This window comes from Isoptericola sp. NPDC057559 (assembly GCF_042801555.1).
Taxonomy (GTDB): domain Bacteria; phylum Actinomycetota; class Actinomycetes; order Actinomycetales; family Cellulomonadaceae; genus Isoptericola.
Genome location: NZ_JBHVFQ010000011.1, coordinates 57,672 through 114,539 on the forward strand (window position 1 = coordinate 57,672; position 56,868 = coordinate 114,539).

49 protein-coding genes (2 of these 49 running past the window's edge) are annotated in these 56,868 nt (G+C 75.3%); 24 read left to right on the forward strand and 25 right to left on the reverse strand.

Features of this window, described 5'->3' with window-relative positions:
* The 6 genes from ACFU5J_RS12375 to ACFU5J_RS12400 all read left to right on the forward strand — a co-directional run.
* Positions 1-201, forward strand: partial view of a Gfo/Idh/MocA family protein gene (locus tag ACFU5J_RS12375; RefSeq protein WP_430578892.1) — the final stretch only. The gene continues 933 nt to the left of window position 1, outside the view; the window shows 201 of its 1,134 coding nt (coding positions 934-1,134); its start codon lies beyond the left edge, outside the window; its stop codon occupies positions 199-201.
* A 143-nt stretch (positions 202-344) separates the two neighbouring features.
* Entirely contained in the window at positions 345-1,682 is a 1,338-nt protein-coding gene (locus tag ACFU5J_RS12380) for an ABC transporter substrate-binding protein (protein WP_430574326.1), read from the forward strand.
* A complete protein-coding gene (locus ACFU5J_RS12385) occupies positions 1,679-2,641 on the forward strand; it encodes a carbohydrate ABC transporter permease (protein ID WP_430574327.1) in 963 nt (320 codons plus the stop codon). Before ACFU5J_RS12380 ends, ACFU5J_RS12385 begins: the two co-directional genes overlap by 4 nt.
* A complete protein-coding gene (locus ACFU5J_RS12390; RefSeq protein WP_430574328.1) occupies positions 2,638-3,555 on the forward strand; it encodes a carbohydrate ABC transporter permease in 918 nt (305 codons plus the stop codon). Before ACFU5J_RS12385 ends, ACFU5J_RS12390 begins: the two co-directional genes overlap by 4 nt.
* Positions 3,552-6,629: a glycoside hydrolase family 2 TIM barrel-domain containing protein gene (locus tag ACFU5J_RS12395; RefSeq protein ID WP_430578893.1), complete on the forward strand. Its 3,078-nt coding sequence runs from the start codon at positions 3,552-3,554 to the stop codon at positions 6,627-6,629. Before ACFU5J_RS12390 ends, ACFU5J_RS12395 begins: the two co-directional genes overlap by 4 nt.
* Before the next feature lie 205 nt (positions 6,630-6,834).
* Positions 6,835-7,989, forward strand: a complete 1,155-nt coding sequence (locus ACFU5J_RS12400; protein WP_430578894.1) for a ThuA domain-containing protein — start codon at positions 6,835-6,837, stop codon at positions 7,987-7,989.
* Positions 7,990-8,044: 55 nt separating this feature from the next.
* Here ACFU5J_RS12400 and ACFU5J_RS12405 read toward each other — a convergent pair whose 3' ends face one another.
* The gene (locus tag ACFU5J_RS12405) at positions 8,045-9,694 is read right to left on the reverse strand and encodes an ABC-F family ATP-binding cassette domain-containing protein (protein ID WP_430578895.1); all 1,650 of its coding nucleotides are present in this window, start codon (positions 9,692-9,694) and stop codon (positions 8,045-8,047) included.
* Between the two features lie 225 nt (positions 9,695-9,919).
* On the opposite strand from ACFU5J_RS12405, the gene ACFU5J_RS12410 reads away from it, so the two are divergent.
* Positions 9,920-10,978 (forward strand): phosphotransferase, encoded by a 1,059-nt coding sequence (locus ACFU5J_RS12410; protein WP_430578896.1) that lies wholly within the window; start codon positions 9,920-9,922, stop codon positions 10,976-10,978.
* Here ACFU5J_RS12410 and ACFU5J_RS12415 read toward each other — a convergent pair.
* The 3 genes from ACFU5J_RS12415 to ACFU5J_RS12425 form a co-directional block, all read right to left on the reverse strand.
* The gene (locus ACFU5J_RS12415) at positions 10,962-13,367 is read right to left on the reverse strand and encodes a hypothetical protein (RefSeq protein ID WP_430578897.1); all 2,406 of its coding nucleotides are present in this window, start codon (positions 13,365-13,367) and stop codon (positions 10,962-10,964) included. The two genes, ACFU5J_RS12410 and ACFU5J_RS12415, sit on opposite strands and share 17 nt — an antisense overlap.
* Complete coding sequence (locus ACFU5J_RS12420; RefSeq protein ID WP_430578898.1) at positions 13,367-15,436, reverse strand: beta-galactosidase; 2,070 nt, start codon at positions 15,434-15,436, stop codon at positions 13,367-13,369. The genes ACFU5J_RS12415 and ACFU5J_RS12420 overlap by 1 nt, the downstream gene beginning before the upstream one ends.
* A 94-nt stretch (positions 15,437-15,530) precedes the next feature.
* Positions 15,531-16,550: a LacI family DNA-binding transcriptional regulator gene (locus ACFU5J_RS12425; protein WP_430574345.1), complete on the reverse strand. Its 1,020-nt coding sequence runs from the start codon at positions 16,548-16,550 to the stop codon at positions 15,531-15,533.
* An 89-nt stretch (positions 16,551-16,639) separates the two neighbouring features.
* Here ACFU5J_RS12425 and ACFU5J_RS12430 point away from each other — a divergent pair, with 89 nt between their 5' ends.
* From ACFU5J_RS12430 to ACFU5J_RS12450, 5 genes are all read left to right on the forward strand, one after another.
* Positions 16,640-17,014, forward strand: a complete 375-nt coding sequence (locus ACFU5J_RS12430) for an L-rhamnose mutarotase (protein WP_430578899.1) — start codon at positions 16,640-16,642, stop codon at positions 17,012-17,014.
* A 202-nt stretch (positions 17,015-17,216) separates the two neighbouring features.
* Positions 17,217-18,398 carry an L-rhamnose isomerase gene (gene rhaI / locus ACFU5J_RS12435; RefSeq protein WP_430578900.1) on the forward strand — a complete coding sequence of 394 codons (1,182 nt, stop codon included), beginning with the start codon at positions 17,217-17,219 and terminating at the stop codon, positions 18,396-18,398.
* A 1-nt stretch (position 18,399) separates the two neighbouring features.
* Entirely contained in the window at positions 18,400-19,380 is a 981-nt protein-coding gene (locus tag ACFU5J_RS12440; RefSeq protein ID WP_430578901.1) for an alpha/beta hydrolase, read from the forward strand.
* A gap of 68 nt (positions 19,381-19,448) precedes the next feature.
* Complete coding sequence (locus ACFU5J_RS12445; protein ID WP_430578902.1) at positions 19,449-21,515, forward strand: bifunctional aldolase/short-chain dehydrogenase; 2,067 nt, start codon at positions 19,449-19,451, stop codon at positions 21,513-21,515.
* Positions 21,512-22,969 carry a rhamnulokinase family protein gene (locus ACFU5J_RS12450; RefSeq protein ID WP_430578903.1) on the forward strand — a complete coding sequence of 486 codons (1,458 nt, stop codon included), beginning with the start codon at positions 21,512-21,514 and terminating at the stop codon, positions 22,967-22,969. Before ACFU5J_RS12445 ends, ACFU5J_RS12450 begins: the two co-directional genes overlap by 4 nt.
* Here the strand turns inward: ACFU5J_RS12450 and ACFU5J_RS12455 are convergent.
* The 10 genes from ACFU5J_RS12455 to ACFU5J_RS12500 all read right to left on the reverse strand — a co-directional run bounded on the left by ACFU5J_RS12455 (position 22,954) and on the right by ACFU5J_RS12500 (position 33,995).
* Positions 22,954-23,523 carry an ATP-binding protein gene (locus ACFU5J_RS12455; protein ID WP_430574351.1) on the reverse strand — a complete coding sequence of 190 codons (570 nt, stop codon included), beginning with the start codon at positions 23,521-23,523 and terminating at the stop codon, positions 22,954-22,956. The two genes, ACFU5J_RS12450 and ACFU5J_RS12455, sit on opposite strands and share 16 nt — an antisense overlap.
* Before the next feature lie 128 nt (positions 23,524-23,651).
* Entirely contained in the window at positions 23,652-24,722 is a 1,071-nt protein-coding gene (locus ACFU5J_RS12460) for a LacI family DNA-binding transcriptional regulator (RefSeq protein WP_430578904.1), read from the reverse strand.
* Positions 24,722-26,242, reverse strand: coding sequence for a family 43 glycosylhydrolase (locus ACFU5J_RS12465; RefSeq protein WP_430578905.1), 1,521 nt, complete (start codon positions 26,240-26,242; stop codon positions 24,722-24,724). The genes ACFU5J_RS12460 and ACFU5J_RS12465 overlap by 1 nt, the downstream gene beginning before the upstream one ends.
* 125 nt (positions 26,243-26,367) lie before the next feature.
* Positions 26,368-26,856 carry an HAAS signaling domain-containing protein gene (locus tag ACFU5J_RS12470; protein WP_430578906.1) on the reverse strand — a complete coding sequence of 163 codons (489 nt, stop codon included), beginning with the start codon at positions 26,854-26,856 and terminating at the stop codon, positions 26,368-26,370.
* A complete protein-coding gene (locus ACFU5J_RS12475; protein ID WP_430574363.1) occupies positions 26,853-27,191 on the reverse strand; it encodes a PadR family transcriptional regulator in 339 nt (112 codons plus the stop codon). Before ACFU5J_RS12475 ends, ACFU5J_RS12470 begins: the two co-directional genes overlap by 4 nt.
* 87 nt (positions 27,192-27,278) lie before the next feature.
* Entirely contained in the window at positions 27,279-28,604 is a 1,326-nt protein-coding gene (locus ACFU5J_RS12480; protein WP_430578907.1) for a glycoside hydrolase family 125 protein, read from the reverse strand.
* Positions 28,592-30,868, reverse strand: coding sequence for a glycoside hydrolase family 3 protein (locus tag ACFU5J_RS12485; protein ID WP_430578908.1), 2,277 nt, complete (start codon positions 30,866-30,868; stop codon positions 28,592-28,594). Before ACFU5J_RS12485 ends, ACFU5J_RS12480 begins: the two co-directional genes overlap by 13 nt.
* The gene (locus tag ACFU5J_RS12490; protein ID WP_430574366.1) at positions 30,865-31,719 is read right to left on the reverse strand and encodes a carbohydrate ABC transporter permease; all 855 of its coding nucleotides are present in this window, start codon (positions 31,717-31,719) and stop codon (positions 30,865-30,867) included. Before ACFU5J_RS12490 ends, ACFU5J_RS12485 begins: the two co-directional genes overlap by 4 nt.
* A gap of 28 nt (positions 31,720-31,747) precedes the next feature.
* Entirely contained in the window at positions 31,748-32,686 is a 939-nt protein-coding gene (locus ACFU5J_RS12495) for a carbohydrate ABC transporter permease (protein ID WP_430574367.1), read from the reverse strand.
* A gap of 25 nt (positions 32,687-32,711) precedes the next feature.
* Positions 32,712-33,995, reverse strand: a complete 1,284-nt coding sequence (locus tag ACFU5J_RS12500; RefSeq protein WP_430578909.1) for an ABC transporter substrate-binding protein — start codon at positions 33,993-33,995, stop codon at positions 32,712-32,714.
* Between the two features lie 170 nt (positions 33,996-34,165).
* On the opposite strand from ACFU5J_RS12500, the gene ACFU5J_RS12505 reads away from it, so the two are divergent.
* Both ACFU5J_RS12505 and ACFU5J_RS12510 read left to right on the forward strand, forming a co-directional pair.
* Positions 34,166-35,155, forward strand: coding sequence for a LacI family DNA-binding transcriptional regulator (locus tag ACFU5J_RS12505; protein WP_430574369.1), 990 nt, complete (start codon positions 34,166-34,168; stop codon positions 35,153-35,155).
* A gap of 73 nt (positions 35,156-35,228) precedes the next feature.
* The gene (locus ACFU5J_RS12510) at positions 35,229-36,485 is read left to right on the forward strand and encodes a glycosyl hydrolase (protein WP_430578910.1); all 1,257 of its coding nucleotides are present in this window, start codon (positions 35,229-35,231) and stop codon (positions 36,483-36,485) included.
* Between the two features lie 58 nt (positions 36,486-36,543).
* Here the strand turns inward: ACFU5J_RS12510 and ACFU5J_RS12515 are convergent, their stop codons facing one another.
* The 4 genes from ACFU5J_RS12515 to ACFU5J_RS12530 form a co-directional block, all read right to left on the reverse strand.
* Positions 36,544-36,975, reverse strand: coding sequence for a hypothetical protein (locus tag ACFU5J_RS12515; RefSeq protein ID WP_430574371.1), 432 nt, complete (start codon positions 36,973-36,975; stop codon positions 36,544-36,546).
* Between the two features lie 209 nt (positions 36,976-37,184).
* On the reverse strand, positions 37,185-38,093 hold the full coding sequence (locus ACFU5J_RS12520; RefSeq protein WP_430578911.1) for a sugar phosphate isomerase/epimerase family protein: 909 nt from the start codon (positions 38,091-38,093) through the stop codon (positions 37,185-37,187).
* Positions 38,090-39,322, reverse strand: a complete 1,233-nt coding sequence (locus tag ACFU5J_RS12525; protein ID WP_430578938.1) for a dihydrodipicolinate synthase family protein — start codon at positions 39,320-39,322, stop codon at positions 38,090-38,092. The genes ACFU5J_RS12520 and ACFU5J_RS12525 overlap by 4 nt, the downstream gene beginning before the upstream one ends.
* A gap of 35 nt (positions 39,323-39,357) precedes the next feature.
* Positions 39,358-40,494, reverse strand: a complete 1,137-nt coding sequence (locus tag ACFU5J_RS12530; RefSeq protein ID WP_430578939.1) for a Gfo/Idh/MocA family protein — start codon at positions 40,492-40,494, stop codon at positions 39,358-39,360.
* 181 nt (positions 40,495-40,675) lie between these two features.
* Here ACFU5J_RS12530 and ACFU5J_RS12535 point away from each other — a divergent pair, with 181 nt between their 5' ends.
* Together ACFU5J_RS12535 and ACFU5J_RS12540 are read left to right on the forward strand one after the other, a co-directional pair.
* Positions 40,676-41,692 carry a LacI family DNA-binding transcriptional regulator gene (locus ACFU5J_RS12535; RefSeq protein ID WP_430578912.1) on the forward strand — a complete coding sequence of 339 codons (1,017 nt, stop codon included), beginning with the start codon at positions 40,676-40,678 and terminating at the stop codon, positions 41,690-41,692.
* A 52-nt stretch (positions 41,693-41,744) separates the two neighbouring features.
* Positions 41,745-43,205, forward strand: a complete 1,461-nt coding sequence (locus ACFU5J_RS12540) for a serine hydrolase domain-containing protein (RefSeq protein WP_430578913.1) — start codon at positions 41,745-41,747, stop codon at positions 43,203-43,205.
* A gap of 18 nt (positions 43,206-43,223) precedes the next feature.
* On the opposite strand, the gene ACFU5J_RS12545 is transcribed toward ACFU5J_RS12540, so the two are convergent.
* Positions 43,224-44,444 carry a glycosyltransferase gene (locus tag ACFU5J_RS12545; protein WP_430578914.1) on the reverse strand — a complete coding sequence of 407 codons (1,221 nt, stop codon included), beginning with the start codon at positions 44,442-44,444 and terminating at the stop codon, positions 43,224-43,226.
* 118 nt (positions 44,445-44,562) lie between these two features.
* Between ACFU5J_RS12545 and ACFU5J_RS12550 the strand changes: the two genes are divergently transcribed.
* Entirely contained in the window at positions 44,563-45,132 is a 570-nt protein-coding gene (locus ACFU5J_RS12550; protein ID WP_430578915.1) for a DUF1697 domain-containing protein, read from the forward strand.
* Positions 45,133-45,270: 138 nt separating this feature from the next.
* On the forward strand, positions 45,271-45,528 hold the full coding sequence (locus ACFU5J_RS12555) for a hypothetical protein (RefSeq protein ID WP_430578916.1): 258 nt from the start codon (positions 45,271-45,273) through the stop codon (positions 45,526-45,528).
* An 18-nt stretch (positions 45,529-45,546) separates the two neighbouring features.
* Here the strand turns inward: ACFU5J_RS12555 and ACFU5J_RS12560 are convergent, their stop codons facing one another.
* Positions 45,547-45,921: a VOC family protein gene (locus ACFU5J_RS12560; protein WP_430574378.1), complete on the reverse strand. Its 375-nt coding sequence runs from the start codon at positions 45,919-45,921 to the stop codon at positions 45,547-45,549.
* A 41-nt stretch (positions 45,922-45,962) separates the two neighbouring features.
* A complete protein-coding gene (locus tag ACFU5J_RS12565) occupies positions 45,963-46,610 on the reverse strand; it encodes a uridine kinase (RefSeq protein ID WP_430574379.1) in 648 nt (215 codons plus the stop codon).
* A gap of 201 nt (positions 46,611-46,811) precedes the next feature.
* Here ACFU5J_RS12565 and ACFU5J_RS12570 point away from each other — a divergent pair, with 201 nt between their 5' ends.
* Positions 46,812-47,390 (forward strand): RNA polymerase sigma factor, encoded by a 579-nt coding sequence (locus ACFU5J_RS12570; RefSeq protein WP_430578917.1) that lies wholly within the window; start codon positions 46,812-46,814, stop codon positions 47,388-47,390.
* Positions 47,390-48,460 (forward strand): CU044_5270 family protein, encoded by a 1,071-nt coding sequence (locus tag ACFU5J_RS12575; RefSeq protein ID WP_430578918.1) that lies wholly within the window; start codon positions 47,390-47,392, stop codon positions 48,458-48,460. The genes ACFU5J_RS12570 and ACFU5J_RS12575 overlap by 1 nt, the downstream gene beginning before the upstream one ends.
* Before the next feature lie 2 nt (positions 48,461-48,462).
* On the opposite strand, the gene ACFU5J_RS12580 is transcribed toward ACFU5J_RS12575, so the two are convergent.
* From ACFU5J_RS12580 to ACFU5J_RS12590, 3 genes are read right to left on the reverse strand one after another with little or no spacing between them, the layout of a single operon-like run.
* Complete coding sequence (locus ACFU5J_RS12580; protein ID WP_430578919.1) at positions 48,463-49,164, reverse strand: lactate utilization protein C; 702 nt, start codon at positions 49,162-49,164, stop codon at positions 48,463-48,465.
* Complete coding sequence (locus ACFU5J_RS12585) at positions 49,161-50,738, reverse strand: LutB/LldF family L-lactate oxidation iron-sulfur protein (protein WP_430574383.1); 1,578 nt, start codon at positions 50,736-50,738, stop codon at positions 49,161-49,163. Before ACFU5J_RS12585 ends, ACFU5J_RS12580 begins: the two co-directional genes overlap by 4 nt.
* Complete coding sequence (locus ACFU5J_RS12590; protein ID WP_430574384.1) at positions 50,735-51,550, reverse strand: (Fe-S)-binding protein; 816 nt, start codon at positions 51,548-51,550, stop codon at positions 50,735-50,737. The genes ACFU5J_RS12585 and ACFU5J_RS12590 overlap by 4 nt, the downstream gene beginning before the upstream one ends.
* 172 nt (positions 51,551-51,722) lie before the next feature.
* Between ACFU5J_RS12590 and ACFU5J_RS12595 the strand changes: the two genes are divergently transcribed.
* Positions 51,723-52,427: a FadR/GntR family transcriptional regulator gene (locus ACFU5J_RS12595; protein ID WP_430574385.1), complete on the forward strand. Its 705-nt coding sequence runs from the start codon at positions 51,723-51,725 to the stop codon at positions 52,425-52,427.
* 64 nt (positions 52,428-52,491) lie between these two features.
* Here ACFU5J_RS12595 and ACFU5J_RS12600 read toward each other — a convergent pair whose 3' ends face one another.
* Positions 52,492-53,391, reverse strand: a complete 900-nt coding sequence (locus ACFU5J_RS12600) for a glycosyltransferase family 2 protein (RefSeq protein WP_430578920.1) — start codon at positions 53,389-53,391, stop codon at positions 52,492-52,494.
* Positions 53,392-53,780: 389 nt separating this feature from the next.
* On the opposite strand from ACFU5J_RS12600, the gene ACFU5J_RS12605 reads away from it, so the two are divergent.
* From ACFU5J_RS12605 to ACFU5J_RS12615, 3 genes are all read left to right on the forward strand, one after another.
* The gene (locus ACFU5J_RS12605) at positions 53,781-54,455 is read left to right on the forward strand and encodes a SprT-like domain-containing protein (RefSeq protein ID WP_430578921.1); all 675 of its coding nucleotides are present in this window, start codon (positions 53,781-53,783) and stop codon (positions 54,453-54,455) included.
* Between the two features lie 91 nt (positions 54,456-54,546).
* Positions 54,547-55,593: a beta-ketoacyl-ACP synthase III gene (locus ACFU5J_RS12610; protein WP_430578922.1), complete on the forward strand. Its 1,047-nt coding sequence runs from the start codon at positions 54,547-54,549 to the stop codon at positions 55,591-55,593.
* 196 nt (positions 55,594-55,789) lie between these two features.
* Positions 55,790-56,868 carry the 5' portion of a Gfo/Idh/MocA family protein gene (locus ACFU5J_RS12615; RefSeq protein WP_430578923.1) on the forward strand. It continues 289 nt past the right edge of the window, so only the first 1,079 of its 1,368 coding nucleotides appear in the window; it begins with the start codon at positions 55,790-55,792; the stop codon falls past the right edge of the window.

Below are 56,868 nucleotides of genomic sequence, written 5' to 3' on the forward strand. Positions count from 1 at the left end.
CGGGCCCTGGCGGAGGGCCGCACCCCGCCGGTCACGGTGGACGACACCCGCGCCACGCTCGAGCTGGCCGCGGCGATCTACAAGTCCGCGTTCACCGGTGCCACGGTCCGCGCCGGCGAGATCGTCGCCGGCGACCCGTTCCACGCCTCCATGGCCGGCACGGGTGCGCCCTGGCCGCCGAAGAAGGGGGTCCCCGCCTGACCCCGCACCCACGACGATCCGTCGCCTGACACGCCCTGGGACCGGTGACCGGGCGGTCAGGCCGCACTGTTAACGTGACCACCCTCACATGCACGCCTGAGGCACCTGCCCCGGGCGACGACGTCACGACGAAGTGGGGACGGATGCGAGAGGTCACGAGACGGGAGCTCCTCGGACTGGGGCTCGCCGGGGGAGCGGCGGCGGCGCTCGCCGGGTGCGCGACGCCGGGCACGACGTCGGTCAACGCCCAGCCGGTGGTGCCGGCGGCGGCCGGGGAGAAGGTCACGCTGACGTACTGGGCGTGGCTCAAGGACCTGCAGAAGGTCGCGGACGTCTGGAACGCCCAGCATCCCGACGTCCAGGTCGAGGTGTCCTGGATCCAGGGCGGCAACGGCGGCGGGTACCAGAAGATGTACTCCGCGCTCGCCGCGGGCGGCGGCCCGGACCTGGCGCAGGTGGAGATGCGCACCGTGCCGGAGTTCATGCTGGTCAACGGGCTCGTCGACCTGGAGCGGTACGGCATCTCCGAGCACGCGGACAAGTTCGACGAGACCCTGTGGAGCCAGGTGAGCTTCGCCGGCGGCGTCTACGGCGTCCCGCAGGACTCGGGCCCGGTCGGCATGTACTACCGCCCCGACCTGTTCGAGAAGGTGGGTGCCGACGTCCCGACGACGTGGGCCCAGTGGGCCGAGGTCGCGCCCGCCTTCCGCGAGGCCGGCATCTACATCGACTCCTTCCCGCTCGACGACACGTCGCCGTTCACCGCGCACGCGATGCAGGCGGGGGCCACCTGGCTGCGCAGCGAGGACGACGGCTGGGTCATCGACATGGCGAGCGAGACCACGCTCGAGGTCGCGCGGTTCTTCGACCGGGCCATCGACGACGACCTGGTCACGACGTCGGCCAACCCCTACAGCCCCGGCTGGTACGCCGCGGCGGCGCACGACCAGATCGCCTCCCTGGTGAGCGCGAGCTGGGGCGACGCCCTCCTGCAGAGCGTCAGCGGGGCCGACGGCAAGTGGCGCGTGGCGCCCGCCCCGCGCTGGGACCACGGGTTCGGGTCGTCCTTCATCGGAGGCTCGACGTCGGCGGTGCTGGCGAACAGCAAGCACCCGAAGGAGGCCATGGAGTTCGCCGTCTGGCTGAACACGAGCCCGGAGGGCATCGACGCGATGATCAAGAACTCCGGGATCGGGTGGTCGCCGGCCCGCGACTACATCGGCGCCGCGCGCGAGGAGCCGAGCGAGTTCTTCGGCGGCCAGCGGTACAACACGGAGGTGTTCCAGCCGGCCAGCCGCGACCAGAACCCCGACTGGCAGTGGTGGCCCATCACGCAGCAGACGTTCAACATCCTCGGCGACGGGTTCCGGGGCAAGGCGTCGGGCGGCTCGCTCGTCGACGCCGTCGTGGAGGCGGAGCAGCGGACCATCGAGGTGTTCCGCCAGAAGGGCCTGACGATCCGGAAGGCGGAGGACCGATGACCACCCAGACCACGCAGTCCACCACGCCCACCACGGGGGCGCCGGGCGCCGGGACGGGGACGAAGGCCAGGCGCGGCACGGCCGTGGGGCGGGCGCCCTGGATCCTGGTGTCGCCGTTCCTCGTGCTCTTCGTGCTGACGTTCGTGCTGCCGATCCTCGTGGCGATCGGGCAGAGCTTCACCTCCGTCACCCGCGCCGGGCTGTTCGGCGAGCAGGGCGTCACCACGAAGTTCGCCTGGTTCGAGAACTACCGGATCGCGCTGGAGGACGGGAACTTCATCGCCTCGATCTGGCGGATGCTGCTGTTCGGCGTCGTGCAGGTGCCGGTGATGATCGTCGCCGCGACGGTGCTGGCGCTGCTCCTGGAGTCGGCGTCGGCGCGCTGGCCCGGCTTCTTCCGCGCCACCTACTTCATGCCGTACGGCATCCCGGGCGTCATCGCGACCATCCTCTGGTCGTTCCTGTACGTGCCGGGCCTGAGCCCGATCATCGACCTGTCCGAGACGCTGTTCGGGTTCACGCCCGACTTCCTCGGCGCGGGCACGGTGCTGTGGTCGATCGCGAACATCGTCACCTGGACGTACGCGGGCTACAACATGCTGATCATCGTGGCGCAGCTCAAGGCCATCCCGCCCGAGATGTACGAGGCGGCGCGCGTCGACGGGGCGGGCCCGTGGCGCACGGCCTGGAGCATCCAGCTCCCGCTGATCCGGCCGGCGCTGGTGCTCACTACCGTCTTCTCCATCATCGGCACGCTGCAGCTCTTCGCCGAGCCGCAGCTGCTCAAGACGGTCTCGCCGGCGATCGACTCGCAGTACACGCCGAACCTGTCGGCCTACACGACCGCGTTCGCCTACAACGACTACAACGTCGCGGCCGCCCAGTCGGTGCTCATCGCGCTCGTCGCGTTCGCGCTGTCGTTCCTCTTCCTCCGGCTGACGAACAGGAGCTCGCGATGACCGCCACCGTCTCCACGCCGCCCGTCGGCACCCGCGCCGCGGCGCGCGCCGAGGCCGCCTCGGGCCGCGGCGGTCGCCGCCCGGCCACGCGGATCCTCGTCACCGGCATCCTCGTCGTCGTCGCGATCTACTTCCTCGTGCCCGTGTACTGGGTGGTGGTCGCCGCGACGAAGACGACGGACGACCTGTTCGCCACCAACGGGTTCTGGTTCGGGAGCTCGTTCGCGCTGTTCGACAACCTCGGCGCCGTCCTGACCTACGACGGCGGCGTCTTCGTGCGCTGGTTCGCCAACTCCGTGCTCTACGCCGGCGTGGGCGGCGTCGTCGCCACCTACCTGGCGGCGGCGGGCGGCTACGCGCTGGCCAAGTACCGGTTCCGGGGCCGCAACCTCATCTTCGGGCTGGTGCTCGGCGGCGTGCTCGTGCCCGGCACGGCCACCGCGCTGCCGCTGTTCCTGCTGTTCAGCCAGCTCGGCCTCGCGAACAGCTACTGGAGCGTGCTGATCCCGTCGCTGGTGTCGCCGTTCGGCTTCTTCCTGTGCCGCATCTACGCCGACGCGACCGTGGACTCCTCGCTCGTCGAGGCGGCCCGCATCGACGGCGCGGGGGAGCTGCGGATCTTCCACACCATCGGGCTGCGGATCATGACGCCCGCGCTGGTCACCGTGTTCCTGTTCCAGCTCGTCGGCATCTGGAACAACTACTTCCTGCCGCTCGTGATGCTGAGCGACCAGAAGCTGTACCCGATCACCCTCGGGCTCAACAACTGGCGCAGCCAGACCGACCGGCTGCCCGAGTTCTACGAGCTCACCACCGGGGGCGTGCTGCTCTCGGTGATCCCCCTCGCCATCGCCATGATCGCCCTGCAGCGGTTCTGGCGCGGCGGACTGACGGAAGGTGCTGTCAAGGCATGACCCTGCTCTCCCCGCTGCCGCACGAGTCCACCGTCCCCGCGTCGGGCCGCGTCGACCCGCCCCGCGCCGCGCCCGCCGGCGACGCGCCCCGCCGGTCCCTCGACGGGACCTGGGCCTTCCGCTTGCTGCCCGGGGTGCCCGGCGCCCCCGGGGCGTACGGCGTCCTGCCCGACGGCGAGGCGCCCGCAGACTTCGCCCGGCCCGGCTACGCGCCCTCGCCGGGCGCGGGCTGGGGCGAGATCCCCGTGCCCGCGCACTGGGTGCTCGAGGGGGACGGCGCCCACGGGCTCCCGATCTACACGAACGTGCAGTTCCCCTTCCCGGTGGACCCGCCGCACGTGCCCGACGAGAACCCGACGGGCGACTACCTCCGCGAGGTGGACGTGCCGGCCTCGTGGACCTCCGACGGGCGCGTGCTGCTGCGGTTCGACGGCGTGGAGTCGTTCTTCACCGTCTGGGTGAACGGGCACCAGGTGGGCTCGGCCTCCGGGAGCCGGCTGGCGCACGAGCTCGACGTCACCGACGCCGTGGTGCCGGGCACCAACACGGTCGCGGTCCGGGTGGTGCAGTGGTCGGCCGCGAGCTACCTCGAGGACCAGGACCAGTGGTGGCTGCCCGGCATCTTCCGCGAGGTCACCCTGCTGCACCGGCCGGTCGGGGCGCTCGACGACGTGTGGCTCGACGCCGACCTCGACCCGGCCACCGGCGAGGGCACGCTCGTGCCCGAGGTGCGCGCCGACGTCGCGGCCTACCCGGTGCGGCTGCGCGTGCCCGAGCTCGGCGTCGACGTCGCGTGGGCGGCGCCCGAGGACGTCGCGCCCGTCGCGGTCGGCGCCGTCGAGCCGTGGTCGGCCGAGGTGCCGCGCCGGTACGAGGCCACCGTCGCCGGTGCGGGGGAGACGGTCACGCTGCAGGTCGGCTTCCGGCGCGTCGAGATCGTCGGAGACCGGCTGCTCGTCAACGGGCGGCGGGTCACGTTCTCCGGGATGAACCGGCACGAGACCCACCCCGACCGGGGTCGGGTCTTCGACGAGGAGCACGCCCGGGCCGACCTGGTGCGGATGAAGCAGCACAACGTCAACGCGATCCGCACCAGCCACTACCCGCCCCACCCGCGCGTGCTCGACCTCGCCGACGAGCTGGGCCTGTGGGTGATCCTCGAGACCGACCTCGAGACGCACGGCTTCGAGGCCGGCGGCTGGGTGGGCAACCCCAGCGACGACCCGGCCTGGCGCGAGGCGTACCTCGACCGGGTGCGCCGCACCGTGGAGCGCGACAAGAACCACCCGAGCGTCGTGCTCTGGTCGCTCGGCAACGAGTCGGGCACCGGCAGCAACCTCGCGGCGATGGCCGAGTGGGTGCACCACCGCGACCCGTCGCGGCCCGTGCACTACGAGGGCGACTACGCGGGCGAGTACACCGACGTCTACTCGCGGATGTACTCGACCGTGCCCGAGACGGCGTCGATCGGCAGCGACGACGACCTCTCGCCGGTGCTCGGCTGCAGCGTCGCCGACTCCGCCCGGCAGCGGTCCAAGCCGTTCCTGCTGTGCGAGTACGCGCACGCCATGGGCAACGGCCCCGGCGCGCTCGACCAGTACCGCGAGCTCGTCGACACCCACCCGCGGCTGCACGGCGGGTTCGTCTGGGAGTGGCGCGACCACGGCCTGCGCACCACCACGGCCGACGGCGTCGAGTACTTCGCGTACGGCGGCGACTTCGGCGAGGTCGTGCACGACGGCAACTTCGTCATGGACGGCATGGTGCTGTCCGACGACACCCCCAGCCCCGGGCTGACGGAGTTCGCGCACGTGGAGCGGCCGGTCGTCGTGCGGCCGTCCGGCGGCCCGGCGTCGGGGGACGTCGAGGTCTGGAACCGCCGCCACACCGCGGGCACCGGTGACCTCGCGCTGCGGTGGCGGGTCGAGCACGACGGTGCCGTCGTGGCCTCGGGCGAGGCCGCCGCGGTCGGCCCCGACGGGGAGGCCGTCGCCGCGGGGGAGCGGGCCGTCGTCGGGCTGCTCGACGCCGCCGCGCTGCCCGTGGCCGGGCCCGGCGCCGAGGCGTTCCTCACCGTGGAGCTCGCGCTGCGCGAGGACGCGTCGTGGGCGGACGCCGGGCACGTCGTCGCGCGCGACCAGTGGCCCCTGCCGACGCGGGCCGCGGCCCGCGCGGCGCGCCGGGCGGGCGTGGCGCTCGCGGACGCGCCGGTCGCCTTCCGCGGGCCCGAGCTGGTCGGGCTCGCCGGGGCGGACGTGTCCGCGCCGCGGGTCGAGCTGTGGCGCGCGCCCACCGACAACGACCGCGGCGCGGCGATGAGCAGCTACGACGAGACCGACCCGACGGCCCGCCCGTGGCGCGGCACGCCGGCGCCCCCGGTGGCCGACCGGTGGCGCCGCCAGGGCCTGGACCGGCTGGTGCACCGCACGGTCGCCGTCGAGGAGTCGGCCGACCGGCTGCGGGTGCTGCGGCGGGTGTCCGCGGCGCAGAGCCGGCGGACCGTCGACGTCGAGGAGACGTGGACCGCCGAGCGCTCCGCCGACGGCGCGGTCGAGGCCGTGCTGCGCGTCGTCCTCACGCCCGACGACCGGTGGGACGACGTGTGGCCGCGCGTCGGCGTCCACCTGGCCCTGCCGACCGACGTCGACGGCGCGGAGTGGTTCGGCCTCGGGCCGCACGACTCGTACCCGGACGTGCGCGGGTCGGTCGTCGTGGGGCGGCACCGCGCCGGCCTCGACGGCCTGCGGGTGCCGTACGCGCGGCCGCAGGAGTCGGGCCACCGCTCCGAGGTGCGCGACCTGGTGCTGGCTCGCGACGGGCGCCCGTGGGTGCGGATGACCGCCGCGCGCGACGCCCGCGGCCGCCTGCCCGGCTTCACCCTGGCCCGGCACTCCGCGCACGAGCTCGCCGCGGCGGGCCACCCGCACGAGCTCCCGACGCCCGCGCAGCACCACCTCTACGTGGACGCCGCCCAGCACGGCCTGGGCTCGCGCGCCTGCGGTCCGGACGTGTGGCCGACGGCGATGCTCCGCCCGCAGGCCCGCACCCTCGAGCTGCGCTGGCGAGCCCTCTGACGTCGTGGCGCGGGCCCGGCGCCGTCCGTCCCCCGGACGGCGCCGGGCCCGCGCTCCCGGTCATGCCGGCGTACCGGTCGCGCGTGGCCACTTCCGACGTCCCTCGATGGACTAGTGATCACTCGTCGGCCGACTTTTGTCGACGATCGACGCTTCTCGCGCTACCGTGGACGCGCCACGTCAGCTGCATGCGCAAAGGAGCGTCATGAGCATCCGTTCGAAGGCACCTCTCACCCGCCGCGTCGGGGCGATCGCCACCACCGCGGCCCTCGGCATCAGCCTGGCCGCGGCGGCGCCCGCCGTCGCTGCCGACGACGACGACACGATCCTCGTCGTCGGCAAGACCCTCGGCTTCCGCCACTCCCACATCGACGACACCACGCGCGCGCTCATCGACCTCGGGGCGGAGCACGACTTCACCGTCGACGTCTGGGACCCGCCCAACGACTCGGCCGGCTGGTGGGGCGCGGGCTCGCCCGGCCAGCCCGGCCTGACGATGGGCTCCACGCCGTTCACCAGCCCGGAGAACCTGGCGAAGTACGCCTCGATCGTCTTCGTCTCGCCGGTGGACAACACCAACAGCCTCGACCCCGCGCAGCCCCGACTCCTCGACGACGGCGAGCTCGCCGCCCTGCAGGGCTACGTGCACGACGGGGGCGGGGTCGTCGGCATCCACGCCGCCACCGACACCATGCACACCTCCGGCTGGTTCACCCAGCTCATGGGCGGCGGCGCGCGGTTCCAGAACCACCCCGCGCAGCAGACCGCCACGATGCGGGTGGAGAACGCCGCCCACCCGTCCATGGCGGGGGTGCCGCTCGACTGGTCGCGCTTCGACGAGTGGTACAACTACACGCTCGACCCGCGCGGCGACGTGCAGGTGCTGCAGACGCTCGACGAGTCCACGTACTCCGGCGGCACCATGGGCTCCGACCACCCGATCGCGTGGTGCCAGAACTTCGAGGGCGGCCGCTCGTGGCACCAGGGCGCCGGCCACGTCGACGCGGCGTGGACCGACGACACCTTCCTCACGATGGTGCTGCGGGGCATCGAGTGGACCTCCGGCCGGGTCAGCGGCGGAGGGGACTGCGTGACGTTCGGCGAGGTCGACGCCCTCGTGTCCGCCCTGCCCACGGACAGGCCGCGGGACGCCGTCGCCGTGGCGCAGCTGACGGCCCGCCTCGACGCGGCGGAGGCGGCCGCGGACGCCGGCGAGCGGGACGTGGCGCTGCGGCGCCTGCGCACCGCCGAGAAGCTCGCCTCGGCGCTCGTCGCCGACCGCGACGCCGCCGGCGTGCTCGCCGGCAAGATCGCCGACCTGTCCGCCTGGCAGCGGGGGATCGTCGCGGCGGGACGCTGACCCGACGGGAGCGCGGGGCCACGCCGTCACGGCGTGGCCCCGCGCCCGTGCACGGTCAGGTGGTCTCCTGGACCACCCTGCCGCCGTCGAGCACCAGCCGTCGGCCGCGGAAGCGCTCGCGCACGGTGCGGTCGTGGGAGACGAGCACGAGCGTGCCGGCGAACGCGGCGAACGCGGACTCCAGCTCCTCGACGAGCGCGGGCGCGAGGTGGTTGGTGGGCTCGTCCACGAGGAGGACGTCGGTGGTGGTCGTGACCACCCGGGCGAGCTCGAGCCGCGACCGCTGCCCCTGGGACAGCTCGGCGATCCGGCGGGGCAGGTCGTCGGGCCGGAAGAGGCCCGTGGCGAGGAGCGCCTCGGCGTGCTCGTCCAGGTCGCCGGGACGCCCGGCGGCGAAGCCGTGCAGCACCGTGCGCGGGTCGTGCGCGGCGAACGTCCCCGCCTGCCGCAGGTGCCCGACCTCGCCGACGACGCGCGCCGTGCCCTCGTCGGTCGCCAGCTCGCCCGCGAGCACCGCCAGCAGGGTGCTCTTGCCCGCGCCGTTGGCGCCGGTGACCAGCACGTGCTCGCCGCGGACCACGACGAGGCGGGGCACGGCGAGGCGCCCGCGGACGACGACGTCGGTGAGGTCGACCGCCGGGGAGCCCGCGGCGTCGTCGGCGACCGCGGCGGTGGCGACGTCGGTCCGGAACTCCGCGCGGTCCGCGGGCCGCTCGGCGGGGTCCTCGGTGAGGCGGCGCACCCGCTCCTTGGCGTTGCGGACGCGGCCGGTGGCGCCGTGCGTGCGCGCCCGGGACCGGAACGCGCCCGACCCGAACGAGGCCATCGGCAGCTTGCGCGGGATCTGCTCCATCGCCTCGACGTTCCGGTCGGCGATCCCCTGCTGCCGGTCGAGGTCCGCGCGCCACCGCTCCCAGGCGAGGCGCGCCTGCTCGCGCTCGGCCTCCTTCGCCGCGAGGTAGCCCGCCCAGCCGGTGCCGTACCGGCGCGCCCGGCCCCCCTCGACCTCGACGAGCGTCGTGGTGAGGTCGGCGAGGAACGCGCGGTCGTGGGTGACGGCGACGACCGTCCCGTCGTGCCCCCGCAGCCGCTGGGTGAGCCAGTCGAGTGCGTCGTCGTCCAGGTCGTTGGTGGGCTCGTCGAGCAGCAGCAGCTCCGGGTCGGCGGCGAGGGTCGCCGCCAGGGCGAGGCGGGAGCGCTCGCCGCCCGAGAGCGTGGCGAGGGGCCGGGCGCGGTCGAGGCCCGGCAGCCCGAGCCGGTGCAGGGCCACGTCCACCCGGCGGTCCGCGCCCCCGGCGTCGCGGGCGTCGAAGCGGGCCGTGAGCGCGCCGTACCGCGCGATCGCGGCGTCGAGCGCGGCCCCGTCGAGGGTGCCGAGCGCGGCCTCCGTCCGCGCGACCTCGGCCTCGAGGGCACGCACGTCGGCGAGGACGTGGTCGATCGCCGCGGCGACCGTGCTCGCGGGCGGCAGGTCCAGGGCCTGCGGCAGGTAGCCGGTGCCGCCCGGCGCGCGCACGGTGCGCGAGCCGTTCTGCGGCTCCAGCGCGCCGGCGACGACGGCGAGCAGCGTGCTCTTGCCGGAGCCGTTGTCGCCGACCACGCCCACGCGCTCGCCCGGGGAGACGGTCAGGGAGAGGCGGTCGAGCACCACGCGGTCGGCGTAGCGCAGGGTGACGTCGGTGAGGGTGAGCTGTGACGGGTCCAAGGCGAGGACTCCTTCCGTCGCCGGTGGCGGCGACCGTGGAGGACGGCGGGCGCGCGGGCGCCGGCGCGGAGCGGTCCTTCCTGACCTGCTCGACGCGTCGGCGCGGGGGTGCTCACAGGGTTCCCATCGCCGTGCACCCTACGGATCCGCCGGCCGGGGCGCGAGGCCATTTCCGCCGCGCGGGGGCCGGCCGGTGCGGCCCGCCGCCCGGCTAGGGTCGGCGGGGTGTCCCCCGACCCGCAGCGTCCCTCCCTCTCGGCGGCTCTCGCCCGCCTCGACGACACCGACGTGCTCGCCCTGGTCGCCGGGGCCGAGCCGCTGTCCGTCGGGATCGGCGGGTCGACGTCGCGGACCCGGGTGCTCGGCACCGAGGTCTTCGTCAAGCGGCTGCCGCTCACGCGGATCGAGGAGCAGGCGCCCCGCAGCACGGCGAACGTCTTCGACCTCCCGCCGGCGTGCCACTACGGCATCGGGAGCCCGGGTTTCGGGGCCGGGCGCGAGATCGCGGCGCACGAGCTGACGACGGGCTGGGTGGCCTCCGGCGCGACGGACGCCTTCCCGCTGCTCCATCACTGGCGCGTCCTCGACCAGCCCTGCCACGCGGACGTCTCCGAGGTCGACGGCGAGGAGGCGCGGCGCCGCTGGGGCACGGCCTGGCCGCGCGTCCGCCGGCGGGTCGAGCTGCTGGCCTCCGCCCGCCGCAGCGTCGTGCTGTTCCTCGAGCACGTGCCGGACACGCTCGGCTCGTGGCTGCGGGGGGAGCTGGCGCGCGGCGCGGGGGCGGCCGCGATCTCGTCCGCGGCACGACAGCTCGTCGCCCTCGCGGACTGGACGGGCGCGCACGGCCTGCTGCACCTGGACGTGCACCCGGGCAACGTCCTCGTGCGGGACGGCCGCCTGCTCCTCACGGACTTCGGCCTCTCGATGCACCGCGACTTCCTGCTCGACCCGCACGAGCGCGAGTTCTTCTCCGCCCACGGGGGCTACGACCGCGACTCGGGTCTCGCGAGCCTGCTGCACTGGGTGCTGGCGGAGGCGGGCGTCGGCCCGCGCGCCCGCCGCCTCGCCGTGCTGGAGGCCGCCGCCCAGGACCCGCGGGCCGACGAGCTCCGGCCGCTCCGGGACCGGTGGGGGGACCGGTGGGGCGACGGCGCTCGGGTGGTGGCGGAGCACGCCGCCGTGGGAGCCGCCATGACGACGCTGATCGACCGGCTCTCCGCCGACGCCTCGGCCACGACCTACGCCGCGACCGTGCGCCCCGGCCCGGTCACCAGGACACGGTGACCGGCCCGATCAGCCCGGACGGGCGGCGGTCGCCCTCGTAGTAGTTGGCGGCGCTGTTGCTCACCAGCACCTCCAGCGCGCGACGCCCGGGCCGCAGGACGCCGGGGGCGAGGTCGAGCACGTGCGGCGCGGTGAGCGCGTGGCCCACGACCTCGCCGTCCACGCGGACCGTGGCCGCGTCGCCGACGACGCCGAGGTCCAGCCGCGCGGCGCCCGCGCCCGGCGGCACGTCCACCTCGGCGACGTACCGCACCGACCCGGAGAGCCGGCGCAGGCCGGGCTCGCGGGCCCAGTCGCCGAGGCCGAGCTCGTGCGCGGCGTCGTCCGGGGTGCCGGGGGCGTCGTCGTGGGTCGAGGCCGCGTCGCCCACGACCCGCGCCACGGTGCCGCGCCAGCCCGACACGTCGACGCGGTGCGCGGGCGCCGGGGCGGCGGGCTGCACCGGGTGGCCGTCGGCGGCGACGAGCGCGAGGGTGCGCCGGCGGCCCAGCGCGACGAGCACCCGGCCGTCCCCGTCCCGCTCGACCGCGCGCCGGGCGTCGGTGAACGGGTCCCACCAGCACGCGTCGTCGGGCACGGCCGGCAGGCGCAGCGCGGTGCGGACCTCGTCCTCGCCCTCGTGGAAGAGGACGTACCCGGCCCCGCCGGACAGGACCACGACGCGCAGGTCCGGCGCCGGGGGCTCGGCGTCCACCACCGGGGCCCCGGCCGCGCGCAGTCGGTCCTTGAGCGCCGCGACGTCGGGCACGCCGCCGTCGGGGTCGAGCAGCACCGGGCGCCCGCCGAGCCCCGCGCCGGCGCGGTCCACGTACCCGAAGTCGACCTGCGCCTCCAGCAGCGCGCGCACCACCGGGCCCGACGGCGCGGCGTCGGGGCGGCTCAGCACCCCGACCGGCCACACCGGCGGGTGCGCGGCGAGCAGCTCCGCCACCCGCCGGACGTACCCGACGAACGGCGGCAGGTGCGGCCACCACGAGTTCCACCGGCCGAGGTCCGGCTCGCTCTCGAACGCCCGGCCGCCGCGCACCGAGGCGAAGAACGCGTGCAGCACGGGCGTCGTCACGCCGCGGCTCAGGTACCAGTCGAGCAGCCAGCGCGCCTCGTCGAGGCCGAGCCGCCAGCCGTACGCGCCCAGCACCTCCGTGACCGACGGCGCGCCGCCGCGGGCCCGGGCGGCGCTCGCGGCCACCTTCGGGGCCGTGCTCTCCGGGCCCTCGAGGCCGCTGCCGTCGTCCGGCAGCACCCAGCGCCACACGGTGTCCTGCCCCGGCCAGTGCATGCGGGTCGCCGTGGCCAGGTCGTCCGGCTCGGCCGGGTGCCCCGTCAGCGCGACGCCGTGGGCCGCGCACCAGGCGGCCTGGGCGTCGTAGTAGACGCGGTGCAGCCGCGCGCGGACGGCGTCGTCGTAGGCGCGCACGAAGCCCGTGGCGCCCGGGTCGGTGCCGCCGGGGCGGGTGCCGTCGCCCGCGTCCCAGAGGGCGGGCAGGCGGCGCAGCACCTCCGCGACGTCGACCCCGAGCGACGCCGCGACCTCGGCCTCCAGCCCCGGCGTGTACGGGCGCGCGTGCGGCCGGTGCCCCCGGCCCAGCAGGAACGGCTCGTCGGTGAACATCGCGACGACGGTCGTGCCCAGGTGGTCGCCCAGCGCCGCCGCGTACGCGTCGTGCGTGATCTCCAGGAACGCCGCCACGGCGGCCGGGTCCAGCAGGTCCGCGGCGGCGGGCGCCAGGGCGGAGCCGTCGTCCTGCTCCGCGTGCGCGCCGCGGATCGTGCCGCCGCTCGCCGCGTCGAACACCGCCGTGACCGTCCAGGCGCCCGGCGGCAGGTCCAGGAGCACCAGCCCCGGCGCGCGCACCGGGAGCAGGACGGCGGTGTCGTCCCCGTCCCCGTCCACGCCCCCGTCCACGTCCACGTCCCCGTCCATGTCGCCGGCCGCGGCGCGCCGCGCGACCACGGCGAGCAGCCGCGCGTCCAGGTCCCGGCCCAGCGCGGGGCGCCAGTACCCCGCGACGTCGTGCCGGGGGCCGGGGCCGTCGCCCGGCACGACGACGTCGCGCGGCACCGGCACCAGGCAGCGCGCGGCGAACGCCGGGTCGCGCGCCACCACGGCTCCGTTCGCCGACCCGGACGGGTAGGACGCCTCGTCGTAGAGCATCACCGCCAGGCCGAGCCGGGCGCACTCGTCCACCGCGACCCGCACGAGCCGCAGGAACTCGGGGGTCAGGTACCCCACGCGCCGGCTCAGCCCGACGCGCGCGCTGAGCGTCACCCCGACGAACCCGGCCCCGGCGATCTCCCGGAGCTGCGCGAGCACGGCGTCGTCGTCCAGGTCGTCGTTCCAGAAGACGAAGGCGAACGGCCCCACCGGGCCGCGGGGGACGTCGGGCATCAACCGACCCGCACGACGCGCACCGCGCCCGCGGGCACGGCGAGCACGCCGTCGACGGCGTCGCCCGTGAGCAGCTCGGTGCCCGTCACCGGCGTCCCGTCCGTGCCCAGCGCCGCGTCCGCGGCGGTGTGGTTGATCGCGAACAGCCACGACGTCGCGCCGTCCTGCGACCACCGCCGCACGACCTCCACGCCGGCCGGCACCGGGACGTCGGCCGCCACGCCCGCCTCGGCGACGAGCTGCTCGGCCAGGGCGCCGAGCCCCGCCTCGTCCAGCCGCGTCGCGACGTACCAGGCGCGGCCGGACCCGACCTCGCGCCGCGTGACCGCGGGCCGCCCGGCGAGGGCGCCGTCGGCGTAGGCCGCGACGACCTCGGTGCCGTCCGCGGCGCGCGACTTCTCGGTCCACAGGTCGGCGACGGCGTCGCCGCCCACGGCCTTGCCCGTGACGCGGACGGTCTCGCCCTCCTGCAGCGGCCAGAACTCCTCGGTGCGCACGCCGAGCAGGTCGCGGAACGCGCCGGGGTAGCCGCCGAGCCGCACGTGGTCGCGGGGGTCGACGACGCCGGAGAAGTAGGTGACCACCACGGTCGCGCCCCGCTCGGCGGCGGCCGCGACGCGCGCCGCGTCCGCGTCGGAGACGACGTACGTGGTGGGCAGGACGACGAGGTCGTAGCCGTCGAGGTCGGCGCCCGCGGGCACGAGGTCGGTCGTGACGCCGAGCCGCCACAGCGCCCGGTACCAGGCCTGCACCTGGTCCATGTAGCGCAGGTGCTGCGAGGGGTGGGAGTCGAGCTCGGAGCCCCACCACGAGGGCCAGTCCACGACCAGCGCCGCACGGGAGCGCACGCGCGACCCGCGCACCTCGCCGAGCGCGCGCAGGGCGCGGCCGAGGGTGACGACGTCGCGCCAGACGTCGGAGTCGCGGCCGGCGTGCGGCACCATCGCGGAGTGGAACTTCTCGGCGCCGGCCTTCGACTGGCGCCACTGGAAGAACATCACCGCGTCGGAGCCGCGGGCCACGTGCTGCAGGGAGTTGCGCAGCATCTCGCCCGGCACCTTAGGGGTGTTGCGCGGCTGCCAGTTCACCGCGGACGTCGAGTGCTCCATGAGGATCCACGGCTCACCGCCCGCGACGCCGCGCGTGAGGTCGGCGGAGAACGCGAGGTCCACGTGGCGCTCGGGGTCCGCGGCCATCGTGTAGTGGTCGTTCGCGACGACGTCCAGCTCGGGCGCCCACGAGAAGTAGTCCATGCCCTTGGAGTGCGCGGTGGCCATGAGGTTGGTCGTCACGGGCACGCGCGGGGTGATCTCGCGCAGCGTGTCGCGCAGGTCGAGGTAGTAGTCGAGCAGCGCGTCGGAGGAGAACCGGTCGAAGTCCAGCTGCTGCGTGGGGTTGGCGAACGTGGGCGCCGACAGCGGCGGCAGCACGTCGTCGAACGACCCGTAGCGCTGCGACCAGAACGCCGTGCCCCACGCCTCGTTGAGGGCGTCGACGCTGCCGTACCGGTCGGCCAGCCACCGCCGGAAGTCGGCCGCGGCGGCGTCCGAGAAGTCGCGCGGCACGTGGCAGCCGATCTCGTTGTCCACGTGCCACAGCGCGAGGGCGGGGTGGTCGCGGTAGCGCTCGGCGATGCGGGTGGTCATGCGCAGCGCGTAGTCACGGTGCACGGGGTGCGTGACGGCGTACGACTGGCGGCCGCCCTGGTGCAGCACCGTGCCGTCGGCCAGGCGGGGGAGGATCTCGGGGTGCTTGCGGGTGAGCCACGGCGGGGGCGACGCGGTGGCGGTGGCGAGCGCGACGCGGATGCCGGCGGAGTGCAGGCGGTCCATGGTCTCGTCGAGCCAGGTCCAGTCCAGCTCGCCCTCGCGCGGCTCGATCGTGGCCCAGGAGAAGATCGCCACGCTCAGGACGTTGACGCCGGCCTCGCGCATCAGCTCGAGGTCCTCGAGGCGCACGTCCTGCGGCCACTGCTCGGGGTTGTAGTCGCCGCCGAACCCGAGGCCGACGAGGTCGGCGTTCCAGGCGCGGGGGGTCGGGGTGGACTCCGGTGTCGTGCGTCGTCGCATGGCCCGAGTCTGTCATGTATCGATTCAAGCGGGAAGCGCTTGCCCGCGGTCGGCCGACGACCGTGCCACGCGACGGACGCGCGTGCGGGGTCGGTCAGCCGACGCCGGTGGTCGACTCGCGGACGACCAGCTCGGGCTGGAACGTCACCTGCTCCACGGTGTCCTCCGGGTCGAGGAGGAGGTCTGCCGCGCGGTGGCCGAGCTGGTGCGTGGGCTGGCGCACCGACGTCAGCGGCGTGGCCAGCTCGCCGGCGAAGGCGACGTCGTCGTAGCCGACCACGGCCATGCCCGACGGCACGGGCACCCCGGCGGCGCGCAGCGTGCGCAGGGCGCCCAGCGCCGTGAGGTCGTTGACGCACATCGTGGCCGTGGGGCGGTCCGCGAGGCCGAGCACCTGCTCCGTGCCGGCCTGGCCGCCGTCGGCGTTGAGGGTCGCGACGGTGATCTCGACGAGCGCCTCGCCGGGGTCGAGGCCCAGCTCGACGAGCGCGTCGCGCAGGCCCTCGCTGCGGTCGGCGCACTGGCGGATCGTGTGCGGGCCGTTGAGGAAGGCGATGCGCTCGTGGCCCAGCTCGACGAGGTGGCGTGCGGCGGCCCCGGCGCCCGCCTTGTCGTCGACGGCCACCGACGACAGCGTCCCGACGGGCGACGGCCGGTCGAGCAGCACCACGCGCAGCCCGCGGCCGCGGAGCGTCTCGAGGTGCTCGACGTCGTCCGTGGCGGGCACCACCATGACGCCCTGCACGCCGTGCTCCTCGAACAGGCGCAGGTAGCGGGCCTCGCGCTCCGGGTTCTCGTCGGAGCTGGCGAGCATGAGGGTGTAGTCCGCCTCCTCCAGCCGGTCCTCGATGCCGCGGGCGACGTCGGTGAAGAACGGGTTGGAGACGTCGAGCACGATGGCGCCCGCCGTCGTGAGCGTGCCGGCGCGGAGCTGGCGGGCGGAGCCGTTGGGCACGAAGGCCAGGTCGTCGATCGCGGCGAGGACGCGCTCGCGGGTGGTGGGGGACACGCGGTCCGGGCGGTTGAGCACGTTGGAGACGGTGCCGACCGACACCTTGGCCTGGCGCGCGACGTCGCTGATCGACGCGCGGCGGCGGGGGGCGGTCGTCGTCATGTGTGCTCCTCGTGGTTCGGGCGCCTCGTCACGCCTGGGCTCCAGCGTAGAGGTACCTGTGCGTGGTCCGGTGTTGCTAGGTTCATCGTATGAACCGTTTCACAGACGACGGTGCGACGACGCACGTCTGCTTCGTGTCCCGGGTGCGGCGCGACCGGCTGGACGAGTACAGGGCGGCCCATGCCGCCGTCTGGCCCGAGATGCTCGAGGCCCTCGCCGAGACCGGCTGGCGCGACTACCGCCTGTTCCTCGGCGCCGACGGGCTGCTGGTCGGCGTGCTGCGCACGGACGACTACGAGCGCGCGCAGCGGGACATGGCCGCCCGCGAGGTGAACGAGCGCTGGCAGGCCGCGATGCAGGGGTTGTTCGAGCCCTCCGAGGGCCGGCCCGACGAGGGCTTCGTCCAGCTCGAGGAGGTGTTCCACCTGGAGGCGCAGCTCGACGCCGCGCGCCGCGCCGGCTGACCCGTGCGGCGGTCAGGACCGGCGCCGCGTCGACCCGCCGCCGGCCCTGACGGGTCGCGCGGGCGGTCGCGGGGCCGATGACCGATCCTGAGCGGGCGGTTGACGCCGCCGGGGCACCCGCCTAGGGTATGAAACGATTCAAAGCGCGGCCGCACGACGGGCGCCACAGCACCGCGTGACGGAGCGCGGACGAGGAGGAGACATGACGGCGACGACGCCCGTGCTCGACGCACGGCTGCGCAAGGCCCTCGGCGAGCAGACCATCGAGCTGCCCTCGTGGGCGTTCGGGAACTCGGGCACCCGGTTCAAGGTCTTCGGCTCGCCGGGGACCCCGCGGGACCCGTACGAGAAGATCGCCGACGCCGCGCAGGTGCACGCCTACACCGGCATCGCGCCGCGGGTCTCCCTGCACGTCCCGTGGGACCTGGTCGACGACTTCGCCGACCTGGCCCGGCACGCCAAGGAGCACGGCGTGACCATCGGGATGATCAACTCGAACCTGTTCCAGGACGACGACTACAAGCTCGGCTCGCTCACCCACGCCGACCCGGCGGTGCGGCGCAAGGCCGTGGCCCACCACGTGCAGTGCATCGACGTCATGCGTGCCACGGGGTCCCAGGAGCTGAAGATCTGGCTGCCGGACGGCACCAACTACCCGGGGCAGGACTCCATCCGCGCCCGCCAGGACCGGCTCGCCGAGTCGCTGGCGGCGATCTACGCGGAGCTCGACGACGACCACCGCATGGTGCTCGAGTACAAGTTCTTCGAGCCGGCGTTCTACCACACGGACGTGCCGGACTGGGGCACGTCCCTGCTGCACTGCATCGCCCTCGGCGAGAAGGCGAAGGTCGTGCTCGACACGGGCCACCACGCGCCCGGCACCAACATCGAGTTCATCGTGGCGCAGCTGCTGCGTCAGGGCCGGCTCGGCGCCTTCGACTTCAACTCGCGCTTCTACGCGGACGACGACCTCATGGCCGGCGCCGCGGACCCGTTCCAGCTGTTCCGGATCATGCACGAGATCGTGGAGGCCGACGCGCTGCGCCCGGAGTCGGGGGTGAACTTCATGCTCGACCAGTGCCACAACGTCGAGGACAAGGTCCCCGGCCAGATCCGCTCCGTCATGAACGTCCAGGAGGCCACGGCCAAGGCGCTGCTCGTCGACGCCGAGGCCCTCGACGCCGCGCAGCGGTCGGGCGACGTGCTCGGCGCGAACGGCGTGCTCATGGACGCGTACAACACGGACGTCCGCGGCCTGCTCGCCGACCTGCGCACGGAGCAGGGCCTCGACCCCGAGCCCATGCGGGCGTTCGCGGCCTCCGGCTACCTGGCGAAGATCGCCGCCGAGCGCGTGGGCGGCACGCAGGCCGGCTGGGGCGCCTGAGATGACGACGACGGCGACCGGCGCCACCGCCGGCACCCCCCGGGCGGGCGCCGGCCCGGACGCCGTGACGGTCTCCGACCGCGTGCTCGACGGGCCGCACGGCGACCTGCGCGTCCGCGTCTACGTCCCGGCCGGGGCGCCGGTGGCGGGCCTGGTGTGGGCGCACGGCGGCGCGTTCGTGCACGGCGACCTGGAGATGCCCGAGGCCGACGGCGTGGCGCGCGGCCTGGCCGCGGCGGGCGTCGCCGTCGTGAGCGTCGAGTACCGCCTCGTCCCGGCGATCGACTACCGCGCCTCCGAGGCGGAGCCCGGCGCGGGCGGCGTGCGGTTCCCGGTGCCGTCCGAGGAGGTGGCGTTCGCGTTCGCGTGGGCGTCGGCCACCTCGACCGGCCCGGTGGCCGCGAGCCTCGGCGTCCCCGCCGGCCGCTGGTCCCTCGGCGGGGCGAGCGCGGGCGGCGACCTCGCCGCCGGGGCGGCGCTGCGCCTGCGCGACGGCGAGGTCCCCGGCGTCCCCGGCGTCCCCGGCGTCGACGCCGGCGCGCCCCGCAGCGTCGTGCTCGCCTACCCGGTGACGCACCAGGAGCTGCCGGTGCCGAGCGCCGAGCTCGCCGCGAAGATCGCCGCCCTGCCGCCGGAGAAGGACTTCCCGCCGGCGGCGGTGCGCGCGATGAACGCGAACTACCTCGGCCACGACGGCCCGGCGACCTCGCCCTACGCGTTCCCCGGCGGTCACGACCTGCGCGGCCTGCCGCCCACGCTGATCGTCAACTCCGACCACGACGCGCTGCGTTCCGGCGGCGAGGCCTACGCCGCCGAGCTCGCCGCCGCGGGGGTGGACGTCATGGTCGACCGCGAGGACGGCACGACGCACGGGCACCTCAACCAGCCCGACCACCCCGGCTGCGCGCGCACCCTCGCGCGGTTCGCCGCCTGGTTGACCGGCGACGCGCTGGTCGGCACCGCGCACGAGCCGCCGCGCTGACCCGTCGCCCTCCCCGCACCCGCACCCACTCACGTCCGTCGGCCGACGGACCGATCCCCGGAGCACCGATGACGAACGAGACCACGAACCCGACCGTGGAGGCCCTCGTGGCGCGGTCGAACCGCCTGGGCGCCGACCCGAGGAACACCAACTACGCCGGCGGCAACACGTCCGCCAAGGGGACCGCGCAGGACCCGGTGACCGGCCAGGACGTCGAGCTGCTGTGGGTCAAGGGCTCCGGCGGCGACCTCGGCACCCTCACCGCGCCCGGCCTCGCCGTCCTGCGCCTCGACCGCCTGCGCGCGCTGGTCGACGTCTACCCGGGGGTGGACCGCGAGGACGAGATGGTGGCCGCGTTCGACTACTGCCTGCACGGCAAGGGCGGCGCCGCGCCCAGCATCGACACGGCCATGCACGGCCTCGTCGACGCCGCGCACGTCGACCACCTGCACCCGGACGCGGGCATCGCGATCGCCACCGCGGCCGACGGCCCGGAGCTCACGCAGAAGGTCTTCGGCGGCAAGGTCCTGTGGGTGCCGTGGCGCCGGCCCGGCTTCCAGCTCGGGCTCGACATCGCGGAGCTCAAGGCCGCGCACCCGGACGCGATCGGCACCGTGCTCGGCGGGCACGGCATCACCGCGTGGGGCGACACGGCCGAGGAGGCCGAGGCGAGCTCGCTGTGGATCATCGAGACCGCGGCCGCGTACATCGCCGAGCACGGGAGCCCGGAGCCGTTCGGCCCCGCGCTCGACGGGTACGCCGCCCTGCCCGAGGACGAGCGCCGGGCCAAGGCAGCCGCGCTCGCCCCGCACCTGCGTGCCGTCGCGTCGCACGACCGGCCGCAGGTGGGCCACTTCACCGACGCCGACGTCGTCCTCGACTTCCTGGCGCACGCCGAGCACCCGCGCCTCGCCGCCCTCGGCACGAGCTGCCCCGACCACTTCCTGCGCACCAAGGTGAAGCCGCTGGTCGTGGACCTGCCCGCCACCGCGACGGTCGCGGAGGTCGTCGAGCGGCTGCCCGAGCTGCACGAGGCGTACCGCGCCGACTACACGGCCTACTACGAGCGCGGCGCCGCCGAGGCCCGCGCCCGCGGCGAGGAGCCGCCCGCCATGCGCGGCGCGGACCCGGCGATCGTGCTCGTGCCGGGCGTCGGCATGTTCTCCTACGGCGCGGACAAGCAGACCGCGCGCGTCGCGGGGGAGTTCTACGTCAACGCCGTCAACGTGATGCGCGGCGCCGAGGCGCTGTCCACGTACGCCCCCATCGACGAGTCGGAGAAGTTCCGCATCGAGTACTGGGCGCTCGAGGAGGCGAAGCTGCAGCGCAAGCCGAGGCCGAAGCCGCTCGCGACCCGGATCGCGTTCGTCACCGGCGCGGCGTCGGGCATCGGCAAGGCCATCGCGACCCGCCTCGCGGCGGAGGGCGCCTGCGTCGTCGTCGCCGACCTCGACCTGGCGAAGGCGCAGGCCGCGGCCGCCGAGATCGGCTCGACCGACGTCGCCGTGGGGCTGGCGGCGAACGTCGCGGACGAGGCCGCCGTGCAGGCCGCGCTCGCCGAGGCCGTCCTCGCCTTCGGCGGCGTGGACATCGTCGTGAACAACGCGGGGCTGTCGCTGAGCAAGTCGCTCTTCGACACCACCGAGGCCGACTGGGACCTGCAGCACGACGTCATGGCCAAGGGCTCGTTCCTCGTGGCCAAGAACGCGGCGCGCATCCTCGTGGACCAGAAGCTCGGCGGCGACATCGTCTACATCTCGTCGAAGAACTCCGTGTTCGCGGGACCGAACAACATCGCGTACTCGGCCACCAAGGCCGACCAGGCGCACCAGGTGCGGCTGCTGGCCGCCGAGCTCGGCGAGCACGGCATCAAGGTCAACGGCATCAACCCGGACGGCGTGGTGCGCGGGTCGGGCATCTTCGCCTCGGGCTGGGGCGCCAACCGCGCCAAGACGTACGGCATCGAGGAGCAGGACCTGGGCGCGTTCTACGCCCAGCGCACGCTGCTCAAGCGCGAGGTGCTGCCCGAGCACGTCGCGAACGCCGTCTTCGCGCTGTGCACGCCCGACTTCTCGCACACCACCGGCCTGCACGTGCCCGTCGACGCCGGCGTGGCGCAGGCGTTCCTGCGGTGAGCGGCGCGACCCCGGGCCCGGCGCACGCGGGCGTCCTGGCCGCCGTCGACCTGGGCGCCACCAGCGGCCGCGTCATCCTCGGGCGGTTCGACCCCGCGGTGGGCCCCGGGGGGCTGCGGCTGCAGCACGTGGCCCGGTTCCCCAACGACCCGGTGCGCACCCCCGACGGCCTGCACTGGAACCTGCTGGAGCTCTACCGCCAGGTGCTGGACGGGCTGGCCGCGGCCGAGCGGGAGGCGCCGGGGGAGGTGCTCGGCGTCGCGATCGACTCGTGGGCCGTGGACTATGGCCTGCTGCGCGCCGGGCGGCTGCTCGGCGCGCCGTACCACTACCGCGACGGGCGCACCGCGGCCGGCGTGCAGCGGGTGCACGCCCGGGTCGACGCCGCGGCGCTGTACGCCCGCAACGGCCTACAGCACCTGCCGTTCAACACGGTGTTCCAGCTCGCGACGGAGGGGCCGCTGCTCGACCTCGCCGACCGCGTGCTGCTGGTGCCCGACCTGCTGGCGCACTGGCTCACCGGCGCCGAGGCGGCGGAGCGCACCAACGCCTCCACGACCGGGCTGCTCGACCCGCGCACGGGGGAGTGGGACACGGGCCTCGCCGACCTCGTCGGGATCCCGGCGGGCATCCTGCCGCCCCTCGTCGACCCCGGGGCGTCGCTCGGCGTGCTGCGGCCGGACGTCGCGCAGCACGTGGGCCGGGCCCTGGAGGTCACGGCCGTCGGCTCCCACGACACGGCCTCGGCCGTCGTCGCGGTGCCCGCGACCGAGCGGGACGCCGCGTACGTCTCCTGCGGCACGTGGGGGCTGGTCGGCCTCGAGCTCGACGCCCCCGTGCTCACGGAGGACGCGCGGGTGGCCGGCTTCACCAACGAGGGCGGCGTGGACGGCCGCACCCGCTTCCTGCACAACGTCATGGGGCTGTGGCTGCTGTCCGAGTCGATCCGCACGTGGGAGCGGGAGTCCACGGACGCCCAGCGGTCGAGCACCCTGCAGGAGCTGCTGGCCGAGGCGGCGCGCGTCACCGGCCCGGTGACCGTGTTCGACGTGGACGACCCGCGCTTCCTGCCGCCGGGCGACGTCCCCGGCCGCATCGCGGACTGGTGCCGCGAGCACGGCCGGCCGGTGCCGGCGACCCGCGGGGAGTACGTGCGCAGCATCGTGGAGAGCCTCGCGCAGGCGTTCGCGGACGCCGTCGCGACGGCGGCCCGGCTGGCGGGCCGGCCGGTCGCGGCCATCCACGTGGTGGGGGGCGGCGCGCAGAACACGGTGCTGTGCCAGGCGACGGCCGACCGCTCCGGGCTGCCGGTCGTGGCCGGTCCGGTCGAGGCGACGGCGATCGGGAACCTGCTGGTCCAGGCCCGCGCGCGGGGGCTCGTGGACGGGGACCTGGAGGACCTGCGCGCGATCGTCGCCGCGGCCTTCCCGCCAGAGCGCTACCTGCCGCGGTAGGACGGTGCCGAGGCGGCGGTCGTGAGGCGGTGGCCCGGCGCGTGACCCTGCCCATGGACGTGGACCTGTGCGTGACCGGGGCCGTGGCCGGGAGCGGCGCCCGCCTGCGGCGCGGGGACGGTGAACTGCGCCCACACGTGCTTCTCCCCGCCGGCGCGGTACCAGCCGACGCGGTCCGCGACGGTCGCGGCGAGCCGCAGCCCGTGCCCGCCCTCGCCGGGCTCGCGGCCCTCCGGGACGACCGGGGGCGCCTCGGGGCTGCGGTCGACGACGTCGAGCACGGCGACGTCGCCGTCGCACAGCAGCCGCGCCACGACCGGCGGGCGCGCGTGCTCCAGCGCGTTCGCCACGAGCTCGCTCGCGACCAGCACCATGCGCTGCGTGCCGGACAGCCCACCCGCGGCGGGGGACGGCCCCACGCGGGCGGCGGGACAGTCGCACGGCAGCCGTGTCTCCAGCTCCGAGCGCACGTCCGAGAGCTCGTCGACGGTACGCAGCGTCCACGACCCGACGACGTCGAGCCGCCCGGGAGGCCAGGCCTCGACGGGGGTCACCGACGCACGTCCTCAGCCATGCCGCCTCCTGTGTCGTCCGGGGTGGAAGGTGCCGCGCGGCCGCGCCCGCGGCCGAAGTCCGTCGTCGACCCTACTGCCCGCCACCGACCCCCGCGCGCCGGTCCGGCTCACCCCGTCGGGCCGCCGTCGGCCACGCCGGCGGGCGCCCCGTGCCGCCGCGCGGGCGGCACCGGCCCGGTGCTGCCCCGCACGACCAGCGCGGGCGTGACGTGCAGGGCGATGCCCTCCGCGCCGAGCCGGCTGCGCTCGACCCCGAGCACGCGCGCGTGCAGCAGCTCCCAGGCGCGCCGGCCGAGGTCGGCCTGTGGCACCGCGGCCGTCGTGAGGGACGGCGTCGCGTACCGGGCGAGCTCGATGTCGTCGAAGCCGCCGACGGACAGGTCGCCGGGCACGGCCACGCCGGCCTCGTCGAGACGCGCCAGCAGGCCGAACGCGACGAGGTCGTTGAACGCGACGACGCCCGTCGCGTCCGTCGCCAGCACCCGGTCCGCGACGCGGTAGCCGGCCTCGACGGTGGGGCCGCAGGGCAGGGTCGTGACGCGCAGGCCGGGGTGCCGCTCGCGCGCGTCGTCGAGGGCGCGCACGCGCAGCGCGTTCGACGCGCTCGACGGCGGGCCGGCGACGTAGGCCAGCTCCTGGTGCCCCAGGGCCACCAGGTGGTCGACCATGCTGCGGACGCCGGCGCCGTAGTCGACGCGGACGGACGGCACGGTGCGGCCCGGCACGTGCCGGTTGACCACGACGACCGGCTCCAGCCGGGGGAGCAGGTCGCGCAGCTCGTCCTCGGACGTGCGGGGCGCGGCGAGGACGAGCGCGTCGCACCGCTGCCGCGCCTCGAGCGCGACCTCGGCCTCGGCGCGGGCGTTCTCCACGGTCTCGGCCACGAGCACGCGGTAGTCGTGGGGCGCGGCGGCCGCCATCGTGCCGCGCAGGATCTGCTGGAACATCGGGTTCGCGAGGTCGGGCACGACGAGCGCCACGGAGTTGGTGCGGCCGAGGGAGAGGCTGCGCGCCACCCGGCTGGGCTGGTACCGCAGGTCGCGGGCCACCCCGCGGACCCGCTCGGCGATGTCCGGGGCCACGGTGGACCGGCCGTTCATCACGCGCGACACGGTGGCGCGGGACACCCCCGCCGCGGCCGCGACCTCGTCGATCGTCGGCCCCGCGGACCGGGGCATCAGGCCTCCTTCCCGGCGACGGTGACGTGGACCGGCCCGAAGGCGCCGCCGTCGCCGGGGCGCAGGTCCGCGCCGAGGGGCGCGCTCGCGAACAGGCCCACCTCCGCGCCGACCCAGTGCCCCTCGTGCGCCTGCCAGCCGGGGGCGGGCTCGCGCCACGGCGCCCCCGGGTCGGCGGCGTCGCGCCAGCCCCAGGTGACGACGCCGGCGGCGTCGACGGCGGCGCGCACGACGACGGTCCGGCCGCCGCCCGGCACGGGCTCCTGCGCGACGACCTCCTCGTCGCCGTGGGGGCCGCCACGCCGCACGGTCACCTCGACGCCGGCGGGCGTGCGGTCCAGGCCCGCCCACGAGTACGCGCGGCCGAGGACGGCGACGCCGGCGCGGGTGCCGGGGGCGTCGCCGACCAGCTCGACGCGGGTCTCCCAGGTGCTCGGCCGTCCGGGGAGCTGCTGGCACAGGACGGCGCCCTGGTCCCGCAGGTTCCCGCGCGGCGACGGCTGGGCGGGCAGCCGCAGCGTGCCGCCTCCCTCGGCCCCGGCCCAGCCGGGTCCGGGGTTGGCCTGCCAGTGCCAGCGCGGCGCGAGGCCGGGGGCGGCGAAGTCGTCGCTGCGCACGGGCTCGCCGGGCTCGGCGCCCGCGACCGGGGTGGGGTGCGTGAGCACCGGCCGGCCCGCGTCGCCGAGCACCGGCCAGCCGTCCGGGCCCCAGCGCATGGGCTGCAGGTGCACGACCCGCCCGAAGACGCCCCGGTCCTGGAAGTGCAGGAACCAGTCCTCGCCGTCGGGCGTGTCCACCCAGGCCCCCTGGTGCGGGCCGTTGACCGGGGTGTCGCCCTGGGCGAGCACGACGCGGTGCTCGTACGGCCCCCACACGGACCGCGACCGGAAGGCGACCTGGAAGCCGGTCGCGACCCCGCCCGCCGGGGCGAAGATCCAGTACCAGCCGTCGCGCTGGTACAGCTTGGGACCCTCCAGGGTGCGGAAGCCGGGCAGCTCGTCGCCGTCGACCACCGTGCGCCCCGGCCCGACGACGCCGCGCAGGCCAGGGTCCACCTCGACCACGGTGAGCCGGTTCTTCACCCCGGCCCGGCTCCTGGCCCAGCCGTGCACGAGGTAGGCCCGGCCGTCGTCGTCCCACAGCGGGCACGGGTCGATGAGGCCCCGGCCGGGGAGCAGGCACCAGGGCTCCGACCACGGGCCGCGCGGGTCGGCGGCGGTGAGGACGAAGATGCCGTGGTCCGGGTCGGGGTAGACGATCCAGAAGAGCCCGTCGTGGTGGCGCAGGCTGGGCGCCCACACGCCCGAGCCGTGCCGGGGGAGGGCGTAGTGGCCCGCCGGGGGCAGCGCGGGGAGCGCGTTGGCGACGTGCTCCCAGGACACGAGGTCGCGCGAGCGCAGCACGGGCAGCCCGGGGGCGCGGTGGAAGCTGGACGCGACCAGCCAGTAGTCGTCCCCGACGCGCACGGCGTCGGGGTCCGGCCAGTCCGCGTCGAGGACCGGGTTGCCGTAGTTCGTCATGGTCGCCTTCCGTCACGTCGCTGGGACGGCGACGGGCGGGAAACCGGTTACCGTCGCGCGACGGCCAGCCTAGCGACCGGCTCCCGCGACCTGAACCCCGGAGCGCCGCCCGTCGGCCGGGCCGCTCACCCCGCGGCGACCAGGTGCGACACGTAGAGGGCCAGGGCGCCGGCGAACGAGACCGCGCCCACGACGAGCGCGAGCCGCTGCAGGCCGCGGTTCCCGGCTCCGGAGCGGAGCCGTACCGCCGCCCACACGACCGCCGCGGCGGCCACGAGCGGCACGACGAACACGGCGAGCGACGCCACCGCGAGCACCACGAGCCACACGTCCGCGGCGGGGGTGCGCGGGGCCTGCGCCGCGGCGGGCCCGCCGCCCGGGCCGGAGGCGGCCGGCGTCGACGCGGCGGCGATGTCGTCCACCGGGCCGAGCTCGTCCAGCACCCTGCGGGCGCCGGCGTCGTCGGCCCCGTGCAGGGCCAGGGCCTCGGCGGCGTGCTCGCGCACGGCGGCGAGCGTCTCGGCGCGCTCGCGCGGGTCGCTCGAGGCGAGGGCGCGCTCGAGGTCGGCGAGGTACGCCTCGACCAGAGGCGGGAACGCGGGGGCGGCGGTCATCGTGGCTCCAGGGTCGTGCGGACGTCGGTGGTGAACCGGGACCAGGTGGCGGTGAACGTCTCGAGCGCCGCCCGGCCCTCGGTCGTGAGCTCGTAGTACCGGCGCGGCGGGCCTACCGGCGACGCGACCTGCGTCGTCGTGACCCAGCCCTGCTGGCGCAGGCGGGAGAGCAGCGGGTACAGCGTGCCCTCGCTGGTCAGCAGGGTGCTCGCGTCGCCGAGGCGCTCGGCGAGCTCGAGCCCGTACGCGGGCCCCGAGCGCAGGCAGGCCAGGACGCAGTACTCCACGACTCCCTTGCGGAGCTGGGTGAGGACGGCGTCGGGCGTCGGTACCATGTCACACAAGGTACCAGGTTCCTTGTGATGCAAGATAGCGGGCCGAGGAGAGCCCCGGACGGCAGGCCGTCCGGGGCTCTCGTCAGGTCAGGCGCCCGCGTCGTCGGCGACGGCCAGCGCGAGCTCGCAGAACATGGAGTCGGCCCAGGAGAACCACGGCCGGGAGAACGTCGTCGGGTCCGACGGGTCGAAGCCCTCGTGCACGTGTCCGGTGCCGCCGTCGGTGTCGGCGACGAGCTGCAGCAGGCGCGCCCGGTCCGCGGGGGTGCCCGTCAGACCCTCGACGGCGAGCGCGATGGGCCACACGCGGCCGGGCCCGGTGTGCGGGCTGCCGACGCCGGCCGCCACGGTGCCGGAGAACCAGTACGGGTTCGCCGGGCCGAGCACGAAGGCGCGGGTGGCGCGCCAGACGTCGTGGTCCAGGACGTCGGGTGCGACGAGCGGGAGCGACAGCAGGGACGGGGTGTTCGCGTCGTCCATGCACAGCACGCCGCCGAGGCCGTCCACCTCGTACGCGTAGACGCGCGCGCCGGCGGTGCCGCCCGGGGCGGGGACCACGCCGTGCGCCGCGACGCCGTCGACCAGCTCGCCCGAGAGGGCGCGGGCGTCGGCGGCCAGCGCCGCGTCGGCCCAGACCTCCTCGGCGATCTCGGCCACCGCGCGCAGGGCCTGCGCGGCGAACAGGTTCGCCGGCACGTTGTAGCCGTAGGTGCACGCGTCGTCGGACGGGCGGAAGGCGCTCCACGTCATGCCGGTGAACGCGACCGGCGTCCCGCGGCCGTCGCGCGCGAGCGTCTCGGTCGGGATCGTGGTCTCGCGGCTGAAGCGGTACGGGGACGTGTCGTGGCGCTGCTCCGCGCGCAGCTGGTCGACGACGGTCCGCAGCACCCGGTGGGCGCGCTCGTCGAAGACCTCCGCGCTGCCCGTCTCCCGCCACAGGCGGTGCGCCAGCGTCACCGGGTAGGCGAGGCTGTCGACCTCGTACTTCTGCTCCCACACGTGCGGGTCGTCGCACACGTCGTCGGGGTCGTAGTGCGCGCCCGTCGGGCCGTCGTTGAACGCGTTCGCGTACGGGTCGTGGTCCAGGCAGGCGAGCTGCCGGCGCACGACGCCCGCCACGAGGGCGGCCAGCGGCGGGCAGTCCGCGAGGAACCGCAGGTACGGCGTGAGCTGGGTGGTGGAGTCGCGCAGCCACATCGCGGGGATGTCGCCGGTGATGACGAAGACGCTGCCGTCCGCGCCCACCGTCAGCGTGTCGGTGAGCGTGCGGCGCAGCGCGGCGAGCACCATCGCGCCGACGCGCTCGCCCGACGTGGCGCGCACCCGCTCGGCGGCCGCGCGCAGCGTCGCCTCGATCTCCGGGTGGAGGGGCGTCGCGCCGGTGGTCGTGGTGGTCGTGATCAGCGGTCCCACGGGGTGGTGTCCTCCAGGTCGGTGACGCGCACGGTGGCGGCGCCGGCGGGCTCGTCGAGGTCGGGGGTGCACCACGCGCCGACGGTCACGGGCAGGGCGACCGGCTCGCCGGTCGCCCAGGAGCCGAGCGCGTCGAGGCCGAGGTCGAACGTCAGGGACGTCGTGGCGCCGGCCGCGACCGTGGCGCGCTGCACGCCCAGGAGCGTACGGCGTCGGGGCCGGATCCCGCGCTCGTGCCGGCGGCCGTAGAGCGGCACCGACAGGTCGACGGCGACGGGCCCGGAGTTCGTCACCTCGACCGTCAGCGCGGCGGTGGCGCCGGCGGCGAGGTCGTCCGCGCGGACGGTCGCGGCGGGGGAGCGCAGGGTCGTCGTGACGCCCGGCGCGTGCGCGGCCCCGAACGGCAGCCCCCGCACCACGGGGTGGCCGAGGTAGCCGCGGGCGGTCTCGAGGCGCTCGTCGTGCGCCACGGGCACGACGCCGTCGGCCACGGGGAACGTGGCCGGGAGCCGGCCGGAGGCCGCGCCGGCGAGGAGGGCGTCGGCGATCGCTGCGCCCCCCGTCGGGCCGGGGAACGGGACCACGAGGAGGGCGTCGACGAGCCCCGCGAGCTCGGTGAGCACCCGCGGGCGCCCGTCCACGACGACGCCGACGACGGGCCGGCCCGCCGCCCGCGCGGCGCGCGCGACGTCGAGCTGGGCCTGCGGCAGCGCGACCGAGGAGAGGTCCACGCCCTCGCCGTTCGTCGTGTCCGCGGCGGGACCCTCGACGGCGCCGTTGTCGGCGAACTCGTCGTCGTAGCTGCGGCGGCTGGTGCCGCCGAGCACGACGACGGCGACGTCCGCGTCCGCGCACGCGGCGCGGACGGCGTCGAGCGCGCCGTCGTCGAGCGGGCCGCGCAGCCGGCTGCCGGCGGCGTGCCGCACGCGGTCCGCGCCGAGCCGGTCGGCGAGCGCCGAGAGCACGGTGGACGACCCCGGGTCCTGGGGCGGGCGCGGCGGGGTGTAGTCGCCGAGCTGGGCGTCGAGGTCGTCGGCGTTGGGGCCGACGACGGCGACCGTCGCGCCGGCGCGCAGCGGCAGCACGCCGTGGTCGTGCACGAGGACCACGGCCTGCCGCGCCGCCCTCGCGACGAGCGCGACGACGTCGCGCGCGGGGCCGGGCGCGGCGGGCGCGGCGGGCGTGCCGCCGAGCAGCCCGAGCCGGTGCTTGAGGGCGAGGACGCGGTCGACGGCGCGGTCGAGCACCGCCTCGGCGACGAGCCCGCGGTCCAGCGCCTCCTCGACGTGCGTGAACGCCTCGTCCCAGAGGCTGAGGTCGACGCCCGCCTGCAGCGCGAGCGCGGCGGCCGAGGCGGGGTCGGGGGAGCTGTCACGCAGCCGGTCGATCGCCGTGCCGTCGGCCATGACGAGGCCCCGCCAGCCCCACCGGTCGCGGACGGTGCCGGTGAGCAGCTCCTCGTTGGCGCTGCACGGCACGCCGTCGACGTCGTTGTACGCGGCCATGTAGCCGGCGACGCCCGCCCGGGCGGCGGCGTACGCCGGGCGCAGGTGCAGCTCGCCGAGCTCGCGGCGCCCGATCGGGGCGCCGGAGCCGTTGCGCCCGCCGATGCCCGCCCCCTGGCCGGCGAGGTGCTTGGCGACGACCGCGACGTGGCCGCCGTCGATCGGGTCGTCGCAGGACGTCGTGCCCTGCATCCCGCGGACCGTCGCCTCGACGAGCGCCGCGGCGAGGGCCGGGTCCTCCGAGAAGCACTCCTCCGCGCGGCCCCAGCGGGGGTCGCGCAGCACGTCCAGCCCGGACACGAGCGCCACGTGCGTGCCGCGGGCGCGCGCCTCGGCGGCCACGACGGCGGCGAGCTCCTGCGCGAGCCCCGCGTCCATGCCGGCGCCCAGGGCGAGGTTGACCGGCAGCGTCGTGCCGCCGAGCGCCATGAGGCCGTGCGGGGCCTCCTCGACGAACAGCACGGGCAGCCCGTCGCCGTACCGGGTGACGTGCTCCTGGACCGCGGCGTACGCCTCGGCGCTGCGCTCCGGCGGCACGCCGTTCTCCCAGCGCACGGCGGACCACGGGTCCGCGCGCAGCACGCCGTACAGGGCGCCGAGGCCGCCCCACCGGTCGACCTCGGCGCGCAGGACGTCGGTGACGCGCGGCGCCCCGCCCGACCATCGCACCGCCTCCCAGCCCTTGAGGCGCTGGTTGACCTGGCCGATGCGGGTGCGCAGGGGCAGCGACGCCGCGGTGACGGGGGAGGGGAGGGTCATCCCTTGACCGCCCCCGACAGCAGCGCGCGCTGCATCTGGCGCTGCAGCACCGTGTAGACGAGGTAGACGGGCAGCAGCGTGAACAGCGTCCCCGCCATGAGGACGCCGTAGTCGGTGCCGGCGTCCACCTTGAGGGTCGGCAGGGCGACCTGGATGGTGCGCTGCGCGGTGTCCGGCCCGATGAGGATCAGGGGGTACAGGTAGGCGTTCCAGAACGCGAGGAAGTTGAGCAGGAGGACGGTCGCGATGCCGGGGATGCAGATCGGCAGGTAGACCTGGCGCAGCACCTGCAGCGAGGTCGCGCCGTCCATGGAGGCGGCCTCCTCGAGCTCGCGCGGGATGGTGCGCATGAAGGACGTCAGGATGACGATCGACAGCGGCAGCGCCGTCGCGGGAAGCAGCAGCACGATGAAGGTGCGCGTGTGGAACAGCCCCATGGCGGCGGCGAGCAGGAAGGTCGGGAACAGCGCCGCGAACGACGGGATGAGGAAGCCGAGGGCGAAGACGCCCTCGACGACCTTGCCGGCGCGCCCCCGGGCGCGGGCGAGCGCGAACGACGCCGGCAGCGCCAGCACCAGCGTGAGCACCAGGGCGCCGACGGTCGTGAGCACCGAGTTGGCGATCGCGAGGCCGAGGTCGGCCTGGTGGACGGCCGTCGTGAAGTTCGAGAGGTCCCAGCTGGTGGGCAGCGCGAGGGGCGACTCGAAGATCTGCTCGTTGTCCTTGAACGACGAGACGATGAAGTAGTAGAAGGGCACGAGGAGCAGGGCGGCGTAGATCCACGCGAGCGTGCCGCTCGTGATCGAGCCGATGCGGTCCCGCACCCGAAGGGCGGCGGTCTGCCGGGCCATGACGGTTCTCCTAGGGCGAGGTCGGGGATCAGTGGGTGGCGCGCAGCACGCGGCGGATGGCGCCCATGCCGACCAGGCCGATCACGAAGAGGATGACGCCGACGGCCTGGCTGTAGCCGAGGTCGGCCTCGACGAACGCCTTCTGGTAGATGAGGTAGGCGAGAGTCGTCGTCGAGGTGCCGGGGCCGCCCTGCGTCAGCAGCAGCACGTTCTGCGCGGAGTTGAACAGCATCGACAGGAACTGCAGCATCGTCACGACGCCGATGAAGTCCCGCGCGATCGGCCAGTACATGCGCCAGGCGACGCGCCAGTCGCCGGCGCCGTCGATGCGCGCGGCCTGCACGATCTCGGTGTCCACGCCGTCGAGCCGGGAGGCGATGAGCACGGCGGAGTAGCCGATGCCGCTCCACAGCTCGACGGCGATGATCGCGCCGAGCGCGGTGCTCGGGTCGGCGAGCCAGGCCGTGCCGTCGAACCCGAGCGGGCGCAGCACGCCGTTGACGAGGCCGTCCGGGTTGAGCATGGCGTAGAAGACCATGGCGGTGGCGGGCGCGGAGATGAGCGCCGGGATGAAGAGCAGGTAGCGCAGCACGCGGTGCCCGCGCGGCTTCTGCACCACGTAGAACGCGAGCAGGAACGCGAGCACGATCATGATCGGCAGCCCGATGACGATCTGCACGGCCGAGTTGCGCACGGCCGCCCAGAACGTGGGGTCGGCGAAGACGGCGCTGAAGTTGCCGAGGCCGGCGAACGTCGGCGTGGCGAGCATGCCCGGCCAGGAGAGGAACGCGATGACGAACATCGCGACCACGGGGCCGATCATGAAGACCGCGTACCAGACGAGGGCGGGCAGGGCGAGGCCGGGGAAGCGTTCGCGCAGCGGGGCGCGGCGACGAGTCCCGGCGGGGGAGCCGGGGGCGGTGGCGCGGGTGGCGGACGGGGAGCCGGCGGCGACGAGCGTGGTCATGGGAGTCCTTTCGTGGCGCCGGCGGTCAGGCCGCCTGGTAGGCCTTCTCGAACGTGTCGACGATCTGCTCGGCGGACGCGGTGCCGTAGGCCATCGCGGTCGCCTTGACCATCGGTTCGAAGACGGCGTCGGGGATGAGCAGGTCGGGCAGCATGACGGGCGTGACGTCGTCGTCCGTGAGCCGGGAGGCCTGCGCGACCAGCGGGAAGTCCTTGCTGACGGTGTCCGTGACCCGGTTCATGTCGCGCCCGGAGCCGAGGATGAAGTCGTCGACGACCTCGTCGGAGTACAGGTACTGGACGAACGGCTTGATGAGGTCGAGCTTCTTCGCGCCGTTCTCGCTGATCCAGATGCCGTGCCCGTTGTAGCTCTTGATGACGCTGGGGCGGGTCAGCACGCCGCCGGACGACGGCATCGGCCAGCCGCCGACGGTGACCTCCTTCGCCCGCTCGCCGGGGACGAGCGCGAGCGCGGAGGACATCGCGGGCACGATGGCGGCCTTGCGGGTGTTGAACTGGGTCAGCTCGGAGTCCGACGTGTAGCCCTGCACGTCGTCGACGAAGACGCCCGCGTCGCGCAGCTGGACGAAGTGCTCGACGCCCTTGAGGGCCCCGGCGCTCTCGGAGAGCTTGCCGGAGGAGAAGACGGCGCGCGCCTCGTCCGCGGTGAGGAAGCCCTGCAGGATCTGCAGGAACATCTTCTGGCCGCTCCAGTCCGAGCCGCCCACGGTGACCGGGCCGATGCCCTTGGACCGCAGGGCGTCGGCGGCCGCGATGAGCTCGTCCGACGTGGTCGGGATGTCGACGCCGGCCTCCTCGAGCAGGCCGGTGTTGAACGACACCGGCCAGTTGGTGCGCGTGAACGGGAACGCGCGCAGCCGGCCCTGCGGGTCGGTCCACTCGGTGAGCGCCTCCGGGAAGATCTTGTCCCGCAGGCCCCAGTCGTCGAGCAGGTCGGTCACCGGGATGGTGGCGCCGAGCCGCGTCCACGACAGGGTGCGTCCCATCATGTTGACGATCGCGACGTCGGCCGCCTTGCCTGCCAGCGTGCTCGTCTCGAAGACGATGGGCAGGTCCGAGCCGTTCTTGAGCTGCGCGACGGTGCGCCCGGTGCTGCGCTGGTAGGCGGCGACGACGTCCGCGAACACCTGGGCCCCGGCGACGGCGCCGCTGAGCTGGGTGTGCACGGAGATCGACCGCGGCCCGCTCCCCGCAGGGGAGAGGGCGCCGCAGCCTGCGAGCAGCGGGGTCAGCACCCCGCCGCCGATGGCCGCCTTCAGCACGGTGCGCCTGCTGACGCCGTGGGTCACTGGTCCTCCCTGAGAGCTACGGTGCGTCGTTCGAGGAGCGGAGAACGTCCTCCGCCACCGCCTTCTTGTAAAGCGGTACACATCAAGTGGCGTGCAACGTATACCGCTTTACAGAGCATGGTCAACCCCCTACTCTCGGACGCACCATGACTGCTACGAGCCCGAAACGCGTGACGATCGCCGACGTCGCCAAGCACGCCGGCGTCTCGCCCTCGGCGGTGTCCCACGCCTTCAACGGACGCCCCAACGTCTCCGAGGCCACGGCGGCCCGGATCCGGGCCGCGGCCGACGAGCTGAACTGGCGCCCGAACTATGCCAGCCGCAAGGTCTCCGGCCAGGGCGGCCGCAGCCTCGGGCTCGTCATCGCCCGCTCCCGCGAGACCTTCGGCCGGGACCCGTTCTTCATGCGCCTGCTCGCCGGCCTCACCGAGCCGCTCGCCGACATCGGCTGGTCGCTGTCGCTCACCCTCGTCCACGCCGACGAGGAGGAGCAGGTCTACCGCCAGTGGTGGGGCGAGCAGCGCGTCGACGCGTTCCTGCTGGTCGACGTGCGCAACGACGACCCGCGCCTCGCGCTCGTCGAGCAGCTGGGCGCCCCGGCGGCCCTGCTGGGCGCCCCCGTGGGCGACGTCGTGCCCGCCGTCACCGTCCAGGACGACACCGCCGTCGCGACCGTCCTCGGGCACCTCGCCGACCTCGGCCACCGCCGCGTCGCGCGCGTCACCGACGCGCCCGGCCTCGCGCACACCCGGGCCCGCGACCGGCGCTTCGCCCGCGCCGCCGGCGAGCTCGGCGTCGACGCCTCGTTCGCCGCGTGGGACCCGGCGGCGGGCGACCCGGTGGCCGACCTGCTCGGCCGGCTCGGCGACGTGACCGCCGTGGTCGTCGACAGCGAGACCGTCGCGGCCGAGATCGTCGCGCACGCGCCCGAGGTCGGCGTCCAGGTGCCCGCGCAGCTGTCCGTCGTCGCCTGGGAGGACTCGTGGGTCTCGACGCTCGTGCGCCCCCGCCTCACCGCCCTCGACGCCCCCGTGGAGGAGAGCGCGCGCACCGCCGTCGCCCTCCTCGAGCAGCTCGTGCGCGGCGAGGAGGTCACCTCCCGGAGCGTCAGCGGGCGGCGGCTGGTCGTGCGCGAGTCCACGGCGCCGGCGCCCCGATAGCCCGCGGCAGCACCCGCCCGCAGCACCCGCCCGCAGCACCGCACCACCGCACCGAGACAAGCGAGGAAGCCCTGTGACTTCGACCGCGCCGCGCTTCGGCGTCAACTACACCCCGTCCCGCGACTGGATGTTCCAGTGGATGGCCGTCGACCCCGACGTCGTCCGCGCGGACTTCGAGGCGATCGCCGGCCTCGGCGTGGACCACGTCCGCGTCTTCCCCCTGTGGCCCGTGCTGCAGCCCAACCGCACCCTGATCCGCCGCCGCGCCCTCGACGACATCGCCCTCGTCACCGACGTCGCCGCCGAGTTCGGGCTCGACGTCGCGGTCGACGTCGTCCAGGGGCACATGTCGGGCTTCGACTTCGTGCCCGCGTGGCTCGTGAACTGGCACGACGGCAACATGTTCGCCGACCAGGGCGCCGTCGACGCGCAGGCGGCCCTCGTCGCCGCCGTGTACGACGCGGTGCGCGACCGCCCCAACTTCCTGGGCCTGACGCTCGGCAACGAGCTCAACCAGTTCCTGGAGCCGAACCCCGCCGCCATGCCCGCCACCGCGGAGCAGGTGACGCACTGGATGACGTCGCTGCTCGAGGCGCCGCGCGACCGCGACCCGCGCCACGTCGTCGTGCACAGCGAGAACGACCACCTCTGGTACTGGGACGACCACTCGTTCCTGCCCGAGCACGCCTCGCGGCTCGGCGACATGACCACCGTGCACTCGTGGATCTTCAACGGCACGGCCGCGCGCTACGGCGCGCTGTCGCCGCAGTCCGTGCGGCACGCGGAGTGGATGATCGAGCTGTCGAAGGCGTTCGCGACCGACCCGGGCCGCCAGGTGTGGCTGCAGGAGGTGGGCGCCCCCTCGATGAACCTCGCCGAGGCCGAGATGCCGGAGTTCTGCACCCGCACCCTCGAGGCGGCCCTCACGACCGAGGACCTGTACGCCGTCACCTGGTGGTGCTCGCACGACGTGACCCGCGACCTCGCGGACTACAAGGACCTCGAGTACTCGCTCGGCCTGCTCGACACCGAGAACCGGGTCAAGCCGCTCGGCCGCCGCTTCGCCGAGGTCGTCGCGGAGGCCCGCCGCGGCGCGCTGCCCCTCGCGCAGGAGCGCACCGTGGGCGTCGTCGTCGACGTCGACGGCGCGGACCTGCCGCTGTCGCGGCCGTCGCTCGGGCCCGGCGGCGCCGTGTTCGAGCTCTGGCACGACCTGCGCGAGCGGGGCGCGGCCGTCGCCGTCGTGACCAGCGCGACCGCCGCCGACCCCGCGGCCCTCGCCGCGCGGGGGATCACCGAGCTGGCGCGCGCCGAGGTGCGCCCGGCCTGACGCCCGCACGCCTGTGGCCCGCCCCCTCGCGGAGGGGTGGGCCACCCGCGTCGGAGGCTCAGCTCGCCGCGGCGCGCACCAGCCCGGTGAACCGCTCCTCGAACGCGGGCGTCCAGGCGAGCACGGCGAACGCGGTGGTCCAGAAGTCGCCGTCGTCGAGGTGCGCCGCCGGGTCGAAGCCGACCGTGGCGTACCGGGTGCCGAACTTGGCCGCGGGCTGCATGAACACCACCATCTTCCCGGCGTCGTTCGCGAAGCCCGGCATGCCGTAGTACGTCTTGGGCACGAGGCCGGGGGCCACCTCGGTGACGACCCGGTACATGCCCTCGGCGATGTCCCGGTCGGTGCCCTCCAGCGGCTCGATCGCCGCGCGGACCGCCTCCTCGCCCGCGGCGCGGTTCTTGCCCGCCTTCTCCTGCTCGCGCAGCTCCTTGGCGCGCTGCTTGACGGCGGCGCGCTCGTCGGCGCTGAGCCCCTGGGACGTGGTCATGGCGTTCCTCCCGGCTGGTGGTGCGGCACCGTGCCGCGCCGCTGGGACCAGGCTAGGGAGCCGACCCGGGCCCGCGCTTCTTCGTTCCTGACCAGGTGCGGACCGCCGCCCGCGGACGACGAACGCCCCGCCGCCTCGGGGGCGGCGGGGCGTCGTGCGGCGGACCGGCGTCGGCGACCGGCCCGCACCGGGGTGTCAGGTGCCCGGTGTCAGAGGGCGTCGGACCCCGGTGCCAGGTGCGGCAGCACGTGCGCCGCGTACCGCTCGCCGACGGTGCGGGCGGTGGCCCGGGGGTCGTCGGCCCAGACCTGCTCGTTGAAGATCTCGGTCTCGACGTCGCCGGTGTACCCGGCCTCGGCGACCCAGCGGGAGATCGTCGGGAAGTCGACGTACCCGTCGCCCACGTGCCCGCGCGAGTTGAGCGGGTCGGCGGCCAGCGGCAGGCTCCAGTCGCACACCTGGTAGCCGGCGATGCGGCCCTCGGCCCCGGCCCGCGCGATCGACTCCCGCAGCCGGGGGTCCCACCACACGTGGTACGTGTCGACCACCACCCCCACGGTCTCGGGGGCGAACGGCGCGGCGAGGTCGAGCGCCTGGCCGAGGGTGGAGACCACCGCGCGGTCGGCGGCGAACATCGGGTGCAGCGCCTCGAGCACGATGCGCACGTCGTGCTCGGCCGCGAACGGCGCGAGCTCGGCGAGCCGGTCGGCCACGCGCGACCGGGCGGCGACGACGTCCCGGTCGCCCGGGCCGGCGTCGGGGCGGGGCCCCTGGCCGGGCACGCTGAGGGCGGGCAGCCCGCCCACGACGAAGACGAGCTCGCGGGTGCCGACGCCCGCGGTCTCCTCGATGGCGCGCTTGTTGTCGTCGAGCGCGGCCGCGATCCCGGCGTCGTGGGCGGCGGTGAGGAAGCCGCCCCGGCACAGGGACGACACGCGCAGGCCGGCGTCGGTGACGATCCGCGCCGCCTTGTCGGCGCCGTGCTCCTGCACCTGGTGGCGCCACAGGCCCACGGCCCCGAGGCCGGCCGCCGCGGCCGCGTCGACGGCCTCGGCGAGGGTCGCGTGCTTGACCGTGGCGGTGTTGAGCGAGCAGCGGCTCAGGTCGGGGGCGGTCATGCGGTGACCCCGTTCGTGACGAGCAGCGCGTCCAGGCGGCGGGCGGCCAGCGCCGGGTCGAGGAGCATGCCGCAGCCGTCGGCCAGGCGCGCCAGCTCCACGAGGTGCGCCAGCGAGCGGCCCGACTGCAGGCCCCCGACCAGCTGGAAGCCCGGCTGGAAGCCGTTCAGCCAGGACAGGAACGCCACGCCGGTCTTGTAGTAGTAGGTCGGCGCCGCGAAGATGTGCCGCCCCAGCTTCTCGGTCGACGCGAGGATCGCGTGCCCGCGGGCCGCGCCGTCCGGGTCGCCCGCGGCACCGGCGTCGAACGCCTGCAGCGCGGTGGACGCGGCCGGGTAGATCGCCGCGAAGATGCCGAGCAGGGCGTCGGAGTGCCCCTGCCCGTCGCCCGCGATCAGCTCCGGGTAGTTGAAGTCGTCGCCGGTGTAGAGGCGCACGGGCGAGCCGTCGAGGGCGGCCAGTGCGCGGCGCAGCCCGACCTCGTGCTGCGCGTCGAGCAGCGACACCTTGACCCCGTCGACGGTGTCCTGGTGGGCGGTGATGAGGTCGAGGAACGTCCGCGTCGCGGACTCGACGTCGTCGGACCCCCAGTAGCCCGCGAGGGCGGGGTCGAACATGGTGCCGAGCCAGTGCAGCACGACCGGGCGGTCGGCCTCCGCGAGAACGGCGTCGTAGACGCGGGCGTAGTCCTCGGGGGAGCGGGCGACCTTGGCCAGGGCCCGCGACGCCATGACGATGACCTGCGCGCCGGCCTCCTGCACCACGCGCACCTGCTCGCGGTAGGCGTCGGTGACGGCGGCCAGGCCGGCCTCGCCGGGCTCGACCGACGCCGGGTCGAGCTGGTCGGTGCCCGCGCCGCACGCGATGCGCGCGCCGACGGACGCCGCCTCGGCCGACGACCGGCGCACCAGCTCCTGCGTCGCGGCCCAGTCCAGGCCCATGCCGCGCTGCGCGGTGTCCATGGCGTCGGCGACGCCGAGGCCGTGCTCCCAGATGCGGTGCCGGTAGGCGAGCGTCGCGTCCCAGTCGACGACGGCGGGCGCGCCCGGCACGTTCTCCGCGCCGACCTGCGGCACGACGTGCGCCGCGGCGAACGCGAGGCGCGAGGAGATCGTCCCGACGGGCTTCGTCCACGGGCCCGGCGCGTGCAGCTCGCGCACCTCGGTGCCGGTGGCGCGCCCCGCGGCGTCGAACCGGGGGAGGCGGACGGTGACGCCGCTGGGCGTCAGCTCCGGCGCGAGCGTCGGGTCGAGGGTCGGGGCCGTCACAGTGAGATCTCCGGGACGTCGAGGCGGCGGCCCTCGGCCGACGACCGCAGGCCCAGCTCCGCGAGCTGGACGCCGCGCGCGGCGGACAGCAGGTCGAAGCGGTGCGGGCGGCCCGCGACGACGTCGCGCAGGAACTCCTCCCACTGCAGCTTGAAGCCGTTGTCGAGGTCGGCGTTCGCGGGGACCTCGAGCCACTGGTCGCGGAACGGCTCGGTGACGGGCAGGTCCGGGTTCCACACGGGCTTGGGGGTGTGCGCGCGCTGCTGGGCGACGCACTTGCGCAGGCCGGCGACGGCGGAGCCGTGCGTACCGTCGATCTGGAACTCCACGAGCTCGTCGCGGTAGACCCGCACGGCCCAGGAGGAGTTGATCTGCGCGACCACCGGGTCGCCGCCGGGCGTCTCGATCTCGAAGATGCCGTACGCGGCGTCGTCGGCGGTGGCGGCGTACTCCTTGCCCTGCTCGTCCCAGCGCGTCGGGATGTGGGTGGTGGTCTGCGCGTTGACGGTCTTGACGGCGCCGAGGATGCCCTCGAGGACGTAGTTCCAGTGGCAGAACATGTCCGTGGTCATGCCGCCGCCGTCCTCCTTGCGGTAGTTCCACGACGGGCGCTGCGCGGCCTGGTGGTCGCCCTCGAACACCCAGTAGCCGAACTCGCCGCGCAGCGACAGGATGCGGCCGAAGAAGCCCTCGTCGACGAGGCGGCGCAGCTTGACCAGGCCGGGCAGGTACAGCTTGTCGTGCACGACGCCGGCGGTGACGCCGGTCTCCTCGCGCAGGCGGGCGAGCTCGACGGCCTCGGCGAGCGTCTCGGCGGTCGGCTTCTCGGTGTAGACGTGCTTGCCGGCCTGCATCGCCTTGGTGAGGGTCTTGGCGCGCAGGGAGGTCATGGACGCGTCGAAGACGATGTCCGTGGCGGGGTCGGCGATGATCCCGTCGAGGTCCGTCGTGTACTCGTCCACGCCGTGCAGGGCGGCCAGCTCGGCGAGCCTGGACTCGTTGCGGCCCACCAGCACGGGCTCCACCTGGACGCGCGAGCCGTCGGCCAGCTCGACGCCGCCCTGCTCGCGGATCGGCAGGATCGAGCGCACGAGGTGCTGGCGGTAGCCCATGCGGCCCGTGACGCCGTTCATCGCGATGCGCAGGGTGCGCGTGGGTGTGCTCACTCAGGACTCCTTCGTCGTCGGCGCGGCGGCGCCGGGGTGGTGCACGGACCCTATGCCGGACGGCAGAGGAATGCGCTTTCCCGACCACGGTAAGGTGTGTCCGGCGAGCGCGTCAAGGCGTCCCGCCCGGACGGACCAGGAGGAGCACGTGGGACGAGCGAGGCTGCAGGACGTCGCGGACCGCGCGGGGGTCTCCCTCGCCACGGCGTCGCGGGTGCTCAACGGGTCGGCGCGGCAGCCGGGCGCGGAGCTGGTCGCCCGGGTGCAGGCGGCCGCCTCCGAGCTGGGGTACGTGGTGAACGCGCAGGCCCAGGCGCTGGCGCGGGCCCGCTCGGGCCTGCTCGGGCTCGTGGTGCAGGACATCTCCGACCCCTACTTCTCCTCGATCGCCGCCGGGGCGCAGAACGCCGCCCGCGACCGCGGCCGGCTCGTGCTGCTCGCCTCGACGGGGCGCGACCCCGAGGCCGAGCGCGAGGCCGTCGCCGCGTTCGCCGCGCACCGCGTGGACGCCGTCGTCGTCGCCGGCACGCGCTGGACGCCCGACGAGGACGCCGCCCTCGCCGCCGAGCTCGACGCGTTCGTCGCCGCCGGCGGCCGCTCCGTGATCGTGGGCCAGCCGGTGGGCGACGGGTCGGTCGTGCGCCCGCCGAACGCCGCCGGGGCGCGCGCCCTCGCGGAGGCGCTGCTCGCCCAGGGGCAGCGGCGCTTCGTGGTGCTCGGCGGGCCCGCCCGTGTCGTGACGTCGCGCGAGCGCACCGACGCGTTCACCGCCGCCGCGCGCGCCGGGGGCGGCACCGTCGCCGAGGTGCTCACCGCCGAGTTCTCCCGCGACGGCGGCTACGCGGCCGGCGACGACGTCGCCGAGCTGGTCCGCGACGAGCCCGCCGGCGGCGAGCCGCTGTGCGTCTTCGCCGTCACCGACGTCATGGCGATCGGCCTCATCGCCCGGCTCCGCGAGCTCGGCGTCGAGGTGCCGCGCGACGTCCGCGTCGCCGGGTTCGACGACGTCCCCACCCTGCGCGACCACGTGCCCGCCCTGTCCACCGTGCGCATCCCGCTGGAGGACATGGGCAGCCTCGCCGTCCGCGCCGCCGTCGACGACGCCGTCGGCGGCGCCGTCACCGACGTCGGCTTCGAGGTGCGGCTGCGCGACTCGACGCGCTGATCGCCCCGGAGCCTTCCGAAAATCCGTGGCGCGGCGTCGGTACGGTGCCCGCATGCATCCCGGACCGCCGCTGCTGCCGCGCTCGAGCCCGTCGGCGGAGGGTGTGCCCGCCCGCGCCGTGATCGAGCTGCTCGACCGGCTCGAGGCGGCGTCGGTCGAGTGCCACTCGCTGATGGTCGTGCGCCACGGCCGCGTCGTCGCCGAGGGCTGGTGGGCCCCGTACACGGCGGACCGGCCGCACCTGCTGTACTCGCTGACCAAGTCGTTCACCGCCGTCGCGGTGGGGCTCGCGGTGGCCGACGGGCTGCTCTCCCTCGACGACCGGGTGGTCGACGTGCTGCCCGAGAGCGCCCCGGCCGACGCCCCAGCGGACGTCCTCGCGCAGGGGCGCCGTCTCACCGTCCACCACCTGCTGTCGATGACCACCGGCCACCGCACCGACAGCCTCTCGGAGGCGTGGGAGCTCGAGCCGGGGGACCTGACGAGGGGCTTCCTACGGGTGCCGTTCACCGCCCCCGAGGGCACGGCGCACGGGTACGACAACGCCACCACCTACGTCCTGGCCCGCATGGTGGAGCGGGTCACCGGGCAGGGCCTCCCCGAGCTGCTCGACGAGCGGGTCTTCTTCCCGATGGGCATCCGCCACGCCGAGTGGGACCGTGTGGCGAGCGGCGCATCCTTCGGCTTCCACGGCCTCCACCTCACGACCGAGGCGGTGGCCGCGTTCGGCGAGCTGCTGCGGCAAGGCGGGCGGTGGGGCGACCGGCAGCTCGTGCCGCGCGAATGGGTCGAGACCGCCACGGCGTGGCACGTCCCCACGGTGCAGGTCGAGGGCTGGTCGGAGAACCCCGACGTGCTGCGCGGGTACGGGTACCAGTTCTGGAGGTCGCGGCACGGGTTCCGGGGGGAGGGCTCGTTCGGGCAGAGCTGCGTCGTCGTGCCGTCCCACGACCTCGTGGTCGCCGTGACGGCCGCGCTGTCCGGCGGCGGCGAGACGCTGCTCGGGCCGCTCTGGGAGTGCCTCCTGCCCGGGCTGGACGACCTCGCGATGGACGACGGCGGCGACCCGGCCGCCGACGCGGCCCTCGCCGAGCGGCTGCGGGGGCTCGCCCTGGCCCCCCTGACGGGGTCGGCCGGCGCGCGAGAGAGGGTGACCGCGACCGTCGACGCGTCCGCGGACGGCTCCGCGCTGGCGGACGGGACGGTCGTGACCGTCGAGCCCGACGGCGACGGCTGGCTCCTGCGCCTCGGTCCGGGCCTCGACGTCGAGGCCGGGCCCGCGCGGTGGCGGGAGAGCGCGCCGCTCGGGCGTCCCGTCGTCGCGCGCGGCGCCTGGCAGGGCAGGGTGTTCGTCGCCGACGTCGTCGTGATCACGACGCCGCACCGGGTGCGCGTGGCGGTCGATGCCGACGGGGGCACGGCCGTCGCGACGTGGAACCTCGTGCCCCTGACGGGCCCCGACCTGGCGCGGCACGTGACCGCGCCGCTGATGACGCGACCCGACGTCGCGTAGGCCGCGGCCGTCGCGAGGTCAGCCCCGGGCGAGCGTCAGGCCGAGCCCGCGGTGGGCGCGCTCGACCGTGGCGGCGTACGCGGACAGCATCCGCACGTGGCTGAACCGGGGGCGTGCGGTGACCAGCGCCGCGGTCAGCGCGTCGCGGCGGGCGGCGGCCTCGAGCCAGGCGGCCGCGATCTCCGCCGGGTCGAAGCCGGTCACCAGGCCGATGCCGTCCACGATCCGCGCGCTGTCGCCCACGGGCGTCGTCACGGGGACCGCGCCGCACATCGCGCCCTCGATCAGGCACAGCGGGGCGGCCTCGCCGAACGCGGACGTGAGCGCCACGACGTCCGACGCGGCGAGCACCCGCTCCATGTCGTGCCGCACGCCCAGCAGGTGCACGCGCGCGAGGAGGTCGGGCCGGTCGGCGAAGGCCAGCACGAGGTCGGCGCCCAGGTCCGGGTTCGCGGGGCTCATCCCCGCGCCGCACAGCACCACGTGCGCGCCGGCGTCGCGGCCGAGCAGCTCGCGGGCCGCCGCCAGGAACAGGCCCGGGTTCTTCATCGCGTCGTAGCGGGCCGCGTACGTGACGACCACGCCGTCGGCGGGGAGCCGGTGCGCGCCGCGCAGCGCCAGTCGGCGTGCCGCCGGCACGGGGCGGAAGCGGGTGAGGTCGACGCCGTTCGGGATGACGCGCAGCAGGTGCGCGGGGACGCCCGCGGCCTCGTAGGCGGCGCGGGTCGACTCCGCGCAGCACACGACCGCGGCGAGCCGCCCGTCGTCGGCCGCGCGCAGCAGGTGGCCGAGCCCGGAGCCCTGGTTCTGCGGGTCGGACCGGTGCAGGCACGCGACCACCGGGCGGTCGGGCAGCAGGTCGCGCCGGGAGAGGAGCCGCAGCGGCTGCTCCTTCAGCGACAGCACGACGTCGGTGTCGCCCAGCGCGCGGGCGAGGACCTCGGCCTCCGCGTCGGAGACGGCCTCCGGGTCGTGCGGCACCTCCGTGGACCGGCCGAGCGACGTCACCCGCACGCCGGCGGCCGTGAGCTGCCGGTAGCGGGGGTCGTCGACCATGCGCTGCCGCGCCCCCTCGCGCCGCACGTCGTCGTGGATGCTCAGCACGGCGTGCCGCTGGCGGCCCTGGCCGTGCAGGCCGGCCACCACCGACGAGTGCAGCACGCGCGCGCCGCCGCTGAAGAACCCCTCGTAGAGGGAGAGGACTCGAAGAGCCCCGCGATCGGTCGTCTGCTCAGCCATAGAGACCACCTCCTGCGCCCCAGCGTGACCGCCGATCATGTGCTGCGGATGACCGCCGTGTGACGTTCGCATGACACTTCGCGGGCCCGATGTCGGCGTTCGGTGGCACGGTGGACCCATGGTCGGCGAGCCCCTGCCCACGACGGTCGCGCTGCTGCGCGGCATCAACGTGGGCGGCCGGCACGCCGTCGCGATGCCCGACCTCGCCGCGTGCCTCGCGGACGCCGGCCTCGGCGCCGCGCGGACCGTGCAGCAGAGCGGCAACGTGCTGCTCGCGGCGGACCCGGCGAGCGGCCCCGACCTGGAGGGCACGATCGAGGCGGCGCTCGCGGACCGGTTCGGCTTCGCCGTCCCGACGCTGGTCCGCTCGCGCGACGAGCTGGCCGCCACCGTCGCCGCCGCGCCGCCGGACCACGGCTCGGACGCGCTGCGCAGCGAGGTCTTCTTCCTCAAGGCGCCGCTCACCGCGCGCGAGGTGCTCGACGCGATGCCCGAGCTGCGCGACGGCGTCGACGCCGTCGCGCCCGGCCCGGGGGCGGTCTACTTCTCCCGGGTCGCGGCGCAGGCCCGGCGGACCCGCATCCAGCGGCTCATGGGCATGCCCGTGTTCCGGCAGATGACCGTGCGCTCCTGGCGGACCACCACCCGGCTCCTGGCGCTGCTCGACGAGCCGCTGCCCGGCGCCTAGCGCCGGTCCGGTGACGCGCCGACCGGGTGCGCCCGGTCGATCGCGCGAGACGGTCCTTTCCGGGCTGCCCGGAGATCCCGAGGATCGCGGCCGCGGCACGACGACGTGCCCGGGGTGGCGACAGGAAGAGGGACGACGATGGCGTACGAAGCCGGCGGTGGCGAACGCGAGGTCCTCGACAGGAGGTCGCGCGGGTCGGGCGACGGCGTGACACCGGCCTTCGCCGCGGCGCTGGCGATCAGCGCGATCGCGGTGCTCTACCTCCTGCCGGTCGCCCTGGTGGGCGCGGCCGCGACCGGGCTCGCCGGGTGGCGCCGCCCGTGGGTCGTCGCGGCGTCCGTCGTCATCGTCGCGTGGGCGCTGCTCCGCTGGGCGTCCTTCGGGTTCCTGGTCTGACACCCCGGCGGGGTGGCCTCAGTCGAGGCAGAACTCGTTGCCCTCGACGTCCTGCATGGTGATGCAGGACTCCTCCTCGCCGTCGGCGAGCTGCGTCCACAGGTGGACGGCGCCCAGCGGCTCGAGGCGCGCCTGCTCGGCCCGCAGGGCGGCGAGGCGCTCGTCGCCTACCAGGCCGGTGCCCACGCGCACGTCCAGGTGCACGCGGTTCTTGACGACCTTGCCCTCGGGGACGCGCTGGAAGTACAGGCGCGGGCCCACGCCCGTCGGGTCGACCGCGACCGAGGTGACGCCGTCGGGCATCTCGTACCCCAGCACCTCGCACCAGAAGCGGGCGACGCGCTCCGGGTCCGCGCAGTCGAAGGTGACCTGGAACTTCCGCACCGTTGCCATGCGCCCACCGTAGGCGTCGACCCGGTCGCCGCCGAAGGAATTCAGCGGGCCAGGAGGGCGCGGATGTCGCGCTCGGCCTGCGCGGGCGCCACGGGGCGGCAGCCCAGCTCCACCCAGCGGCGCACGAGGGCGGGCTCCGCGCGCATCAGGCCCCAGCCGCGCCGCACGAGGGTCGGCACCGGCTTGCGCGACTCGGCGACGTCGCGGAGGAAGCGGAACCAGAACGTCATCACGCGCGGCCGGGCGAGGCAGATCGCGTCGGCGAGGATGCCCTCGCGCCGGCAGGCCGCGACCAGCTCGGCCGCGAAGATCCCCTCGGCGACGACGACGCGGGCGTCGCCCGCCTCGAGGACGGTCCCGCCGGTGCGGCGCGACGTCGGGATGTCGTAGACCGGCACCTCGGTGCGGCCCGTGCGGACGACGTCGCGGAGCGCGTCGAGCGCGGCCTCGGAGTCCCAGCTGCGCGGGTCGTCCCAGTCGACGATCCCGTACCGCATCGGCATCCCCGGGTGGTCGACGTCGCGGTAGAAGTCGTCGAGGTTGACCACCGGGAGGCCGAGCCGCCGCGTGAGGGCCGTCTTGCCCGACCCCGACGGCCCGGTGAGCAGCACGATCCGCCGGGCGGGCCGGCGCGCGCCCGGTGGGACCTCGAAGAGGGCGTCGGACGTCGGGGGCTCGCGGTCGGTCACGGGACACCATTGTGGCGGACATCCGTGCCGGGATCCTGGCCGGGACGGGCACCGCGCCGACGACCGGTGATGCCGCGGGCGTCGCCCCGCCGTGAACTCGATCGGCGGCGAGGGGAGATACAGGGGGACAGGCACGCCGGCACCGATGGAGGCTGTGATGAGGAGACCATGTCCGCGACGAGGAGGGTCACCGTGGCAGCGATGACCCAGATCCCTCCGCCCGCGGCCGGGGACGCCGCGATCGTCGTCGCGTCGATCGACGAACCGGAGCACTTCGCGGCCCTCTACGGCCGGTACTCGCGGCAGCTCTACCGGTACGCGTACCGGCGGGTGGGCCCCGAGCATGCCGAGGACGTCGTGGCCGACACGTTCGTCGCCGCCTTCCGCCGGCGCGAGTCGTACGACCTGACCCGGCCCGACGCGCGGCCCTGGCTGTTCGGGATCGCGACCAAGGAGATCGCGCGCTGGCACCGGGCAGAGGCCGCCCGCCTCCGGGCGCTCGCACGGTCCGGGGTGACCCCCGCCGACGACGGGATGGCCGACGCCGTGGCGGACGCGGTCAGCGCGCGGGCGGCGGCCCCCGTGCTGGCGGAGGCGCTCGCCGCACTCTCCCCGGGCGACCGCGACGTGCTTCTGCTCGCCGCCTGGGGCGACCTCACCTACGAGCAGATCGCCGGGACGCTCGAGCTCAAGATCGGCACGGTGCGCTCACGCCTGCACCGCGCCCGCCGCACGGTGCGCGCGACGCTGCGCGCCCGCGGCTGGAACGAGGAGGACTGATGGACGAGATGACCATGCTCCGGCAGACGGGCACGCTGCTCGACCCGCCGACCGCCGAGCCCCCGACCGCTCTGCGCCGCCGTGTCCTGGACGAGCTCGCGGCGGAGGACCGGACGGCACGCGTCACGCCGTCGACGGCCGGACCGGCCCGGGCGTCGCGCCTGGTCGGCGGCAACGGGCGCCGACCGGCCGGCCGCCGCGGGCCGGATGCCTGGCGGCCCGGGCGCCGGGTCGGTCGGCGCGTGGCGCTCGCGGCGGGGATCGCGGCCGTCACGGCGGGGGCGATCGCGATCGTGCCCACGGTCGGCGACGAACCGGTCGCGAGCGCTGAGGCGGTGGAGATCCTCGAGTCGGCGGCCGCGAAGGCCGCGGAGGAGACGCCGTGGGACCCGCGCCCGGACCAGCTCGTCTACTCGCGGGGCATCCAACGGGCCACCGAGGAGGGCGAGGGGCCGGACGGCGACTACGTGCTGGCGGTGGTGACCCGGACCAGGGAGTCCTGGAAGTCCGTCGATGCCGAGCACGCGGGCCTCGTCCGGGGAGTGACGGAGCCGGGTCAGGACCCGTGGAACCCCGAGGGCGGCCCGTGGGAGTCGCCGCTGGAGCCCTGCGACGGGACGTGGGACGCCTGCGCGGACATCCCGGCGTTCCCGCCCGGCATGCCGACCGACGGTGACGCCGACACCATGCTCGCGTTCCTTCGCGACACCGTCGAGCCGTACGAGGAGACGGAGGGTCGCCCGGCGGACCACCCGGACCAGGCCGTGTTCGACGAGATCGTCGGGCTGCTCGAGGACGGCGGGATGCCACCGGAGATCGTGGCCGGGCTGCTCGGCGCCGTCGCGCAGATCCCCGGGGTCACCGGGTCGGGGGAGACGACGGACGTCGCGGGACGCACCGGGGTCGGGGTGGGGCTGACGAGCGCCGGCGGTGCTCGCACCGACATCATCATCGATCCGGAGACGGACGAGGTCCTGGGGACACGTTCCGACCACCCCGGCGCGCCCGAGCCGTCCGGATGGGCCCTGCTGGAGTCCGGGGTGGTCGACGCCGTGGGCGACACGCCCTGAGCTCAGCCGGCGACCAGGAGGACGTGCAGGGTCCGCGGGCCGTGCACGCCCTCCACGCGGTCCAGCTCGATGTCCGACGTCGCGCTGGGCCCGGAGATCCAGGTGAGCGGCCGGTCGGGGTGCGCGCCGAGCAGGCGCACGGCCTCGGGCACGGTCTGCGCCGCCTGGTCCGCCCGCACCACGCACAGGTGCACGTCGGGCACGAGCGAGATCGCGCGCCGCCCCTGGTCGGGCTCGCCGTCGAGCACGATCGTGCCCGTCTCCGAGATCGCCACCCGGGCGGCCGTGACGACCGCGGCGACGGCGTCCAGGTCCGTCGCGGCCAGCGGGTGCTCCCGGGAGTCGCGCACGACCTCCGTGCCCGCCGGCAGCGCCGCCAGCCACGCGTCGTCCAGCCCGTCCGGCGCCACGACCCGCGGCGCGCCGTCAGGTCCGGACAGCCCGGTGACCAGGGTGGCGACGGTGGCGGGGACGTCCGCGGCGGTGACCTCGTGGACGTGGGCCTTGTAGTCCACGAGCCGGTCGACGAGCTGCTCGAGCACCTCGGCCGAGCCGACGGCGTGCTCCCCGGCGGCGCGGTAGGCGCGCGGCACGGGCTCCGGCCGGGGCGCGGTGCCGACCTTTCCCGCCGGCGTCGTACCCGTCCCGGGCTGGCCCAGCGCCGCCCGCACGCGGGCGAGCACCTCGGTCCTCGCGTCGCTCATCGCTCCTCCTCGCGCTCCGGCGTGGCCTGCTCGGCCGACTGCTGCGTCGGGTCGTGCTCCGCCCACCACTGGCGGAACGTCTGCCGCGGCGGGGCGGGCAGGTCGCGCGACCTGGTCCACGCGGACGCGGGCGGCGGCGCTACGGAGACGGCGTGGTCGCGGCCACCGAGGCCGCTGCCCAGCGTGGCGGCGCGGCCGGCGCGGGCGAACCGGTCGCCGTCGGCCATGACCCACGACGCGGCCTTCATGGCCGTGCGCCACGGGTCGACGGCGCGCGCCGAGCGGTCGGCGTCGACCTCGCGGGCGCGCAGGTCGACGAGGATCGACGGGATGTCGATCTTCACCGGGCACACCTCGTAGCAGGCGCCGCACAGCGACGACGCGTACGGCAGGGAGGCGTTCGGGTCGTGGTGCCCGGACACCCCGCCGGTCGCCGCCGTGAGCTGCGGGGTGAGGATGGCGCCGATCGGCCCGGGGTACACGGAGCCGTAGGCGTGGCCGCCCACCCGCTCGTAGACGGGGCACACGTTGAGGCACGCGGAGCAGCGGATGCAGTGCAGGGCGGAGCGGCCCACCTCGTCGGCGAGCACGTCGGTGCGGCCGTTGTCGAGCAGCACCAGGTGGAACTCCTGCGGCCCGTCCCCGGGCGTGACGCCCGTCCACAGCGACGTGTACGGGTTCATCCGCTCGCCGGTCGAGGAGCGGGGGAGCAGCTGCAGGAACACCTCGAGGTCGTCGAACGTGGGCACCAGCTTCTCGATCCCCATGACCGTCACCAGCGTCTCGGGCAGCGTGAGGCACATGCGCCCGTTGCCCTCGGACTCGACGACGGCGAGCGTGCCCGTGTCCGCGACGGCGAAGTTGGCGCCGCTCACGGCGACCTTGGCGGAGAGGAACTTGCGCCGCAGGTGCGCGCGGGCCGCCATCGCGAGCTCGCGCGGCACGTCCGAGAGGTCGGGCGGCGCGTCGCCCATGCGGGCGAGGAAGATGTCGCGGATCTCCGAGCGGTTGCGGTGGATCGCGGGGACCAGGATGTGCGACGGCATGTCGTCGGCGAGCTGGACGATGAGCTCGGCCAGGTCGGTCTCGATCGCGGCGATGCCCTCGTCGGCGAGCGCCTCGTTGAGGCCGATCTCCTGGGTGGCCATGGACTTGACCTTGACCACCTCGTCGGCGCCCTTGGCCTTCGCGATGTCGGCCACGATCCGGTTGGCCTCGGCCGCGTCGCGCGCCCAGTGCACGACGCCGCCGCGCGCGACGACGTTCTCCTCCAGCGTGGCCAGCAGCTCGGGGAGCTGCGCCATCACCTGCTGCTTGAGCGCCGAGCCGGCGTCGCGCAGGGCCTCCCAGTCGGGCACCTCGCCGACGACGGCGGCCCGCTTGGCGCGGATCACCTGCGTCGCGTGGCCGAGGTTGCGGCGCAGCTGGTCGTTCGCGAGCGTCTGCTTCGCCGCGGCGGGGAAGTCCTGGCCCCAGCGCAGCGGCTCCTTCGGGTGGGGGACGGGGCCGAACGGCTCCTCCGCCTCGGTGGGGCGGCGCCGCGGCCGGGGCAGCCCGAGGAACGTCTCGCTCATCGCGCGGCCCCCGTCCGCTCCGTCCGCCCCGGGCGCGTGAACGTCGTGTCGGGCAGGGGGGTGGGCTCCTCGCGCGTCGAGGCGAGCACCTCCGCCAGGTGCAGCGCCCGGACGCCGGTGCCCTGCCGGGAGAGCCCGCCGCCGATGTGCATGAGGCACGACATGTCGCCCGCGGTGAGCACCTCGGCGCCCGTGCCGCGCACGTGGGCGGTCTTGTCGGCGAGCATGGCGGCCGACGTGTCCGCGTTCTTCAGCGCGAACGTGCCGCCGAACCCGCAGCAGGTGTCCGCGGCGGGCAGCTCCACGAGGTCGATCCCCGCCACGGCCCGCAGCAGCTGCAGCGGCTTGTCGCCCACGTGCAGCATGCGCAGCGAGTGGCAGGTGGGGTGGTAGGTGACGCGGTGCGGGAACCAGGCGCCGACGTCGGTGACGCCGAGCACGTCGACCAGCAGCTCCGACAGCTCGTACGTCTTCGCCGAGACCGCCTCGGCCGTCGCGGCGAGGTCGTCGAGGCCGGCGCGGCGGCAGACCATCGCCTGCTGGTGGCGCACCGACCCGGTGCACGACCCGGACGGGATGACGACGGCGTCCCACTCGCCGTCCGCCACCGGCGCGAACGTCTCCACGTGGTTGCGGATCACCGGGACCGCCTCGCGGAAGTAGCCGGTGTTGACGTGCATCTGCCCGCAGCACGCCTGGTCGGCGGGGAACACGACCTCGTGGCCGAGCCGCTCCAGCAGGCGCACGGTCGCGCTCGGGGCTCCGGGGAACAGGGTGTCGGCGAGACAGGTGGCGGCGAGGGCGATGCGCATACGACTCCTCGGAACTCCTTCGGCGCCGCTGCGGTGCGGCGGTCGGTCCGGCGAACGGCCTGCATGGTCAGCATGGCCCGGGCGGTGCGACGACGCACGGAAGCCGGCGCCGAGCGGCCACTGTAGCCGATGTGGTCTGACCATTGCGTCGGGGGGTCGTTACGCTGAGCCCGTGCGCACCCACGAACGAGTCCTCGCCTACCTCGAGGAAGGCATCGCCGCCGGCCGCTGGGGCCTCGGCGAGCGGCTGCCCGGCGAGCGGGCGCTCGCGGAGGACCTCGGCGTCTCCCGGCCGTCCGTGCGCGAGGCGATCCGGGTCCTCGACGCGCTCGGCATCGTCCGGCCCGGGGTCGGCTCCGGGCCGAACGCCGGCGCCGTCGTCATCGACCGCCCCGCGGCCGGCCTGGGTGCCGCCGTCCGCCTGCACGTGGCCACCGGCACGCTGCCGGTGCGGGACGTCGTGGCCACGCGCGTGCTGCTCGAGTCGTGGGCCGTGGCGCAGGCCGCGGAGCGGGTGATCGACCACGCGCCCGGCGCCGCCGCCCACCTGGAGGAGGCGCGCCGGCTCCTGGCGCGGATGGAGGACGACGACGTCCCCGCCGCCGAGTTCCTCGAGCTCGACCAGGCCTTCCACCTCGAGTTCGTGCGCCTCGCGGGCAACGTGCTCGTCGAGGCCGTGATGACCGGGCTGCGCGGCGCGATCGGCGGCTACGTCGCGGTCGGCATCGAGCGCCTGCCGTCCTGGCCGCGCACCGCCGCCCGGCTGCGCACCGAGCACCGCGCCGTGCTCGACGCCGTCGCGGCGGGCGACGGCGTGGCCGCCTCCGCCGCCGTGAAGGCGCACATCGAGGGCTTCTCCCGCGAGGCCGGCGTCTGACCTCGCCCCGCCGCCGGCCGCCAGCAGGGCCCGTCGGCTCGGAGCGCGGCTCGTCGTCGCCTTCTCACCGGGGTGGCGGCGCGCTGCGTCGTGATCGCACCCGGACGGCGGAGGCCATCCCGCCGTCGCCGAAGGTCGGGTCGGGGAGCGGGGCGTCCGGGTCGGCGGCGACCGCGTCCTCCCATCGGGCCTGCCGCTCGGTGGAGCGCAGCTCGAGGGCGAGGAGCGTCTCGCGCAGGTGCGCCTCGAACAGCGGCCGGTGCTTGTCGACGATCCGGCCGTAGAGCTCGATGCGGCGGTCCATCGAGCGGACGTTCGACGAGACCGGGGTGGTGCGGTAGAGGAGCAGGGGCTCCGGCACGATCTCGATCCGCCCGCCGTGGCCGAGCATGCCGAGGAAGAAGTCCCAGTCCTCGAACCCGTGCCGCATCGCCTCGTCGTAGCCGCCGCAGCGCTCCCACGCGTCCTTGCGGACCACCGCCTCGGCGGGGCACGCGTTGCGGTGCAGGAAGTCGGCGGCGACCCCGCCGCCGGGGCGGACCACGGCGTCGAGGACGCCGCGCGCGCGCAGCCAGGACGACGCGGCGAGGACGTCGGGGCGGGCGTCGAGCACCGCGGTCGTGCGCTCGAGGTAGGTGGGCTCGAAGCGGTCGTCCCCGTCCAGCACGGCCACCAGCGGGGTGGTGGCGAGGGCGAAGCCGGCGTTGCGCGCGGCGCTGACCCCCGCGTTGGCCTGCCGGTGCACCACCACGCCGCCGGTCCTCGAGAGCCGGTCCACGACGTCGAGCGACGCGGCGTCGGTCGATCCGTCGTCGACCACGATGATCGTCTCGGGCGCCGTCGTCTGCCGCTGCGCGGAGGCCACGGCCTCGGCGACGAGCTCGCCCTGGTCGTGGGAGGTGACGACCACGCTGACGCGGGACGCCCCGCGCCGGTCGACGTCGTCCGCCGCGCTACCGCGCACGCGACGAGGCGCGCCAACTCGGCGCCCAGGTGTCGAGGCCGTTCCCAGCACCCTGCATCACACCAGCGTATGCGGTGGACCGGTGTCGGCGCGTGGATCATGCTCCTGCTCTTCCGGACCACGGTGGTGACGATCCCCCCTGGCCCAGTCGCGCTCCTCGCGTGCCTCGGTCTCCAGCGGTGGCACGGGTGCTCCCGTCGCCACCACCCGCCCGCGACTGACCGACTCCGGGGCGACTCGAGGTGCGATGCTCTGTGCGCCGCTCTCGACGCATGCGGCACGGCGGACGACGGGCCGTTCGATCGTCGACGGCGGTCGGCGACGGCGGTCACGGGAGGGGAGGGTGCGGAGTGGAGCGGGAGGCGGCGGCGAGCCTGGCGCGCGGGCTGATGACTGAGCACGGCCTGTCCGGCTGGTCGTTCCGGTTCGACCGGGCGCGGCGCCGCGCCGGGCAGTGCCGGCACGACGTCCGTGAGATCAGCGTGTCGGGCCCGCTCACCGCGCTGTACGACGAGGCCGACGTGCGCGAGGTGGTGCTGCACGAGATCGCGCACGCGCTGGTCGGCGCGCGGCACGGGCACGACGCCGCCTGGCGGGCCACGGCGCGGCGGATCGGCTCCTCGGGGCGCCGGCTCGTGCGCGACGGGAGCCCGGAGGTCGAGGGCGACTGGGTGGGCCGGTGCCCCGCCGGGCACCGCGTGACCCGCTTCCGCCGGCCGCAGCGCCCCCAGGCGTGCGGCCTCTGCTCGCCCGTCTTCGACCGGCGGTACGTGCTGTCGTGGACCTACCGCGGTCGCCCGGTCCCGGGGCTCGGCGCGGCCGCGCCGTCGGACGGCGGCGGGTCGCCTCCCGTCGCTCCCGGCTCGTCCGCGGCGGGCGCGAGGGACCCCCGGCCGGGGGTCGACCCCGCGACCGTGCGCATGGGGGAGGAGCTGCGCGTGGTCGCCCCGGGGCGGTACGACGGCGTGGTGGGCGCGCTGGTCAAGCGCGGCCGCACGCGGTTCCACCTGCAGGTCGGCCGCGTGTTGCTCACGGTGCCGTTCGGGCTGGCCGAGCGTCCCTGACCGTCCGCCGGCCCGAGAGGGACCGGCGGGCCCCGGTCCGGAGGCCGGGCGGGTGGCGGGCGCCCCACGGGCTGGTGGGATGATCGCTCCCATGAGTGAGTCCACCGCACCCGCCCTGACGCTGCCGACGGGCGCCGCAGGATCCCGCATCGTCGGTCTCGGGCACCACCAGCCCGAGAAGGTCATGACCAACGACGACATCGCGCAGCTCGTCGAGACCAACGACGAGTGGATCCGCTCGCGCACCGGCATCGTCACCAGGCACGTCGCGGCCGACGACGTCACCGTCGCCGACATGGCCACCGCCGCCGCCCGGCACGCGCTGGAGGACGCGGGCGTCGCCGGCACGGACGTCGACCTCGTGATCGTCGCGACCACCACCGCGGTGGACCGCTCGCCCAACACCGCGGGCCGCGTCGCCTACGCGCTGCGCACGGGCGTGCAGCCCGGCGCCAGCACGCCCGAGGGCGAGGACGAGCCCGACCTGCGCAACGTCGTCGGCCCCGGCGTCATCGACGTGAACACGGCCTGCTCCGGGTTCGCGTACGCCGTCGGCCTCGCCGACCAGGCCATCCGCGGCGGGTCCGCGCGCACGGCCGTCGTCGTCGGGGCGGAGAAGCTCACGTCCGTGACCGACTGGACCGACCGCAGCACCTGCATCCTCACCGCAGACGGCGCGGGCGCCGTCGTGCTGCAGGCCGCGGACGCCCCCGCCGTCGGGCCGGTCGTGTGGGGCTCCGAGCCCGAGCTCACGCCCGCCGTGCGCATCGAGGTGCCCACCGAGAAGTTCGCCCAGGACGGCCGCGCCGTCTTCAAGTGGGCCATCACCCGCGCCGCCGACCGTGCCCGCCGGGTGGTCGACGCGTCCGGCCTCACGCTCGACGACATCGGCGTCCTGGTGGCCCACCAGGCCAACCTGCGCATCATCGAGCCGCTCGCCAAGGCGCTGGGCCTCGAGGACCGCGTGGTCGTCGCGGACATCACCGAGTCGGGCAACACGTCCGCCGCCTCGATCCCGCTGGGCCTGTCCAAGTGGTGGCACGCGGGCAAGATCCCCGCCGGCACCCCCGCGCTCCTCTTCGGCTTCGGCGGCGGCTTCACCTGGGCCGGCCAGGTCGTCATCACGCCCTCGAAGTAGGCCGCTCCGCCCCGTCGCCCGTCACGCCCCGGCATCGCAACGAGCGTGCTGGCTTGCTCCTCTAACGGCCCCGTCGAGGAGCAAGCCAGCACGCTCGATCGCGTGCTCGCCGGGGGTGTGGCGGGCGACAGTGCTCCGGTAGGCTGCAGGAAACCGCTTACCCGACGTCGCCCCGGCGACTGCAAGGAGATCGATGATGCCCTCCGCCCCCGCCGCCCCGACCGGTCAGGACCGTCGGCGGTACGCCGTCGCCGGCACCGGGCACCGCGCCGGCATGTACGTGAACGCGCTGATCGGGGACCACGCCGACGACGGCGAGATCGTCGCGTGGGTCGAGCCCAACCCGGTGCGCGCCGCGGTGCACGAGGCGAAGGTCGCGACCGCCGTCGGCGGCGAGCGACCCCTCTACCACCCGGACGACCTCGAGAAGGCGCTCGACGAGCAGCGGGTGGACCGGCTCATCGTCACCTCCGTCGACCGGACGCACGCCGACCTGGTCTCCCGCGCCCTGCGGGCCGGCGTCGACGTCGTCGTCGAGAAGCCGATCGCGGCCACCGAGGACGAGGCGCGCCAGATCGCCGACGCCGTCGCCGAGACGGGCCGCGACCTCACGATGACGTTCAACTACCGCTACTCGCCCCGGAACTCCGCGCTGCGCGAGGTCATCGCGTCCGGCGAGATCGGGCAGGTGCTGAGCGTCCACTTCGACTGGGCCCTCGACACCGTGCACGGCGCCGACTACTTCCGCCGCTGGCACCGCGAGAAGGTCAACAACGGCGGCCTGCTGGTGCACAAGTCCAGCCACCACTTCGACCTCGTCAACTGGTGGATCGACGCCGTGCCGCAGCGGGTGTTCGCCAGCGGCGGTCGCCGGTTCTACGGCGACGACGCCGCGCACGCGGTCGGCTACGAGCCGACGGCGGGGGAGCGGGCCCTGGCCGAGCAGGGCGTGGACCCGTGGCGCATCGACGTCTCCGCCGACCCGTACCTCGCCGAGCTGTACGGCCCCGAGGCGCAGGCCGTCGACGGCTACCGCCGCGACCGCGGCGTCTTCGACCCGGGCATCACCACCGAGGACACGCTGGGCCTCGTCGTCGAGTACGCCGGCGGCCCGGTGCTCACCTACTCGCTCACCGCCAGCGCCCCCTGGGAGGGGTACCGCGTCGTGGTCAACGGGTCGCGCGGGCGCGCGGAGCTCGAGGTGGTCGAGCGCGGTTCCGTCGTCTTAGGCGCCGACGGCAAGGCGACCGTGGACCCGAGCTTCACCGCCACCTT

Coding starts and splice junctions, on each gene's coding strand:
- ACFU5J_RS12380 (WP_430574326.1), top strand. CDS start 345: ATGCGAGAGGTCACGAGACGGGAGCTCCTCGGACTGGGGCTCGCCGGG.
- ACFU5J_RS12385 (WP_430574327.1), top strand. CDS start 1,679: ATGACCACCCAGACCACGCAGTCCACCACGCCCACCACGGGGGCGCCG.
- ACFU5J_RS12390 (WP_430574328.1), top strand. CDS start 2,638: ATGACCGCCACCGTCTCCACGCCGCCCGTCGGCACCCGCGCCGCGGCG.
- ACFU5J_RS12395 (WP_430578893.1), top strand. CDS start 3,552: ATGACCCTGCTCTCCCCGCTGCCGCACGAGTCCACCGTCCCCGCGTCG.
- ACFU5J_RS12400 (WP_430578894.1), top strand. CDS start 6,835: ATGAGCATCCGTTCGAAGGCACCTCTCACCCGCCGCGTCGGGGCGATC.
- ACFU5J_RS12415 (WP_430578897.1), bottom strand. CDS start 13,367: ATGCCCGACGTCCCCCGCGGCCCGGTGGGGCCGTTCGCCTTCGTCTTC.
- ACFU5J_RS12420 (WP_430578898.1), bottom strand. CDS start 15,436: ATGCGACGACGCACGACACCGGAGTCCACCCCGACCCCCCGCGCCTGG.
- ACFU5J_RS12425 (WP_430574345.1), bottom strand. CDS start 16,550: ATGACGACGACCGCCCCCCGCCGCCGCGCGTCGATCAGCGACGTCGCG.
- ACFU5J_RS12430 (WP_430578899.1), top strand. CDS start 16,640: ATGAACCGTTTCACAGACGACGGTGCGACGACGCACGTCTGCTTCGTG.
- rhaI (WP_430578900.1), top strand. CDS start 17,217: ATGACGGCGACGACGCCCGTGCTCGACGCACGGCTGCGCAAGGCCCTC.
- ACFU5J_RS12440 (WP_430578901.1), top strand. CDS start 18,400: ATGACGACGACGGCGACCGGCGCCACCGCCGGCACCCCCCGGGCGGGC.
- ACFU5J_RS12445 (WP_430578902.1), top strand. CDS start 19,449: ATGACGAACGAGACCACGAACCCGACCGTGGAGGCCCTCGTGGCGCGG.
- ACFU5J_RS12460 (WP_430578904.1), bottom strand. CDS start 24,722: ATGCCCCGGTCCGCGGGGCCGACGATCGACGAGGTCGCGGCCGCGGCG.
- ACFU5J_RS12465 (WP_430578905.1), bottom strand. CDS start 26,242: ATGACGAACTACGGCAACCCGGTCCTCGACGCGGACTGGCCGGACCCC.
- ACFU5J_RS12470 (WP_430578906.1), bottom strand. CDS start 26,856: ATGACCGCCGCCCCCGCGTTCCCGCCTCTGGTCGAGGCGTACCTCGCC.
- ACFU5J_RS12475 (WP_430574363.1), bottom strand. CDS start 27,191: ATGGTACCGACGCCCGACGCCGTCCTCACCCAGCTCCGCAAGGGAGTC.
- ACFU5J_RS12485 (WP_430578908.1), bottom strand. CDS start 30,868: ATGACCCTCCCCTCCCCCGTCACCGCGGCGTCGCTGCCCCTGCGCACC.
- ACFU5J_RS12490 (WP_430574366.1), bottom strand. CDS start 31,719: ATGGCCCGGCAGACCGCCGCCCTTCGGGTGCGGGACCGCATCGGCTCG.
- ACFU5J_RS12495 (WP_430574367.1), bottom strand. CDS start 32,686: ATGACCACGCTCGTCGCCGCCGGCTCCCCGTCCGCCACCCGCGCCACC.
- ACFU5J_RS12515 (WP_430574371.1), bottom strand. CDS start 36,975: ATGACCACGTCCCAGGGGCTCAGCGCCGACGAGCGCGCCGCCGTCAAG.
- ACFU5J_RS12520 (WP_430578911.1), bottom strand. CDS start 38,093: ATGACCGCCCCCGACCTGAGCCGCTGCTCGCTCAACACCGCCACGGTC.
- ACFU5J_RS12530 (WP_430578939.1), bottom strand. CDS start 40,494: ATGAACGGCGTCACGGGCCGCATGGGCTACCGCCAGCACCTCGTGCGC.
- ACFU5J_RS12540 (WP_430578913.1), top strand. CDS start 41,745: ATGCATCCCGGACCGCCGCTGCTGCCGCGCTCGAGCCCGTCGGCGGAG.
- ACFU5J_RS12545 (WP_430578914.1), bottom strand. CDS start 44,444: ATGGCTGAGCAGACGACCGATCGCGGGGCTCTTCGAGTCCTCTCCCTC.
- ACFU5J_RS12550 (WP_430578915.1), top strand. CDS start 44,563: ATGGTCGGCGAGCCCCTGCCCACGACGGTCGCGCTGCTGCGCGGCATC.
- ACFU5J_RS12555 (WP_430578916.1), top strand. CDS start 45,271: ATGGCGTACGAAGCCGGCGGTGGCGAACGCGAGGTCCTCGACAGGAGG.
- ACFU5J_RS12560 (WP_430574378.1), bottom strand. CDS start 45,921: ATGGCAACGGTGCGGAAGTTCCAGGTCACCTTCGACTGCGCGGACCCG.
- ACFU5J_RS12570 (WP_430578917.1), top strand. CDS start 46,812: ATGACCCAGATCCCTCCGCCCGCGGCCGGGGACGCCGCGATCGTCGTC.
- ACFU5J_RS12575 (WP_430578918.1), top strand. CDS start 47,390: ATGGACGAGATGACCATGCTCCGGCAGACGGGCACGCTGCTCGACCCG.
- ACFU5J_RS12580 (WP_430578919.1), bottom strand. CDS start 49,164: ATGAGCGACGCGAGGACCGAGGTGCTCGCCCGCGTGCGGGCGGCGCTG.
- ACFU5J_RS12585 (WP_430574383.1), bottom strand. CDS start 50,738: ATGAGCGAGACGTTCCTCGGGCTGCCCCGGCCGCGGCGCCGCCCCACC.
- ACFU5J_RS12590 (WP_430574384.1), bottom strand. CDS start 51,550: ATGCGCATCGCCCTCGCCGCCACCTGTCTCGCCGACACCCTGTTCCCC.
- ACFU5J_RS12605 (WP_430578921.1), top strand. CDS start 53,781: ATGACTGAGCACGGCCTGTCCGGCTGGTCGTTCCGGTTCGACCGGGCG.
- ACFU5J_RS12610 (WP_430578922.1), top strand. CDS start 54,547: ATGAGTGAGTCCACCGCACCCGCCCTGACGCTGCCGACGGGCGCCGCA.